This window comes from Streptomyces sp. NRRL WC-3626, assembly GCF_000718785.1.
Lineage (GTDB): Bacteria > Actinomycetota > Actinomycetes > Streptomycetales > Streptomycetaceae > Streptomyces > Streptomyces edwardsiae.
On the sequence record NZ_JOCA01000001.1, the window covers coordinates 1 to 57,671 of the forward strand.

Consider the following 57,671-nt stretch of genomic DNA (forward strand, 5'->3'; position numbering starts at 1 on the left):
TGCCGTCGCGCCCACCCGTGCCGCCCCAGCGGCACGACTGCCCGCGGAGGGCGGAGGGGGCGGGTGGGGGTGAGGGGGGTCGGGGGGCGCAACTAGGGTCGGGGTATGGAGATTCTGGGTGCCACACTGCGTGTCTGCGTTGGCGACATCGAGGCCGCCATCCCCTTCTATGAGCGGCTGGCGGGCGGTACGGCCCTCCGGTTCGAGCGGGGTGGTGTCCACGTCGCCGCGGTGGGCTGCTTCCTGCTGATGAGCGGCCCCGCGGCCGAGCTGGACGTGCTGCGCAAGGTCGCCGCGACCATCGCGGTGAACGACGTCGAGGAGACCGGGCGGGTGCTCGCCGAGATGGGCGCCGACATTCTCGCGGGTCCGCTGCCGACGCCGGTGGGCCGCAACCTCATCGCCCGGCACCCCGACGGGGCGGTCTACGAGTACGCGGACCGCCACGCCTGACCGCCGGGTTCACGGCGTGGGCCGCATCCGGAAGTCGTAGTGCTCCGGCAGCGGTTCGCCGGTGACGCCCGCCCACTGCAGGCCGATCACCTCGTCCCCCTCCCGCAGGTCGGCGACCTCGAAGCCCGCGTCGAACACGGCACGGGCCCGCTCGACCCGCCCCTCGGCGAGCAGCAGCCCGGCCTCGACCAGCCGGAACCTGCCGCGGGCCCGGGTCGCGGGGTCCAGCCGCTGCCACACGGAGCGCGCGTCCGCGATGCGGCCGACGGCGAGCAGTGCCTCGATCGCCTCCCGTCCGAGCGCGGCGGTGACGGCGGTCCACGGGATGTCGCCGCCGCGCACCCGGCAGAGGTCGTCGAAGGCGTCCGTGTAACGCTCGGCGGCCCGCTCGAGGTGGCGGTCCTCCTGGTCGGCGACCGCGAGGCAGCGCAGCGCCGGCCAGGCCGCGGGGGCGTGCCGCAGCCCGCGCTCCCAGCTGCGTACGGCCTGCGCCCGGTCGCCGGCGTGCCACTGGGCGACGCCGAGGTGGTACTCGGTGAGGGGCGTGGCGGGCGCGGTCTCCAGCATGTCGCGCCAGTGCCGGGCGACAAGCGTCCCGCCGGGCGGGAGGCCGCCGGGCGGCTCGGGGAAGGAGCCGGCGCGCAGCAGGTGCAGCCACGGCCGCTGCTCCTCGTCGACGGTGTTCTCGTCGAAGGGTGTGCCGGGCAGTTTCCAGCCGGCCCGCAGCACCTCCAGGGCGCCCCAGCCGGAACCGGTGGCGAGCCGTTCACCGGGTTCGGTGTCGGCGTACGGCTGCCAGGCCGCGTACGCCGCGTCGACCTCGGCGCGCGGCAGGACCGCCTCGAGCCGGTTCTCCGCCTCGGTCAGTACGCCGTTCCACTCCCCCTCGGGCCGCGACTCGAACGGCCCGTACGCCTCCAGCCAGGACACCTCGCTTTCCGCGTCCAGCCGGACGTGTTCCAGCTGGGTGCGGGCGAGGCCCGCCTGGATCTCGCAGTAGCCGCCGGTGCCGGGCTCGGTGAGCCACTGCTGCCAGCTGCGGCCGCCGGGCCCGCCGCCCCATACGAACAGCTTCCGGCCGCGCAGCACGTCGGTGGAGGTCTGCACGAGGCCGTGGCCGTCGGCGTCCAGTGCGGCGATCCAGCGTCTGCGGTGTCCGGGGACGTCGTAGAAGTAGTCGGCGGCGTACGTGCTGTTCGGCGGGTAGGTGCGGTCGACGCCGTCGTACTCCGGGACGGGCACCCTGCGCAGCCGCCGCTCGTAGCCGAAGTGGTAGGCGTCCTCGGCGGGGGCGAGGACCCGGCACTCCTCGGGGACGGCGATGTTGGACCACCAGTAGGTCGGCACCGGCTTCTCGTGCGGGTTGCGGACGCGGACGCCGACGTACAGGAAGTCGGAGCCGTCCGGCAGCCACAGGTCGACCTGGAAGGGCAGGTCGCGCAGCCGCTCCCACTCCCACAGGCGCAGCATCTCCCCGCCGTCGGGGGCGGGCACGCGGGCGGCGTGGACGGGTGAGCAGGACAGGGTGGTGTGGCCGGTGGCGCCGATGTTCCATTCGACGCCGCCGGAGAACCAGGCGCCGTTGAGGGCGAAGTTGGCGGGCTGGAACACCGGGTTGCGGTAGAGGAGTTCACGGCCGGTGGGTGTGTGGACGAGGGAGGAGATCCGGCCGCCGAGGGCGGGCAGCACGGTGGCGCGCAGCCGGTCGTTCTCGATGACGAGGGCGTCGAGGGCGCGGGGTTCGCGGCGGCGGTCGTAGCCGTCGCGCACGCGGACGGGCAGGAGACCGTGCAGGGGCTCGTAGCCGATCTGCCGGGCCATGTCGCGCGGCAGATCCCGCTTGTCGCGGTCCTCGATGCGGTGTGTCTCGTCGAGTGGCCGCAGGGGCGGCAGCGGGTTGTCGGGGCCCAGGAGTGCGGCGGGCAGCGTCAGTACCTCACGTCGGATCGTCGTCACGATCTCCATGGAAGCCTCCGCGTGCCCGCCTGAACAGGGGCGCCGCGCGTCAGGTTTCCGCGAAGGCGGAGACCACCGTGTCGGCGAGGAGCGCGCCCGCCGTCCCGTCCGGGTCGAGGTCGGGGTCGTAGATGGTGACGGTGAGGCCGACACAGTACGGGGAGGTGAGCAACGGGCGTAGCAGGGCGAGGAGTTCGGCGGGCTGCAATCCGTCGGGGTCGGGGCTGTCGACGGCGGGCATGACGGCCGGGTCGAGGACATCGGCGTCCAGATGCACCCAGAAGCCGTCGAGTCCGGGCGCGGCGTAGGACCGGGCGGCGGCGCGGGCGAGTTCGCCGGCGTCCCCCGCGCGCAGGTCTCCCACGGTGACGACGGGGATCTTCAGCGCGGCGAGCTCGGCGCGGTCCTCCTCGAAGTAGTCGCGGATGCCGAAGAACCGCACGTCCTCGTCGCGCAGATAGGGCCCCAGCCCCTCCAGGTCGGTGAGGTCCTTCTGCCCGCGCCCGGTGGCCAGCGCGACCTCCTCGCCGCCTGCCGCGCCGACCCCGTCGGCGCTGCCGGGGTGCCGGAAGTCCGGGGAGGCGTCCAGGGCGACCAGCCCATACCGTCCGACGCGGCGCAGCGCGAGCGTGGCACCGAGCTGGACGGAACAGTCACCGCCGAGGACGACGGTCAGATCACCGGCGCGCACGTGGTGCTCCACGCGGTCGGCGAGTTCGACGGTGTAGGAGGCGAGAGCGGCCGCGTTGAAGACGCCGTCGCCCTCCTGCCAGTCGCCCCGGTCGTAGCGCGGCGGCACGACCACCCCGCCCTCCTCGGCGTGCAGTCGTTGGACGATCCGCTGCTCACGCAGCGCGCCGGCCAGTTTGTAGCAGCCGGGCACGGTGCCGGGGGCGGGCGGGCGCAGGCCCAGGTTGGAGGGGGCGTCCACCACGACGATGTTGCGCATGCGGATCATCCTCGCTCAAGGGGGTCCGGTCCTCAACGGCCCGTGTCCCTGTCACTGGTCCTCGCCCAGCGCTGGTGGTCGCGCCAGGCGCCGTCGATGAAGAGCATCTTCGGGGAGAAGCCCTCCAGACGGAATCCGCAGGCGCGGGCGAGGGCGATGGAGGCGGCGTTGCCGGGCTGCACGTTGATCTCCAGCCGGTGCAGCCGCATCGGTCCGAAGGCGTACCGCACCACGAGGTCCAGGCCCTCGCGCATCAGCCCGCGCCCGGCGGCGTGGGCGAAGGCGCCGTAGCCGAGCGCCCCGCACAGGAAGCCGCCCTCGACGATGTTGTTGATGTTGATGAATCCGGCGAGGGCCCCGTCCGCGTCCTTCTCGCAGACCAGGAACCCGGCCTTCGTACGGTCCTCGATCAGCCGCCCGGCGTACGCGGAGTACGCGGCCTGGCTGTCCGGCGGGAACAGCCAGGGGTGGTGCAGGTCCTTGCTCTCCCGGGCGCGGGCGGTGAACTCGGCGCCGTCCGCGTGGGTGAAGTGACGCAGGCCCACGCGGGGGCCTTCGGCCAGGTAGCGGGAAGCGGTGTGCGGCACCCTGCCACCCTACGACGGACGGTCAGCGCAGCGCCGGTTCGTCCAGCGTCAGCGTGCCCGCTCCGGCGTCGAGTTCGGCCGGGACGCCGAACGGAACGGTCAGCGCGTCGTCGCAGTGGCCGAACCCGAACTGCTCGGCCACCGGCACTCCGAGACCGCCGAGCCGGTCGGCGAGCAGCGCCCGCACCCCGTCGTACGGCCCGCACTCCGCCCACGAACCGAGCAGCAGCCCGGACACCCCCTCCAGCCACCCGGCCCGCAGCAGCTGGGTGAGGTAGCGGTCGAGCCGGTACGTCTCCTCCCCCACGTCCTCCAGGCAGAGCAGTCCGCCGCGCGCGGCGGGCCTGGCGTACGGGGTGCCAAGGTCGCCGGCGAGCAGGGCGAGGCAGCCGCCGAGGGTGACCCCGCGTGCCCGGCCGGGGACGAGCGCGGTGCCGTCGGAGTGGAGGGTGCGGACCGTCTCGGGGGCGAAGAGGGTCGCCTTGAGATGCCGCTGCGCCCGTTCGCTCTTGATGAAGTCGACGCCCGCGGCCATCGGTCCGTGCAGGGTGACCAGGCCGAGCCGGACGGCGAACGCCTCGTGCAGCGCGGTGATGTCGCTGAACCCGACGAGGACCTTGGGTCCGGCGGCCCGCATGGCGTCCCAGTCGAGCAGGTCGGCCATGCGCTGGACGCCGTAGCCGCCGCGGGCGCAGATCACCGCGTCGACGGCGGGATCGCACCAGGCGGACTGGAGGTCGGCGGCCCGGTCGGCGTCGGTGCCCGCGAGGTAGCCGAACTCACTGTGCCGGTCCAGGACATGCGGGGCGACGAACGGGTCGAGGTCCCAGCCGCGCAGCACGTCGAGCCCGGCCTGGAGCCGCTCCTCGGGCACCGGACCGCTGGGGGCGACCACGGCCACCCGGGCGCCGGGGGCGAGCCGGGCCGGCCGGCGCAGTGCTTCCACCGGGGTCATGCTTCGAGCTCCAGGGTCGGTACGCCGGGCGGTTTCATGCCGAACACCTGGGCGTACAGGGACAGTTCCGCCTCCAGGGCGCGCACCATGGTCTCCGCCCGCCGGAAGCCGTGTCCCTCGCCCTCGAAGGTGAGGTAGGCGTGCGGGATGCCCCGGCCGGCCAGCCGGGCGAGGAACCGCTCGCACTGGGCGGGCGGGCAGATCACGTCGTCCAGTCCCTGGAGCATCAGGAAGGGGACGGAGAGCCGGTCGGCGTGCTCGACGGGCGAGCGCCGCGTGTACCGCTCGGGAACCTCGGCGCGCGGCCCGATCAGGCTTTCCAGGTAGTGGGACTCGAAGTCGTGGGTGTCCCCCGTGCCCCAGCCGGCCAGGTCGAGCACCGGATAGCTGATGGTGCCGCAGGCGTAGACGTCGGTGCCGGTGAGCGAGGCGGCGGTGGTCCAGCCGCCGGCGCTGCCGCCGCGGACGGCGAGCCGGTCACGGTCGGCGGTGCCCTCGTCGGCGAGGGCGAGCGCGACGGCGGCGCAGTCCTCGACGTCGACCACGCCCCACTGCCCGCGCAGCCGGTTGCGGTACTCCCGCCCGTATCCGGTGGAGCCGCCGTAGTTGACCTCGGCGACGCCGATGCCTCGCGAGGTGAAGTAGGCGATCTCCAGGTCGAGCACCAGCGGCACCCGGCCGGTGGGGCCGCCGTGCGCCCAGATGACGTACGGGGGCAGCTCGCCCGCGGGGCCGGTGTGTCCGGGGTGGTGCGGCGGGTAGAGCTGGGCGTGGATCTCCCGGCCGTCCGGTCCCGTGAAGGTGCGGATCTGCGGCTCGGGGTAGTACGCGGGGTCCACGGCGTCCTGGTGGCGGGCGCCGATCACCCGGGCGCGGCCGGTGCGGGTGTCCAGCTCCACCACCTCGTGACCGCTGCGCGGCCCGGCCCCGACGGAGACGACCCGTTCCCCGAGGGCCGCCACGGAGGGGGCGAACTCGGTCCAGGGGCCGACGGCGTCGACGACCTCGCCGGTCTCGGGGTCGAGGATGCCGAGCACGGGGGCGCCCCGGCCGTGCAGGACCGCCACCAGCCCGCCGTCGAGCGGGGCGAACCAGTTGTGGCCCAGCTTCCACAGCGGTCCGCCGAACTCCTCCTCGCGCGGGCAGAGCGGCTCCCCGTCCCGGTAGAGGTTCCACCAGCCGGTGCGGTCGCTCGTGTACAGCAGCCGGCCGTCGTGGGTCCAGTCGGCCTGGGCGATCGACTCCTCGGGCCCGCCCGCCACCGTGCGGGCGTCGCGCAGGGTGCCGTCGGCGGCGACGTCGGCGACGAGCAGCTCGGTGCCGTCCCACGGCATGCGCGGATGGTCCCAGCCGATCCAGCAGGCGCGCCGCCCGTCCGGTGACAGGCGCGGCCCGGTGACGAACCGGTGCCGCCCGTCGCTCAGTTCCCGTACGGCGTCCCGGTCCCCCGCCGCGGAGCCGTCCAGCGGTACGGCGGCCAGGACCCGGCGCACATCGCTGGGGCCGTCGCCGGTGAACTCCTCGAGGACGCACCACACCTCGCCGCGCTCCGGCAGCAGGACCGGATCGGCCCAGCGCAGCCCCTCCCCGACCGGGGACACGGGCGTGAGCGGACGGGGCTCGCCGCCGGGCCCGTACCGGTAGAGGCGCTGGTCGGCGAAGTTCGCGAACACCACCAACGGGGCGCCGTCCCGCACGGTGCCCGCCCAGGGACGGCCGCCGTACTCGATGACGCGGGTCCGCACGTTCCACGGCGCCGGCAGGACCGGCTCCTCGGTGCCGTCGGCGTGTCGCCGTACGAGGGTGCGCCGGCCGGCCTCGGTGGGCCGGGGTTCGGTCCACCACACCTCGTCCCCGACGAAGCCCGTGTACTCGGGGCTGCCGTCATGGGCCGCGGCCGTCGCCGCGTCGATGGGCGAGGGCCACTCGCCGTACGCCAGGGTCGTCACTGTCTCCCTCATCCGCTCAGGCCGTCCGCATGAACCGGTCGAGGACGCGGACACCGAACCGGAGCGCCTCCACCGGCACCCGTTCGTCGACCCCGTGGAACAGGGCCTGGTAGTCGAAGCCCTCCGGCAGCTTCAGCGGCGCGAACCCGTAGCCGGTGATGCCGAGCCGGGAGAACTGCTTGGCGTCCGTGCCGCCGGACATGCAGTACGGCACCACATGTCCCTCGGGCGCGAACTCCTCGATGGCGGCCCGCATCCGGGCGAACGTGGGCGTGTCCACCGGCGCCTGGAGCGCCACCTCGTGGTGCGCGAACTCCCAGTCGACGTCCGGCCCGGTGAGCCGGTCCATGGTCGCCCGGAACTCGTCCTCGGCCCCCGACAGATAGCGGCCGTCGACATGCGCCACGGCCTCCCCAGGGATCACGTTGACCTTGTAGCCGGCGTCGAGCATCGTCGGGTTGGCGCTGTTGCGGACGGTGGCCTCGACGAGCTTGCCGGCCGTGCCGAGCTTCTCCAGCAGCGCGTCCACGTCGGACAGGTCCGTCCGGATGCCGTACACGGCGGCGAGTTCGGTGAGCGCGGCCCGCACGGTCGGGGTGAGCCGCAGCGGCCACTCGTGCTCGCCGATGCGGGTGATGGCGGCGGCGAGCCGCGTCACCGCGTTCTCCCGGTTGACCTTGGAGCCGTGTCCGGCCCGGCCGCGCGCGGTGAGCTTCATCCAGGCCGTGCCGCGCTCGCCGGCCGCGACGGGGTAGATCTGCCGGCCGCCGCCGTCGTGGAAGGTGAACGCGCCGGACTCGCTGATGCCCTCGGTGCAGCCCTCGAAGAGGTGCGCGTGCCGGTCGGCGAGGAATCCGGAGCCGTCCTCGGCGCTGGCCTCCTCGTCCGCGGTGAACGCGATCACCACGTCGCGCCGGGGCCGTATGCCCTCGCGCGCCCAGGACCGCACCACGGCGAGGATCATCGCGTCCATGTTCTTCATGTCGACGGCGCCACGCCCCCAGACCACGCCGTCGCGGACCTCCCCGGAGAACGGGTGCACGCTCCAGTCGGCGGCCTCGGCCGGGACGACGTCCAGATGCCCGTGGACGAGCAGCGCGTCGGCGGACGGGTCACTGCCCTCCAGCCGGGCGACGACGTTGGTGCGGCCCGGGGTGCGCTCCAGCAGCACCGGCTCGAGACCGGCCTCGGCGAGCCGCGCGGCCGCGTACTCGGCGGCGGGACGCTCCTGGCAGTCGCCGCCGCCCTTGTTGGTCGTGTCGATCCGGATCAGGTCGGACGTGAACGTCACGACCTCGTCCAGGGCCCGCTCGTCAGCCATACTGCTCCTCCACCGCGGCCGAGGCGATCGTGGTGACCGCCTTGAAGGTGCGGATCCCGTCGTACATGGTCCCGCTGGTGTACGCCACCTTCCGCTCGCCGGTGCGGGTGACGCCCGGCACGACGGTGGCGGCCATCGCCAGATGCTCGGCGTCGAACTCCACCGCGACGGTGAAGGGCCCGCCGTCGACCGGCTCCCCGCGCACCGCGAGCGCGGCGGCGTCCTTGGCCGCGGCGCGGATGTCGGCGGCCGTCCGGGCGGGGGTGCGGCACACCGCCGCGTACCGGGACACATGGTCCTTGACGGCGACCTTCAGCGCCTCGGGCGCATAGCCGAGCGCGTCCTCGCAGGCCACGTCGTCGCCGGTGACGAGGACGACCGGCACCCCGTACTCGGCGACCACATGCGCGTTGAGCAGGCCCTCGCTGGCCCGTACGTCGTTGATCCAGACGCCGGTGATGGAGTTGGCGAGGAAGGTGTGGGCGAGGACACCCTCCATGCCGGCGCCCGCGTGGTAGCCGATGAAGGCGATGCCGTCCACGTCGCCGTGCTGCACGCCCTCGACCATGGACAGCGACTTGTGCCGCCCGGTGAGCATCTGGGCCCGCTCGTCCAGCTGCTCGAGGAGCAGGTTGCGCATCGTCCAGTGGGCTTCGTTGATCAGCACCTCGTCGGCGCCGCCGTCGAAGAAGCCCTGGACGGCGGCGTTGACGTCGGAGGTGAACATGGACCGGCACCGCTCCCACTGGGGAGTCCCCGGCAGCACGTCGGCCGGCCAGGTGACACCGGTGGCGCCCTCCATGTCGGCGCTGATGAGGATCTTCATACGGGACACGCTACGTGGTTCCGGCGAATCCCGGCCAGCCTGTGGATAACTCCCACAGGTCCAGACCAGTGAAGGTGACATGCCTTCTCATCAGGGGTTACCTCATGCGGCGCGACCCGTCACGTACCAGGTCGACGGGAGTTCGATGCGGATGCCGTCGGGGCCGTGCTCGGTCGTGGTCAGTGGCAGGGCGCCGGTCGCCAGCACGGTCAGTCCGGCCGCGGTGAGGTACCCGGGCACCGCCGCGTCGGCGACCTCGCCGGGGGCTATGCCGTGCCGCAGAACGGGCGCGAGTTTGGGCGGCGGACCGCCGGGGCCCGTCGCGAGATCGCGCAGAACGGACCCCGCCGCCTCGGACGGCTCGACGAGGAAGGCCCGGCCGCGCTCGCCGACCACCGCGGCGATGCCGTCCACCAGCGCCTGCCGGTCACCGGCCTCGCACTGGTGCAGCACACCGCGCATGTACAGGTTGGCGTCGCCGAGTTCGGCGTGCAGCGCCTGCGCATGGGTCCTCTCCACGGCGTCCAGCCGCCGGTACACCGCCTGCCCGGCCGGGTCGGCGGCGCGGGCGCGGTCCAGCGCGGCGGCGGACAGGTCGGCGCCGATCACCCGCGGGAACCGGTCGGCGAGGAAACGGGTCTGGGTGCCGTTGCCGCAGCCGAGGTCCACCAGGGGCAGCCCGGGGTCGGTCAACCGCGGCTCGAACAGGGCGAGATGGCGGGCGGCGGTCAGCGCGGGCTCGGCGTCCCAGAACACCGCCCCCGGTTCGTCCGGCGCCTCGCGCCAGAACCCCTCCCATGCCTCCAGGTACCGACTGGTCACGCTCATGCCCGACTCCCCAGGGTGCGACGCCGGCCCGCCCCGTGCGACGGGCGAGTACGGTGTATCGCGCTCCGGGCGCGCGGACAAGCGCGCGGCGCGTTCTTTCACGGCGCGTTCGCTCCCGGAACGCGCCCCTGTACCACCGGTGTTCAGCGTCGGCGTGGCAGAGTCAGCTCGAACCAGACGCTCTTGCCGGCCGCCGTCCGGCTGGTGCCCCACTCCCTGGCGAGGGTGCTGACCACGCGCAGTCCGCGCCCGAACTCGTCCGTCGGCCGGGCGTTCAGCAGCGTCGGCAGTTCGTGGTCGTCGTCCTCCACCTCGCACAGCAGGGTGTCGCCGCGCACCAGCCGCAGGGCGACGGGGCGGCCGTGGGAGTGCAGTACGGCGTTGGTGACGAGTTCGCTGACCATCAGCTCGGCGCTGTCGACGAGCTTCGGCAGGCCCCACTCGTACAGCTGCTCGCGGACCACCGCGCGGGCCCGGCCGGCCTCTGACGGCTCGGGAGCGATCCGCCATTCGGCGACGTCGTCGGGCTCGATGCCGCCGAGGCGGGCCATCAGCAGCGCCACGTCGTCCTTGCGGCCGCCGCGTGTGTTGAGCGCGCGGATGATGGTGTCGCAGGCGTCGTCCATGGAGGCGGCCGGATGGGCGGCGGACTCGCAGAGCGTGGCGAGCCCGACACCGATGTCCTCGCCGCGCACCTCGACCAGTCCGTCGGTGCACATCACCAGCCGGTCGCCGGCTTCCACGGGCAACCGCACCGCCTCGAAGGGCACCCCGCCCACGCCGATGGGCGCCCCGGTGGGCAGGTCGAGGAGTTCGCTGCGGCCGTCGGCGGCGCGCACCAGTACCGGCGGGATGTGTCCGGCGTTGGCGAGGCACAGTTCGCTCGCGATGGGGTCGTAGACGCCGTACAGACAGGTCGCGAGATGGGTGTCGCCCAGCCGCTGCGCCAGGTCGTCGAGGTTGCGCAGCAGTTGCGCGGGCGGCAGGTCGAGCGCGGCCATGGTCTGCACGGCGGTGCGCAGCTGCCCCATCATGGCCGCCGAGTTGAGTCCGTGCCCCATGACGTCGCCGACGACGAACGCGGTGCGGGCGCCGGGCAGTTTGACCGCGTCGAACCAGTCGCCGCCGATGCGCCCGAGGAGGGTGCCCGGCAGATAGCGGGTGGCGATGTCGCAGCCCGCCATGCGCGGCGGGATGTGCGGCAGCATGCTGTCCTGGAGTGTCTCGGCGACGTTCTCCTGGTACGTGTACATGCGCGCGTTGTCGAGGACGAGGCCCGCGCGGGCGGCGAGTTCGGCGCCGGTGACCCGGTCCATGTCGTTGAAGACCTGCCGCTCCGGATGGCGCAGCAGGATCATGAAGCCGAGGACGACCTGGCGTGCCTTCAGCGGGACGACCAGCATGGAGCGACCGGTGATCAGCGGCCGGATGTCCCGCTTCTCGAACTGCGAGGCGACGGCGTGGCCCATCTCCTCGCTGATGCGCGGGACGAGGACGGGTTCGCCGGTGGTCATGCACTGGAAGAAGGGGGTGTGCGCCGGAAAGGGCATGGCCTCGCCGACGGGGACGACGTCGTCCCAGCGGCCGGGTTCGTCGGTGTGTTCCAGGGCGACCCGGTGCCACATGGTGGTGGTGTCCGGCACGCCCTCGTCGAATCCCTCGCCGGCGACGACCTGTTCGCGCAGATAGGTGCCGGCGACGTCGGTGAAGCGGGGCACGACGGCCTTGCTGACCTCGACGATGGTGCGGGCCAGGTCGAGGGAGGTGCCGATGCGGGAGCTGACCTCGTTGAGGAACTCCAGGCGTTCGCGGACGGCCGCGTACTCCAGGTCCTCGCTCTCGTCGAGCAGTTCCGCGGGGACCGGTTCACCGGCCGCCAGCGCACGGGCGGCCCGTTCGCGCCGCTCACGGCGTTCGGCGCGCCGGGGCACACCCCAGTCGGGGGTCACCGGCACCCGGTCGTTCTGACTGAACTCCAGTATGGGATAGCCCAGTTCGAGAACCTGTGCGGCGATGCGGGCGCCGTCGCCGACGCTCATGCTGGGGAGGATCTCGGGGAGCCGCCGGGCCAGGTCCTCGGCGCCGGGGAGGTCGGTGTGCCGGGCGAAACCGGGCGCGATGCGTTCGAACGTCCCGGCCCCGTCCGTGTGCGGCCCGTCCGCGTCGGCGGCCAGCACCAGCAGCCGCTCGCTTCCCGGGCCGACCAGCGGGTAGGCCCACCACAGCACGTCGACCCGTCCGGCCCCGTCCGCGGCCAGCCGGGCCCGGCCCGCCGCCGGGTAGGACAGGCCTCCGCCGAGTGAGGCGCCGAGGCCGGGTCCCGGACCGTCGCAGGTCCCGTACGGCTCCTCGTCCCCCGTCTCCCCCGGCTCCTCGGGCAGGGCGCCGGTCACGGGCAGCAGGTCGACCGCCGGGATGCCGAGCGCCTCCTCCCTGGGGAGCGCGAACAGACGGCGCGCACCCCTGCTCCAATGGGAGACGAGTCCGTCGCGGTCGACCACGACCACGGCCAGCGGGATACGGCCGGTGCTCGCCGTGCCGTCGGGCGCGCGGTCGTCCGGAGGTGTGTCCCGCTCGGTGCCACGGTCCATGGCCCAGGCCCTCTCTCCCCCGGCTGCGCAAGATCTGTACCGCCGTCACCAACCGTACGGGCACGGTCGGCCACGATGTGTGCCAACGCGGGAATTGCCCGCCCGTGCTCGCACCGGCGCGCGTTCCCGCGCGTGAGCGACCGTTTCAGTCCTCGTGCCCCAACTGGAGGTCGCGTTCGGTGCGGCCGCCGCCGGCCACCTGGAGCACGGTCGCGACCGGCGGATAACCGGCGGCGATGACGGTGTACTCGCCGGAGGACAGGTCGACGAACCGGAAGGTGCCGTCGGGTCCGGTGGTGAGGGTGTCGACGACGTTGCCCGCCGCGTCCAGCAGGGTCACCCGCGCCTCCTCGACGGGCCGTCCGCCGCCCGCCCGCACCGTGCCGCGCAGCACGGCCCCGCCGGCCAGCTCGACGTCCTGACGTGTCTCACGCGCGGCCTGGACGGTGACGGGGAGGGCGGCGGGACGGAACGCGGGCGCGCTCGCGGCGAGCGTGTACTCCCCCGCCACCAGCTCGGTGATGACGTAGCCGCCCTCGCGGCCGCTGCGGGTGCTCGCGACGACCTCCCCGTGGACGTTGGTGAGGGTGACGGCCGCGTCCCGCACCGGTGTGCCGTCGGCGGTGACGACCGTACCGGCGAGGCGGCCCGCGCCGCCGAGGACGACATCGAGTTCGACGGGCCGCTCGCCCACGGTCACGGAGACCGCCTGCGGCTGGTGGCCGCCCGCGGCGGCGATCAGGACGTACGCTCCCGGTCCCGGCGTGGCCAGCGCGTACCGGCCGTCCGCGCCGCTGGCGCCCCGTCCGGTCTGCTGTCCGGTGACGTCGATGAGGGTGAGCGCGGCGCGCGGTACGACGGTGCCGTCGGGATGCTGCACGGTCCCGCAGACGGGGATGCCACCGGTGTGCGGGGAACGGGCGTGCGGCACGTGTGCCGTGAGGTCGGCCGGGTCGGCGGTGGGGGTGTGGTGGGACACCAGCGGTTTCTCCTTGAGGAAGAAGGCGATGAGCAGGCCGAGGACGAGCACCGGCACGAGGTACAGGAAGATGCGCGGCATGGCGTCGGCGTAGGCCTGGACGTAGGCGTCGCGCAGCTCGGGCGGCAGCGCGCGTACGAGCTCGGGGGTGATCGACTCGGCGTCGGGGGCGGCGCCCGCGTGGGCGGGGAGGCGCTCCTCGAGCGCGTCGGTGAGCCGGCCGGCGAAGAGGGTGCCGAAGACGGCGGCGCCGACGCTGCCGCCGATCTGCCGGAAGTAGTTGTTCGCGCTCGTGGCGGTGCCCAGGTCGGCGGGGCGCACGGAGTTCTGCACGGCGAGGATCAGTACCGGCATCACCATGCCGATACCGGCGCCGAGGACGGCCATCCAGACGCTGTAGTGCAGCCGGGGCGTGCCGGTCTCCAGGCGGGACAGCAGCCACATGCCGACGACGGCGAGGGCGGTACCGGTGACGGGGTGCCACCGGTAGCGGCCGGTGCGGCTGATGAGCTGCCCGGAGATGACCGAGGCGCCGACGATGCCGCCCATCATGGGCAGCATCAGCAGTCCCGACTCGGTGGCGGAGGCCCCGTCGACCATCTGCAGATACGTCGGGAGGTAGCTGGCGGCGCCGAACAGGGCGACGCCGATCACCAGCCCCACCAGGGCGCTGACGTTGAAGACGGAGTCACGGAACAGCCGCAGCGGGATGAGGGGTTCGGCGGCGAACCGCTCGACGACGAGGAAGAGCACGGCGCTCACGGCGGCGCCCGCGCCGAGTGCGAGCACCGTGCGGGAGCCCCAGGCGTACTCGGTGCCGCCCCAGCTGGTCAGCAGCACCAGGCAGGTGGAGGAGGCTGCCAGCAGCAGGGTGCCGAGGACGTCGAAGCGGGCCCGCGCGGCCGGCTTGGGGAGCTTGAGCACGACGGCGACGACGGCCATGGTCACGAGGCCGAACGGCACGTTGACGTAGAAGCACCAGCGCCAGGAGAGATGGTCGGTGAAGTAGCCGCCGAGCAACGGTCCGGCGACGGAGGCGAGGCCGAAGGCGGCGCCGATCAGGCCCATGAAGCGGCCGCGCTGCCGCGCGGGCACGATATCGGCCATGATCGCCTGGACGCCGATCATCAGACCGCCCGCGCCGACGCCCTGCACCGCGCGGTAGGCGATCAGCTGGTCCATGGTGGACGCGCGGCCGGCCAGCGCGGAGCCGACGACGAAGACGAGGATCGCGAACTGGAAGACGCCCTTGCGGCCGAGCAGATCGCCGAGCTTGCCGTAGACGGGCAGTCCGACGGTGGCGGTGAGCAGATAGGCGGTGATCGCCCAGGACATCCTGTCCAGGCCGTGCAGCTCGCCGACGATCCTCGGAAGCGCGGTGGCGACGATCATCTGCTCCAGGGCGGCGAGGAGCAGCGCCAGCATCAGCGCGAGGAAGACGAACCGGACCCGGCGCGGGCTCAGGCCCTGTCCGGCCACCGGGGCCGGGGGCGGCGGGCCCCCGGCCGGTGCTGCCGTGGCCGGCTCGTCCTGCGTCAGAGTGATCCCGCCCACGTGCCGCTCCCCTCGTCGCGCCGCCGGACGATTCCCGCGTAAAAGCGACAACTACGAGCAAGCGCGGAGAGTTACGGGACAGAGAAGGACCGTATCGAGATCACTCGAACCGGTGAGGAGTCAACTCCCCACTCCCTACGAGGCGTTGTGGCCGCTCACTTCTCGACCCGGGCGGCCAGCCTGGCCAGCAGGGCGTCGTGGATGCGGGCGAGGCCCTTGGGCGCGAAGGTCTTCTCGAAGAAGCCTCCGATGCCTCCGGCACCGTTCCAGACGGTGGCCACGACGACCCGGGAGCGGCCCTCGCCGGCCGGAGTGACCCGCCAGGTGGTGACCATGGAGGAGTTGCGGTCCTTCTCGACCAGCTCGCCGTCGGTCGGCTCGGTGACCTCGACGAGGCAGTCACGGACGCGCTTGCTGGTGGCCTGGAGCTTCCAGTGCACGAGGGTGCCCTCGCCGTCGCCGCCCTCGCGGACCTCGTACTCGCTGTACTGCTCGGGCATCAGTTCGGCGCGGGTGCCGCTGTAGTCGGCGAGCGTGTCGAACACCGTCTCCGCGTCCGCCGCGACGATCCGCTCCGTAGTGGCCTCGACCTGCGCCATCGCAATCCTCCAGGGCATGGGTTATCGGGGTCGGGGCAAGCCAACCACCCCCGGGCCCGGCCGCCCAAATCGGGGTTCCGTATGTGACCGAAGATGTCGCTCGCACGATCAAGGGAACACTTGTTCTATTGTGTGCCTCAGCGATACCGAGGAGGCGTCATGCGCTGGGAGAACCTCTCACCGGAGTCCGAACACAGCAGGGCCGACTCCGCGCTGTTCGGCGCGGACGCGGTCACGACCCGCACCTTCGACACACCCGAATTCGCCGGCATCACGTTCCACGAGATCCGGGCCCGCTCGATCGTCAACCGGGTGCCGGGGGCGTCCCGTATGCCGTTCGAGTGGACGGTGAACCCGTACCGCGGCTGCTCCCACGCGTGCGTCTACTGCTTCGCGCGCAAGACGCACAGCTATCTGGACCTGGACACGGGGCTGGGTTTCGACAGCCAGATCGTGGTGAAGGTGAACGCGCCCGAGCTGCTGCGCCATCGGCTGGCGTCGCGCGGCTGGCAGGGCGAGCACATAGCGATGGGCACCAACGTCGACTGCTACCAGCGCGCGGAGGGCCGCTACCGGCTGATGCCGGGCATCCTCGCCGCCCTGCGCGACCACGCCAACCCGTTCTCGATCCTCACCAAGGGCACGCTGATCCTGCGGGACCTCCCGCTGCTGCGACAGGCGGCCGAGGTGACCGACGTGGGCGTCTCGGTCTCGGTCGGCTTCGTGGACGAGGCGCTGTGGCGCACCGTCGAGCCGGGCACCCCGGCGCCGGAGCGGCGCCTGGACGTGGTGAGGACGTTCACCGAGCACGGCATCGGCTGCGGGGTCCTGATGGCACCGGTGATCCCGTTCCTCGGCGACCGCCCGGAGCAACTGCGGGCGGCCGTGCGGGCCGTCGCGGCGTCGGGCGCCACCTCCGTCACCCCGCTGGTGCTGCATCTGCGGCCGGGCGCCCGCGAGTGGTTCATGTCCTGGCTCGGCCGGCACCACCCGTATCTGGTGGCCCGTTACGAGCGGCTGTACGCGGACGGCGCCTACGCTCCGAAGTGGTACCAGCGCCGCATCACCCGCCAGGTGCACGAGCTGGCCCAGGAGTACGGCATCGGCCCCACGCACACGGAGATGCCCCACCGCCTCCGCGCGGCCGAAGCCGCCGGCCCCCCGACGGCGGAGCCGACGGAGATGCCCCACCGCCTCCGTGCGGCCGAAGCCGCCGGCCCCCCGACGGCGGAGCCGACGGAGCCGACCCAACTCACCCTTCTTTAGGCGCGTTCGAGCGCATCCGGCGACCCGATCGGGTCAAGAATCCACAGAAGACGTTCACAAAGGGCTCCATATCGGGACGATGCCGCGTGAACCGTGTATCCCGCGGTCCGCAGCACCCGCGTCCTGGGAGGACCCCGTCATGAGAAAACGCGCAGCCGTGCTGTGCGGAGCCGCCGTCGTCCTGGCCGGAAGCCTCACGGCCGCCCCCGCCGAGGCCGGCACCCCGCGCGCGCCGGAGACCTTCCACGCCGCGAAGCCCGCGTGGAAGAAGTGCGGCACCGACGACTTCCCGACGCTGCAGTGCGCGTCCGTCCGGGTACCGCTCGACCACACCGACCCCGCCGGGCGGAAGATCACCCTCGCCCTGTCCCGCGTCCCGCACACCGCGAAGAAGTACCAGGGCCCCCTGCTGGTGAACCCCGGCGGCCCCGGCGGCAGCGGTCTGGCGCTCGCCGGGTTCGTCGCGTCGGCGCTGCCGAAGCGGGTGGCCGCCGAGTACGACGTCATCGGCTTCGACCCACGCGGGGTGGGCGCGAGCGAGCCGGCGCTGGACTGCGCGCCCGGCCACTTCGACCCGGTGCGGCCCGACCCGGTGCCGACCTCGCCCGAGGTCGAGCGCGCCAACCTCGCGCGTGTGCAGTCGTTCGCCGCGGCCTGCGGCCGCAAGTACGCGAACCTGCTGCCGTACATCGACACCAACAGCACCGTGCGCGACATCGACGTGATCCGGCGGGCGCTGGGCGCGAAGAAGATCAACTACTTCGGCTACTCGTACGGCACCTATCTCGGCGCCGTCTACGCCAAGCTGTTCCCGGAGCGGGTACGGCGGCTGGTGCTGGACTCGGTGGTCGACCCCACCGGGATCTGGTACGACTCCAACCTCGAGCAGGACTACGCCTTCAACGACCGCCACCGCGCCTTCATGGCCTGGGTCGCCGAGCACGACGCGGCGTACGGACTGGGCACCGACCCGGAGAAGGTCGAGGCGGCCTGGTACACGATGCGCGCGGCCCTGAAGAAGGACCCGGCCGGCGGGAAGGTGGGCGCCGCCGAGCTGGAGGACACCTTCATCCCGGGCGGCTACTACAACGGCTACTGGCCCTATCTCGCGCAGGCGTTCTCGGCGTACGCGAAGAACCGGGACACCGGGCCGCTGGTCAGGGCGTACGAGAACTTCGCCGCGAGCGACGCCGCCGCGGACAACGGCTTCAGCGTCTACTCGGCCGTGGAGTGCCGGGACGCCGTCTGGCCGCGTGACTGGCGGCAGTGGCGCAAGGACAACTGGGAGGTGTACGAGCGGGCGCCCTTCATGGCCTGGAACAACGCCTGGTACAACGCGGCGTGCGCGTTCTGGCCGGTGGAGCCGCTGCGTCCGGAGCGCGTCCGCAACGACAAGCTGCCGCCGGCGCTGCTGTTCCAGGCGACGGACGACGCGGCGACCCCCTACCAGGGCGGTGTCACCGTCCACCGGCTGCTGGCGAACTCCAGCCTGGTCGTCGAGTCCGGCGGCGCCAACCACGGCATCACGCTGAGCGGGAACGCCTGTCTGGACCGGCATCTGGCGGCCTATCTGACCGACGGGACCGTGCCGCGCGGAGGCAGTGGCGTGGCCGACGCGGTGTGCGCGGCGCTGCCCGACCCGAAGCCGCTGACCTCGAAGGCGGCGCCGTCGTCGGCCCGCGGCTCGACCCTGCACGGCCTGCTCGGCTTCCGCGGCTGACGCACCGCCGGGGGCGGGACTGCCGCACCCATGGGTCATGATGACTCCATGAACGACCCGTCCAGGATTCCCGCCCCCGACGGCGTGGCCCCCGCGGCCCGGTACACCCCTGTGGTGACGGGCACGGGCCGGCTCGTCGCCGTCTCCGGCCGGCGGCCCCTGGACGAGGACGGCGCGCCGGTCGGCGGGGGCGACGCCGCCGCGACCTTCGACGACGCGGTGGAACCGGCCTTCCCCGTCTTCGACATGGCGCACACGCCGGCCGTTCGCGGGGCCCGCGCCGCGCGGGTACCGGACGGCCGGCTGATCGAGGCCCTGGCGGTGGTGCCCGCGTGAGCGGGTACGTGCTGCGCCCGATGACGCCGGCCGACTGCGACGGCGTGGCCGAGATACGGATAGGGGGCTGGCGGCACGCCTACCGGGGACTGATGCCGCAGCCGTATCTCGACGGCCTGGACATCGTCGCGGACGCCGAGCGGCACCGCACCCGGCTGCTGCACGGCGACGGCGGCGTGGTGAACCTGGTCGCCGAGACGGACGGCGGCGCGCTCGCCGGCTGGGCCGCGTTCGGCCCGTACCGGGACGGCGGAACGCGCACCGCCGACGCCGAGCTGTACGCCCTGTACCTCCCGCCCGAGCGCATCGGCCAGGGCGTGGGACGGGCCCTCCTCACCGAGGCGGTCCGCCGCGGCACCGCCGCCGGACACGCCCGCATGTACCTGTGGGTCCTCAAGCACAACACCCGCGCCCGCCGCTTCTACGAGCGCGCGGGCTTCGGCGCGGACGGCGCGGAGGAACCCTTCGAGGTGGACGGCGTCGAGGTCCCCGAGGTGCGGTACGCGCGCAGGCTCACCGGCTGACGTCCCTACCTCGGCCGGGGAATCCGGGCCAGGGCGCGCACCGCCGCCTCCGCCAGTGCCGGATGGGCGAGGGCGTCGTTGAGCACGGGCTCGGCGCGCGGGTCACCGAGCTCGCCCAGCCCCTCCACACAGGCCAGCGCCACCCGGCGGTACGGATCGTGCGGTCGCAGCCGCCGCCGCAGGGTGGTGATCAGGGCGGGAACCGCCTCGGGCGCACGCAGTTCGGTGAGCAGCCGCACCGGATGCAGTGCGTAGGCGACCCGCAGTTCATTGGTGGCGAGCGCGGCGGCCGCACGGGCGGTACGCGGGTCCCCCAGCCGGGCGAGCGCATGCGCGGCGGCGGCACAACGCGGCGGATCCCGGTGATTGAGCAGCAGCACGAGCGCCTCGAACGCCCGCCGGTCCCCCGCCACCCCCAGCCGGAACGCCACCAACTCCCGCGCCCACAACGGCTGCCCACCCTCGGTGAGCACACCGGCCAGGGCATCGAGGTCGCCCGTATCCAGAAGACGGTCGTACGCGGCCGATCCGCCCGACTCCTGCCTCAGCCGCTCCAGGGTGGACCGGTCCGTATCGCCGCGCGTCATCAGCCGCGGCCGAGGGACTCGAGTTCGCGTGAGAGCACGGTTTGCCCGATCAAGCCGAAATGATCGAGCTCGGTGATATTGAAATGGACCTGATCCGTTGTACAGCCGTGCCGCCTTGCGGCCGCCCGCATCTCGGGCAAGTGTTCCTCATAGTCGGCCGACAGTACAATGTTGACCTTGCCCGCCATTTTCGCAACAGCGGAAACACGGGCACCAAACTGGTCGTACCCGGCGGCATCCCAGTAGCTCATCATATCGTCGGCGAGTTGATGAACTTGACCGAAATCTTTCGACGCGATTCTGCTCGCATAGCTGCACAACGTTCGAAAACCGTCGAGATCCGGTGCGAGATCGACCAGTTTCTTGAGCGCGGGGAGCGGATCCCGGTGATCGGCGGCGGCGAACAACCGCGAGATGGTCATCGTCGACCGGTTCACATTGGGATCCAGTAACAGCGCACCGGCGAGGTCGGGCTGCCTGTGAGCGAGGGCCCCCGTCCAGTGCTCCGCCAACTGGAGCACCAGGTCGGCACCGAGAGAGAACCCCACCAGGAGGATCCGCTTGTCGGGATTCTGACGACCGATCCGCTCCACGAGCTCGGCGACCATCTCCACGTGCCGGTTCACGGGCACCGGCGGCAGATGACCTCCGGCCCTGGGCGCGTAGCCGGCGAGATTCACGGCGACGGCATGGGTGTCGTGCAGCTCCAGATACTCCTGGTAATCCGTGGCGTCCAGTCCCAGCCCGTGAAAGAACACGCTCAGCGTACGGGAATCGGCCACGCGTTCCAAATAGGTCAACTGCCTGAAATGCCGGTTGGCCAAACGGTCGGAGGACAGAAGGGTTTTCACAGGATCGGCCACTCTCTGACAAGACGGAAGCGATGCACATCTCTGATACGTCAGAATAGTCCAGTACCCGGTCCCGAGGTGAAGGAATCCGCTTCTCCGCCCGCTTCCGCCGGACGTGCTTCAGAGCCGTCCAACGCGGGTAGTAAGGCTCTCACCCGAAAGATTCCTGCACGGTCCCGCGCGCGCCGATCACGCGCCGCGAGCGAACAGTAATGGAACACCGCAATCCATTTACGTCAGGACGATCCAACGGGCCGGGGGGAGAAGCCGCATTGAAAGCTGCACTGAGTGAGGCCGAAGCAGCGGGACTGATCTTCAGAAACTCACTGTGCCGGGACCGGGTGGGGCGGACCGGGGTGGAGCTCGAATGGTTCGTCGTCCCGGACGCGCATCCCACCCGCCGGGCCACCGGCGAGGAACTGGCATCGCTCGCACGCCGCTTCGACACGCCGCTCCCCTCGTCGGGCAGCGTCTCGTGGGAACCCGGCGGTCAGCTGGAGCTGAGCAGCGCCCCGCACGAGTCGCTGCAGTCCTGTGTGGACGCCGTCGCCGCGGACCTCGCCGTCGTACGGGAGCGGGCCCGTACGGTGGGAATGAGTCTCGTCGGCGGCGGACTGGACCCCCGTCCGCCGGGTTTCACGGTCTCCCTGCCCCGCTCGCTTCCGTGCAGATCAACCTGGATGCCGGGGACGGGTCCCACGGCTGGCGCGGACGGTCCCGCAGGTGGCTGGTCGCCAATGCGCTGGGGCCCGCCCTGATGGCGATGTTCGCCAACTCGCCCGTAGGGCACGACGAGGAGGAGACCGCGTCGTCGGGGCGGCAGGTCTTCGATCTGCGCAGAGTGGACCATTTCGAGTTCTGCCAGGACTCCTTCCTCAAGCACGAGGTCGGCACCCTGGTGCGGGGGCGCTGACCCGCCAGGAGGCCCACGTCACATCATCCGGGGGCTGGCGCGCTCGTTACCGGCGAGTTAAGCTCAGACGAGCGAGTTATCCACTCGTGGTTCTTCTCAGGGCGGTCTGGTGACGCGGTCGTTCTGAGTGACAGTCGGTTCGGTACTCCGTGTACCGCAGTACGGCTCGGCCCCGGGACAGGGCCGGTCGGACCCGCCGTTGTCGCCGGGCGTGTGCGCTGCAGCAGCCCGGTTCACACCCGCATCCCGCACGCACCCGGTGCGCTTCTCGGCGCACCCGGGCGTGTTTCCCGTCGTCACCCTCATTCCTGGAGTCCCGCGATGGCCACTCCCCTGTCCCACACCCCTCTTCGGACCGTCGCCGTGGTCGGCCTCGGCACGATGGGCACCGGTATCGCCGAGGTCCTGGCCGGCGCCGGCCGCGTTGTGATCGGCATCGACGTCAGCGAGGCGCAGGCCGCCCGCTGCGTCGCCGCCCTGGAGGCCTCGACCGCCCGTGCCGTGGAGCGCGGCCGGCTGACCGTCGAGCAGCGCACGGAGCTGCTGGCCCGCGTCACCACGTCCACCCGCCTCTCGGCGGCGGCCGACGCCGACCTGGTCGTGGAGGTGGCGCCGGAGTCGTACGAGATCAAGCAGCAGATCTTCCGTGAACTGGACGGGATCGTGCGGCCGGAGACCGTGCTGGCGACCGGCACCAACGCGCTGTCCGTCACCCGGCTCGCGGCCGACTCGGCCCACCCCGAGCGGGTGCTGGGCATGCACTTCTTCAACCCGGCCCCGGCGATGAAGCTGGTCGAGATCGTGTCCAGTGTGCTGACCGCCCCGGCGGCCGTCACCGCCGTCACCGATCTCGCGATGGACCTCGGCAAGGAGCCCGTGGCGGTCGGCGACCGGCCCGGATTCGTCGCCGACGGGCTGCTGTTCGGCTATCTCAACCAGGCCGCCGCGATGTACGAGGCGAACTACGCCTCCCGCGAGGACATCGACGCCGCGATGAAACTGGGCTGCGGGCTGCCCATGGGCCCGCTGGCACTGCTGGACCTGATCGGCGTGGACACCGCGCGTACGGTCCTGGAGGCCATGTACGCCGAGTCCCGCGACCGGCTGCACGCCCCCGCCCCGGTGCTCAAGCAGCTCAGCGAGGCGGGTCTCACGGGCCGCAAGGCGGGGCGCGGTTTCTACACGTACGAGGCCGCGGGCAGCGGCACGGTGGTGCGGGACGCGCTGACCCCGCTGTCGGGCGGTTCGTTCACCGTCGGCCGCCCGGTGCGCGCGGTGGGGGTGGCGGGGTCCGGCACGATGGCGTCCGGTATCGCCGAGGTGTTCGCGAAGGCGGGCTACGAGGTGGTCCTGGCCGCCCGCAGCGAGGAGAAGGCACTCGGTGCCAAGGCGCGGATCGGAAAGTCCCTGGCGCGCTCCGTGGACAAGGGCCGGATGACCGGCGAGGCGGCCGCCCGGACCCTGGAGCGGGTCCGGGCGACGGGCAGCTACGACGATTTCGCCGACGTCGATCTCGCGGTCGAGGCGGTCGCCGAGGACCTGGACGTCAAGCGCCAGCTGTTCGCGACGCTGGACAAGGTCTGCAAGCCGGGCGCGGTGCTCGCCACCACCACCTCCTCCCTCCCGGTCGTCGCCTGCGCCCGCGCCACCTCGCGCCCGCAGGACGTGATCGGCATGCACTTCTTCAACCCCGCCCCGGCGATGAAGCTGGTCGAGGTCGTGCGCACGGTGCTGACCGCCGACGACGTCCACGCGACCGTGCGCGAGGTCTGCGCCACCGTCCGTAAACACGCCGTGGACTGTGGCGACCGGGCCGGGTTCATCGTGAACGCGCTGCTGTTCCCGTACCTCAACAACGCGATCAAGATGGTGCAGGAGCACTACGCCTCCCTCGACGACATCGACGCCGCGATGAAGCTGGGCGGCGGCTACCCGATGGGGCCGTTCGAACTGCTCGACGTGGTCGGCCTCGATGTCTCGCTCGCCATCGAGAAGGTGCTGCACCGGGAGTTCCGCGACCCGGGTCTCGCGCCGGCGCCGCTGCTGGAGCATCTGGTGGCCGCCGGCTGCCTCGGCCGCAAGACCGGCCGTGGCTTCCGCGAATATGCCAAGCGCTGAGACGCGTCCCGGCGACCGGTTCGGCGATGGCGCGGAGTGGGGCGGGCTGCTCGATCCCGAGCGGTTCCCGCCCCCGGCTCCCGGCGCCCCTCCCCCGCCCGGCGAGGGCGGGGCAGGCCCCGGTCATGAGCGTCGAGCTGCGCACATGCAGTACGTTCAGGGCATGTCCCAGCCCGCCAAGTCCGCACGTACCCCCGCCACGGCCGAGCCGCCGGAAAGCGCCGCGGGCTCCCGCGCCGCCGCCCAGCGGCTCAAAATGCGCCGGGAACTGGCGGCCGCCGCGATGGAGCTGTTCGCGACGAAGGGGTACGAGGCCACCACCGTCGACGAGATCGCGGCCGCCGCCGGGGTCGCCCGCCGCACCTTCTTCCGCCACTTCCGTTCCAAGGAAGAGGCGATCTTCCCGGACCACGACGACACCCTGGTCCGCGCCGAGGCGGTGCTCAACGCCGCCCCCGCGCACGAGCATCCGCTCGACACGGTGTGCCGTGGCATCAAGGAGGTCATGAAGATGTACGCGGCGCGGCCGGAGATCTCGGTCGCCCGCTACAAGCTGACGCGCGAGGTGCCCACCCTGCGCGAGGCGGAGATCGCGTCGGTGGCCCGCTACGAGCGTCTGTTCACCCGCTATCTTCTCGGCCACTTCGACGAGCACGCGCACGACGACGCCGGCGACGACCCGCTGCTGGCGGAGGTCGCCGCGTCCGCCGTGGTCACCGCGCACAACCATGTGCTGCGGCGCTGGCTACGGGCGGACGGCAAGGGCGATGTGGAGGCCGGGCTGGACCACGCGTTCGCCATCGTCCGCAAGACCTTCGGCACCGGCATCATGGCGGGCCGGCGTACGGTGCCGGCGCGGCCGCCCGCCGCCTCGGTCGCCCCGCACGGCGAGGTGCTGGTGACGGTCGCCCGCACCGACGCCCCGCTGGACGAGGTGATGCGGACCATCGAGCAGGCGCTCAAGGAGCGCTGAACCGCCCGCTCACCGCTGTGACGACGGCCACCCCACGGGGTGGCCGTTTTGCCATGTCAGGGCCCCTTTTCACACCGATTCCAGGGGCCGTTCGATCGATCATCGCTCATCTGATGCGTAAAGAATTCACCTGAGCCCAGGTTCTGACACTCAGTGCCTTGCGGCCTGACACGGCGTGCCATACGTTGAAGGAGTCCGGGCGAACCGTCCCGGCGGGCCCACCGCCCGCACGCCCGGACGCCTGCGTCACAGGCACCCTCCCGCGCACACCAAGCGCTGCCGAAGCACCACCGCCGAACCGACGGCACTCCCAACCCTCAGCAGCACACCGACGTAACCCTCAGCGCCCCTCCCTCAGGGCGCTCATCGCCGGAGGCAACACCGTGACCATGAAGAACATCCTGGCCGCGATCCAGTCACCCGACTCCACGTCGGAGGACTTCGCCGCCCTGCCGCTCCCCGAGTCGTACCGCGCGATCACCGTGCACAAGGACGAGACGGAGATGTTCGCGGGCCTCGAGACCCGCGACAAGGACCCCCGCAAGTCGCTCCACCTCGACGAGGTGCCGCTGCCCGAACTGGGCCCGGGCGAGGCCCTGGTGGCCGTGATGGCCTCCTCGGTCAACTACAACTCGGTGTGGACCTCGATCTTCGAGCCGCTGTCGACGTTCGGCTTCCTGGAGCGTTACGGCAGGGTCAGCGAGCTGACCAGGCGGCACGACCTGCCCTACCACGTCATCGGCTCCGACCTCGCGGGCGTGGTGCTGCGCACCGGCCCCGGCGTCAACGCCTGGCGGCCCGGCGACGAGGTCGTCGCGCACTGTCTGTCCGTCGAGCTGGAGTCGTCGGACGGGCACAACGACACGATGCTCGACCCGGAGCAGCGCATCTGGGGCTTCGAGACCAACTTCGGCGGCCTCGCCGAGATCGCGCTGGTGAAGTCCAACCAGCTGATGCCGAAGCCGGACCATCTGTCGTGGGAGGAGGCGGCGGCACCGGGCCTCGTCAACTCCACCGCCTACCGCCAGCTGGTCTCCCGCAACGGCGCCGGCATGAAGCAGGGCGACAACGTGCTCATCTGGGGCGCGAGCGGCGGACTCGGCTCGTACGCCACCCAGTTCGCGCTGGCCGGCGGCGCCAACCCGATCTGTGTCGTCTCCAGCGACCAGAAGGCGGAGCTCTGCCGGGCGATGGGCGCCGAGGCGATCATCGACCGCAACGCCGAGGGCTACCGGTTCTGGAAGGACGAGAACTCCCAGGACCCGCGCGAGTGGAAGCGGTTCGGCAAGCGCATCCGTGAACTCACCGACGGCGAGGACGTGGACATCGTCTTCGAGCACCCCGGCCGTGAGACCTTCGGCGCCTCGGTGTACGTCACCCGCAAGGGCGGCACCATCGTCACCTGCGCCTCGACGTCCGGCTACAACCACGAGTACGACAACCGCTACCTGTGGATGTCGCTGAAGCGCATCATCGGCTCGCACTTCGCCAACTACCGCGAGGCCTGGGAGGCCAACCGGCTGGTCGCGAAGGGGAGAATCCACCCGACGCTGTCGAAGGTGTACTCCCTGGAGGACACGGGCCAGGCCGCCCACGACGTGCACCGCAACGCGCACCAAGGCAAGGTCGGTGTGCTGTGCCTGGCGCCCGAGGAGGGCCTGGGCGTGCGCGACCACGCCAAGCGTGCGCGGCACGCCGACGCCATCAACCGCTTCCGGAACATCTGAGGGCGGACAGATGACAGAGCGTCAGAAGGACCGGCCGTGGCTGATGCGGACGTACGCCGGTCACTCCACCGCCGAGGCGTCCAACGAGCTGTACCGGCGCAACCTCGCCAAGGGCCAGACCGGGCTGTCGGTCGCCTTCGATCTGCCGACGCAGACCGGTTACGACTCCGACCACATCCTCGCCCGCGGCGAGGTCGGCCGGGTCGGTGTGCCGGTCGCGCACCTCGGTGACATGCGCCGGCTGTTCCAGGACATCCCCCTGGAGCAGATGAACACCTCGATGACGATCAACGCCACCGCCATGTGGCTGCTGGCGCTCTACCAGGTCGTCGCCGAGGAACAGGGCGCGGACATCACCCAGTTGCAGGGCACGACCCAGAACGACATCGTCAAGGAATACCTGTCCCGGGGGACGCATGTCTTCCCGCCGGGCCCCTCGCTCCGCCTGACGACGGACATGATCGCGTACACGGTCTCCCACCTCCCCAGGTGGAACCCGATCAACATCTGCAGCTACCACCTGCAGGAGGCGGGCGCCACGCCGGTGCAGGAGATCGCGTACGCGATGTCCACCGCGATCGCCGTGCTCGACGCCGTACGCGACAGCGGCCAGGTGCCGCGGGAGCGCATGGGTGATGTCGTCGGCCGTATCTCCTTCTTCGTGAACGCGGGCGTCCGCTTCGTCGAGGAGATGTGCAAGATGCGCGCGTTCGGCCGCATCTGGGACCAGGTCACACGCGAGCGGTACGGCATCGAGAACCCCAAGCACCGCCGCTTCCGCTACGGCGTCCAGGTCAACTCCCTCGGCCTGACCGAGGCGCAGCCGGAGAACAACGTCCAGCGGATCGTCCTCGAGATGCTGGCCGTCACCCTCTCCAAGGACGCCCGCGCCCGCGCCGTACAGCTGCCGGCCTGGAACGAGGCCCTCGGCCTGCCCCGCCCCTGGGACCAGCAGTGGTCGCTGCGCATCCAGCAGGTCCTGGCGTACGAGAGCGACCTGCTGGAGTACGACGACATCTTCGAGGGGTCGAAGGTGATCGAGGCGAAGGTGGAGCAACTGGTCGCGGACTCGTTCGCGGAGATGGGGCGGATCGAGGAGATGGGCGGCGCGATGGCGGCCGTCGAGTCCGGCTATCTCAAGTCCCAGCTGGTCGCCTCGCACGCCGAACGCCGCGCGCGGATCGAGTCGGGCTCGGAGAAGATCATCGGTGTGAACGCCTTCGAGGGCACCGAGCCCAATCCGCTGACCGCCGATCTGGACACCGCGATCCAGACGGTCGACCCCGCGGTGGAGGCCCGTGTCGTCGACGCCCTGCGGAACTGGCGCGACAGCCGCTATCAGCCGCCCTTCAACCACCCGCGTCCCTGCAAGGCGCTGGAGAAGCTGAAGGAGGCCGCGCGCGGCACCGCCAACCTGATGGAGGCGACCCTGGAGTGCGCCAGGGCCGGCGCGACGACAGGCGAGTGGGCCGGGGCGCTGCGCGAGGTGTTCGGCGAGTTCCGGGCGCCGACGGGCGTGTCCTCGGCGCCGGTCGCGATCGCCGCCGAGGAGGGCTCGGCGCTGTCCGAGGTGCGCCGCAGGGTGGAACTGACGGCGAAGGACCTCGGCGTGGGCAAGCTGCGCTTCCTGGTCGGCAAGCCGGGCCTGGACGGGCACTCCAACGGCGCCGAGCAGATCGCCGTACGGGCCCGTGACGCCGGGTTCGAGGTGGTCTACCAGGGCATCCGGCTCACCCCGGAGCAGATCGTGGACGCCGCCCTCGCGGAGGACGTCCACGCGGTGGGCCTGTCCATCCTGTCCGGCTCGCACGCCCAACTGGTGCCGGACGTACTCGAACGGCTCCGTGTGGCCGGCGCCACGGACATACCGGTGATCGCCGGTGGCATCATCCCGAACGGTGACGCCGAACAACTGCGGGCCGCGGGAGTCGCCGCGGTCTTCACCCCGAAGGACTTCGACATCACCGGGATCATCGGCCGCATCGTCGACGAGATCCGCACCGCGAACAAGCTCGACCCCCTGGAGGTCCCCGTATGACAACCGTGAACCGCCTTCGCCCCCGGCGCTCCTGCCTGGCGGTACCGGGTTCGAACCCGCGCTTCCTGGAGAAGGCCCAGGGTCTCCCCGCGGACCAGGTCTTCCTCGACCTGGAGGACGCCTGCGCGCCGCTCGCCAAGCCCGAGGCGCGGCACACCATCGTGAAGTTCCTCAACGAGGGCGACTGGACCGGCAAGACCCGTGTGGTGCGCGTCAACGACTGGACCACGGAGTGGACGTACCGGGACGTCGTGACGGTCGTCGAGGGCGCCGGCCAGAACCTCGACTGCATCATGCTGCCGAAGGTGCAGACGGCCGAGCAGATCGTCGCCCTGGACCTGCTGCTGACGCAGATCGAGAAGACGATGGGCTTCGAGGTCGGCCGGATCGGCATCGAGGCGCAGATCGAGAACGCGCAGGGCCTGAACAACGTCAACGAGATCGCGACCGCGTCCCAGCGTGTCGAGACCATCATCTTCGGCCCGGCCGACTTCATGGCGTCCATCAACATGAAGTCCCTCGTGGTGGGCGAGCAGCCGCCCGGCTACCCGGCGGACGCCTACCACTACATCCTGATGAAGATCCTGATGGCCGCCCGCGCCAACGATCTCCAGGCGATCGACGGCCCCTACCTGCAGATCCGCAACGTGGACGGCTACCGCGAGGTCGCCCGGCGCGCCGCCGCCCTCGGCTTCGACGGCAAGTGGGTGCTGCACCCCGGCCAGGTGGAGGCGTCCAACGAGATCTTCTCGCCCTCCCAGGAGGACTACGACCACGCCGAACTGATCCTGGACGCGTACGACTACTGCACGTCCGAGGCCGGCGGCAGGAAGGGCTCGGCCATGCTCGGCGACGAGATGATCGACGAGGCCAGCCGCAAGATGGCCCTGGTCATCTCGGGCAAGGGACGCGCGGCCGGTCTGCGGCGGACGTCGAAGTTCGAGATCCCGGAGGGCTGAGGGCGATGCAGTTCGGACGCACCTACGAGGAGTTCGAGGTCGGGGCCGTGTACAAGCACTGGCCCGGGAAGACGGTCACCGAGTACGACGACCACCTCTTCTGTCTGCTCACCATGAACCACCACCCGCTCCACATGGACGCCAACTACGCCGAGAAGACGACGGACTTCGGCAAGAACGTGGTGGTCGGCAACTACATCTACTCGCTGCTGCTCGGCATGTCCGTCCCGGACGTCTCCGGCAAGGCGATCGCCAACCTGGAGATCGAGTCGCTCAGGCACGTGGCGCCGACCTTCCACGGCGACACGCTCTACGGCGAGACGACCGTGCTCGACAAGTGGCCGTCGAAGTCGAAGAACGACCGGGGCATCGTCCACGTCGAGACCAAGGGCTACAAGCAGGACGGCACCCTCGTCTGCGTGTTCCGCCGCAAGGTGATGGTGCCGACCGAGACGTACATCAAGGAGCGCGGCGGCGAGCAGCCGGGCCGCCCCGAGCTGAAGGAACAGGGGAAGTAGATGAGCCGTCTCGCCCGGACCGCCGGTCTGACCGACGTTCAGCAGGAGATCCTCTCCACCGTCCGCGACTTCGTGGACAAGGAGATCATCCCGGTCGCGACCGAGCTGGAGCACCGCGACGAGTACCCGCAGCAGATCGTCGACGGCCTGAAGGAACTCGGCCTGTTCGGCCTGATGATTCCCGAGGAGTACGGGGGTCTGGGCGAGTCGCTGCTCACCTACGCGCTGTGCGTCGAGGAGATCGCCCGCGGCTGGATGTCGGTGTCCGGCATCATCAACACCCACTTCATCGTGGCGTACATGCTCAAGCAGCACGGCACGCGGGAACAGAAGGACCACTTCCTTCCCCGGATGGCGGCCGGCGACATCCGGGGCGCGTTCTCGATGTCGGAGCCGGGCCTGGGCTCCGATGTGTCGGCGATCACCTCGAAGGCGGTGAAGGACGGTGACTCGTACGTCCTGAACGGCCAGAAGATGTGGCTGACCAACGGCGGTACGTCGTCCCTCGTGGCCGTTCTGGTCAGAAGTGACGAAGGACACCCCGAGGGGACGGCCCCTCACAAGTCGATGACGACCTTCCTGGTGGAGAAGGAGCCCGGCTTCGGTGAGGTGCGCCCGGGCCTCACCATCCCCGGCAAGATCGACAAGATGGGCTACAAGGGCGTCGACACGACCGAGCTCATCATGGATGGTCTGCGGGTTTCCGCCGACCGGGTGCTCGGCGGGGTCACCGGCCGAGGTTTTTACCAAATGATGGACGGGGTCGAGGTGGGCCGTGTCAACGTGGCGGCGCGTGGCTGCGGCGTCGCTCAGCGTGCCTTCGAACTCGGCGTGCGGTACGCCCAGCAGCGGCACACTTTCGGCAAGCCGATCGCCCAGCACCAGGCCATCCAGTTCAAGCTGGCGGAGATGGCTACCAAGGTGGAGGCCGCGCATGCGATGATGGTGAACGCGGCACGCAAAAAGGACTCCGGGGAACGAAACGACCTTGAAGCGGGGATGGCGAAGTACCTCGCCTCCGAATACTGCAAGGAGGTCGTGGAGGACGCCTTCCGGATCCACGGCGGCTACGGCTTCTCCAAGGAGTACGAGATCGAGCGCCTCTACCGCGAGGCGCCGATGCTGCTGATCGGCGAGGGCACCGCCGAGATCCAGAAAATGATCATTGGCCGCCGACTGCTCGAAGAGTATCGATTCCAGGGTTAGATGTCCGGATACGGGGTGTTTTCTTGGAGAAGAGGATCACACCCCGTACGCGCTCTTCGGCCGTCGACTCGACTGACTGGCTTACCCAGTTGCGGCCGGGAGCCGCTACGATCGCCGGAAAGCCGCCGTCCCCCGCAAGTGCGCGGCATCATCCGCTACGAAGGTCATCCATGCCCCACAGCCAAACCTCTGCACCTCGCGACAGCCGCACCGGCGTACGCCTCGCGCGCGGAGCCTCGCCGTGGCTCCTGCCGACCGTCGCCACCGCAGCCGTCAGCCTGCTGCGCGCCCGCCGCTCGGGTGCCGCCAAGGCCGTCGCCGTCCCCGCCACCGCCCTGGCGGCGGGGATGCTGTGGTTCTTCCGCGACCCCGAGCGTGAGATCGCCCAGGGCAGGGTCATCTCGCCCGCCGACGGTGTGGTGCAGAGCATCATGCCGTGGAAGGACGGGCGTACCCGCGTCGCGATCTTCATGAGCCCGCTCAACGTCCACGTGAACCGGGCCCCGCTGGCCGGCACCGTGACGTCGGTCGAGCACGTGCCCGGTGGCTTCGTTCCCGCCTTCAACAAGGAGAGCGAGAACAACGAGCGCGTCGTGTGGCACTTCGACACCGAGCTCGGCGACATCGAGATGATCCAGATCGCCGGCGCGGTCGCCCGCCGTATCGTCCCCTACGTGCCGCAGGGCACCAAGGTCGAGCAGGGCGAGCGCATCGGTCTGATCCGCTTCGGCTCGCGCGTCGACATCTACCTGCCGGAAGGCGTGGAGGTGGCCGTCGAAGTCGGTCAGAAGACGGTGGCTGGGGTGACTCGAATTGACCGTGGTTGATCCCGAGACACAGACCGGCTGGGTGCCGGAGGCCGACGAGGCGGACGACGAGGAGGAGATGCCTCTCTCGCTCCGCCTCTCGATAGCGGACACGCTCACGCTCGGCAACGCGACGTGCGGCTTCATGGCGGTGTACTTCACCACCACCGGCATCCTGATCCCGCACCTGCAGGGCAGCCAGGAGACGGGCATGGCCCGCCACAGCGCGGCCACGGCCGTCATCCTGATGCTGTGCGCGGCGGTCTTCGACCTCTTCGACGGCCTGGTGGCGCGCAAGCTGCGCTCGTCGCCGATGGGCGCGGAGCTGGACAACCTGTCGGACCTGATCAGCTTCGGCCTGGCGCCGGCGTACTTCGTCCTGGTCTACGGCATGGTCGCGGACGACGCGCACCAGAGAGTGGCCGCGGTCGGGGCGATCGTGGTGCTGCTGGCGGTGGTGCTGAGGCTGGCGCGGTTCTCCTGCGTCACGGTGAAGGACGGCACCTTCCAGGGCATGCCGTCGCCGTTCGGCGCGCTGACGGTCGTGTCGATCGTGCTGCTCGAGCTGCCGTTCGTGGCGACGCTGCTGGCGATCATCGGGACGGCGTGGCTGATGGTGAGCCGGGTCGAGTACCCGAAGCCGCGGGGGCGCCTGGCGGTGGCCATGCTGTCGTGGATCGTGCTGTCGATGGGGCTGCTGGCGGCGTGGGCGTTCGACGCGCCGAGCGGGCAGCTGCTGTTGCAGACGGGGTGCGCGCTGCAGCTGGTGATGGGTGCGGTGATTCCGCTGTTCGCCACGGCTCGCCGTGTGAACAACTTCCGCGACAACCGTCGCGAGGCGCGGGCGGCACAGCTGCCGTAACGCAGCCGCTCTTCGAGGGCCCCGGACCCGGGCAGGGTCCGGGGCCCTCGTCCGTCCGGCACCCGGCCGCGGCGCCCGCGGGCGTCTCACAGGCTCTGCTCGTCCCTCTCGGGGCTCTTGCGGTTCCGGTCGGCCATCACCTCCCAGAAGGCGTGCAGCTCCTTCACGGGGATGCTCACCCACGGCGCGGTGCGGCGGGTGAGGACCGGTACGTGCCAGCGGGAGCTGCTGTGCAGGAGGGCCTGCTGCTGCCGGCAGAACGGCTCCTCGATCTCCGTCTGCGCCTTTCCGGCCTTGGGGGGGTAGGGGCACAGACGGAACTTGCAGGTCGGCAGGCAGGTGGAACCCGGCCCGCCCCGGTCGGCCCGGCCCACACTGCGCTCGGGGTGGAGCGGGCCGCGGTCGTGGGTGAGGCAGGGCGGAAGGGCGTCCCTGTTCGCGCGGTCCAGACGTCCCTCGATGTCGTCCGGGCTCCCGTCGCGTTCGGTGAGGTTGAGCATGATCAGGACGTCGGCGAGAAGGCGCTGCGCCCGTGGGTGCAGGCTGCTCCAGCCGGACGACGGGGCGATCCACAGGTTGTGCTTGCGGTAGCGCTCCGGGTCGGCCGGGGTGGACCCCACGTTGTCGATGGCACTGTGCTCGTCGGTCCAGAGGAACTGTTCCGGGTGTCCCGTCTCCAGGGCCAGGGTCACCAGATCACCCGCTTCGGCGACGAACGGGTGGAGGACCTCGCCGACGTGACGGTCGTGTGCCCTGCCGGCCGCCGCGGTGCCGTGTGCGCTCCCCGCTATCGCGAGCCAGCGGGTGACCGTCCGCACGGGCTCGACGGAAGCGCCGGACGCCGTGGAGACGTCCGTCGCGGAGCCGGTCGCCGGCGTCGTGGCGCGGTGCCGGTCCTCCGCCGCGCCGGGCCGGGCCGCGCGCCCGACGGTGTCGGGGAGCTCCCACAGGCACAGTGCGTGGAGCAGGCTCAGCTGCGCGTACCAGGAACGGCTGGAGACGAGCATCCGCTCCGCCTGCCTCACCAGGTGGGCCCGGGTCTCCTCGTGGACGTCCGGGTGCCGTCTCCTGCGGTTCGCCGCGTTCTTGAAGCCCTGGGCCATGGCGTTCTCCAGGGAGAGCGGCAGATCCGGCTCGCCGGGCCCGGCGGACGGCAGGAGGGCGTCCGTCCGCCCGGCCGGGGTGGCCAGGTGCCCCAGCCAGAGGTTCAGCCGCTCCTTCGCCTCGTCGCGGTACTTGTCGGAGACGGACCCGAGGAACATGGGAACGAGCCAGGCCCGCAGGGCGAAGTGGCGCCACTGCGTGGTACGGCGCTGCTCGTACTCCCGCACGAACCGGTCGTGCTTCTGCTGCCTCCACGCCGCCGCCCTCGGGTCGGCGGCGTCGCCGGCGTTCGCTTCCTCGAGCCAGGCGGTGTAGTCGTCGTTCAGCTTCCGCTTGGCCTCGCGGGTCCTCGCCAGGTACTGCTCCACGGGATCGGTTCCGAGGGGGAACCACGGCCGCAGGCTCTGGAAGGCCGCGTCACCGCCGGCGGCCATCTGATGCGCGATCGCGGTCCGGACCGGATGGGAGGTCTCGTTCGTGCCGATCCGGAAGAGGCGCTCGTAAGGGAGGTGCGGTCGCGCGGGCGCCTTCCCCGGGAGCGGACCGCTTTCCCCGCGGCGGCGCTCCCGTTCACGCAGAGCCGCTCCGAAGCGCCGCACCAGCCCGAGTTTCGCGTCCTCCACGGTCCGCTGATCGCCCTTGGTGTCCAGGTCCGCCCATTGTTCGTCGAGGTCCCGGGCCAGCTCCTCCTGTATCGGCGCCGGGTCGACACTGTCGATCTCCAGGGCCGCGGCGTACAGGTCGAAGTACTTCGCGTCGTGCCGGTTCGCCGCGGCCTCCCGAAGCAGCCCGGCCAGGCTCGGTGGCGTTCTCCGGCCGTGGAGAAGACGCCGGGACCGGCCCTGGTCCGGCCGGACGGCCGGCCGGGGGGAGGAGGGCGCCGCACGGTGACGGGAGAGCAGCACCAGGGCGATGAGCAGTTCCCGGGACGGGCCCGGGCTGTGCAGAGCCGGTTCGACGACGGCGGCGACCCCGTCGGCCTCCACCTCGCTCAGCAGCCGGTAACCCAGGTACGCCTGGATGATGCTGTGGGGGAAGCGGACCTTGTTCTCGTAGCCCCGCACCAGCCCGAGGAGCTGTGCGTTCGCGGCGTACCGCGCCAGCTCGGTGTAGCACTCGTTGGGGTATTCCAGGGGATCGGTCCAGGACGACGACTCGCCGACCTTCCGGCCCAGCACACTCCATATCGCCTGTCGTTGCGCGGGCGAGACGACCGGACGGAGCACGTCCCGCCCGGCGCCGGCCGCCGGCTCCCCGGGGTGCTCCCGGGATCCCGCGGGGTCGCGCAGGTCGTTCAGGTAGGCGCCGACGAAGTCGTCGAACGACACCTCGATGCTGTCCTGCACCAGTCCGAGACAGGCCAGCGCCGACACCACCCACAGGGTCTCGCGGCGTTCCTTCCGGTCCATCACCAGTTGGTCGCACACGAGTCCGTTCTCCATGGCCTGGCGGTAGGTGTCGATGAGCCAGAGCCTGATGGTGGAGCAGTCGTTGCTGCGTGTGTTCAGCCGGCCGTTCTGCTCGCGGAGCGTCAGGTGCTCCAGCAGGCCGCGCTGTTGCAGCAGCTGGGCGATCCGCAGGTAGATCGGCGAATCCGTGACCTCGGCGGTCTCCACCACCCAGTCCAGCCGGCGTTCGTCCGCCTGGCCGGGTTCGCGGACCAGGTACTCCAGGGCCGCCTCCCCGCTCAGCGGCTCCAGGGCGGTGATCGCGGCCCTGGTGCCCTCCAGCGGCGCGTGCGGGCGCGAGGCGATGACCACGGGGAGGTTCTGACGGTCCGCCCGGTCTATGGCCCGCCGGATGATGTTGTCGCGGTCCTCCCGGTACCGCTCGTCGAGGAGGGCCTCCTCCAGGCCGTCGGCGATGACCACGGCCTTGTCGTCGAGCCGCAGTTGCCGCCACGCCTTGTCGATGTTGCCGCTGGCGAACACTCCCTGGTCCGCCTCCTCCGCGAAGCGGCGCCGTGCCATCTTCTCGAAGTCGAGTTCGCCGTCGCCGTCCATGTCGCGCAGGCGCAAGGGGACGGGGACGGCGGACTGTTGCGCCAGCATCCGGGTGAGTTCCACCAGAACGGCCGTCTTGCCGACACCCACCCCGCCGACCAGCAGATAGGGCCTGCGTGTCCTCCGGTCACGGAGCGTCTGGGCTATCACCTGGGTCAGTTCGCGACGTCCGACGATCCGGTCGACAAGCGTTCCGGCCGTGGGGACCAGGTCGTGCGGCTTGGTGCGCGCCTTCTTGACGAGCTGTTTCTTGGCCTTGTGGTACCAGTAGAGCAGGAAGATCGCCAGGAGGAAGGCGCCCGTCAGAATGGGGCTCGTCAAGGAGTAGAGGGTGTTGACCGCATCGTTCTTGCTCACGGTCCTGAACCAGGAGGGGTGGAAGGCCTTCAGCATCACCCAGGTGATCAGCAGCGCCGTCCCGAGGAAGGCGAAGACGCGCAGAAGGCGGCCGAGGGAGAGCCGCCAGGGGTGCCAGCTGCGGTTCGGGACGATGCTCTTGCGGGCCTCCCTCTCGGTCCTGAACGTGCGCCACCGTCTGCCCACCACCCCGGCGGTCCGGGTCAGCCACCGCCTCGGATACAGCGTGTACCAGGGGGCGTCGCGCGGTCGTTCCTTTCCCTCAGGACTTCGGATGACCTTGGTGGGCATGGAGTCCGTTCCCTCCGTGCTGCGCCTTTCGGCGAGACGTAATGGAACAACAGCGGTCGCCGTGACCGGATGGCGCCGCCCCGCCCCGCGTCGGCGAGGACGTCTTGGACGTCTGCCCGCGCGTGTGCCTCCCTTTCCATGGAACCACTGATGAGACGGACCGCAACACGGTCCGGCCGTGCCCCTCGGACCCGCGCGGCGCGAGGGGTGAGACGGCGTCAGGTCCGGTGGCGGGCCACCGGTCGTCAGCTCAGGAAGTCGCGCGCGATCCGTTCCGCCGTGCGTTCCAGGATCGGGCCCGCCTCCGCGATGCACTTCGCCACGTCCGGCTCGAGATCCGTCAGCGCGTACGCCCGCCGGATCCCGGCCCGGCCCAGCACCTCCGGCGGCAGCGCCAGCCGCCCGCACACCGCGACGACCTCCTTGTCCGCCGCACGCGCCGCCGCGGCGACTCCCGCGGGGGCCTTCCCGTGCAGCGTCTGCTCGTCCAGGGAGCCTTCTCCCGTGATCACCAGATCCGCCCGCTCCAGCGCCGGCGCGAACCCGAGCACGTCCAGCATGACCTCGATGCCCGGCCGGAAGGCGGCGCCCAGCAGCAGCGCGCCGTAGCCGATGCCGCCGGCCGCTCCCGCGCCGGGGGAGGCGGCGTACTCCGCGGCCTTCGGCCCCACCGCCACCTCCAGCACCTTCGTGAAGTGCGCGAGCGCCGCGTCCAGCCGCTCCACGTCCTTCGGTGAGGCCCCCTTCTGCGGTCCGTACACCGCGGGCGCGCCCTTCGGCCCGGTCAGCGGATTGTCGACGTCACTGGCCAGCACGAACTCCACGGAGCCCAGCCGCGGGTCCAGCCCGGACAGATCGGCGGACGCCAGCTCGGCGAGCCCCCCGCCGCCGGGGGCCACCGGCTCACCGGACGCCGTCACGAACCGCGCCCCCAGCGCCGACAGCATCCCCGCGCCGCCGTCCGTGGTGGCACTGCCGCCCACCCCGAACACGATGCTCCGCGCCCCCGCGTCCAGCGCGGCCCGCACCAGCTCACCGGATCCGTACGTGGACGCCGTGAGCGGTGCGAGGACGCCGGACGGCAGCCGCTGCAGCCCGCTCGCCTCCGCCATCTCCACGACGGCGGTGCCGTCACGCAGCGCGTACGCCGCGGTCACCGGGTCCCCGAGGGGGCCGGTGACCCGTACCTCGCGCCGTTGGAATCCGGCAGCGACCGCGGCGGCCACGGTGCCGTCGCCGCCGTCCGCCACCGGAAGTGCCTCGACCGTCAGGTCCGGTACGATCCGGCGCAGCCCGGCCGTCACCCGCTCGGCGACCTCCACGGCCGTCAGCGACCCCTTGAACTTGTCCGCGGCGACGAGCACCCGCTGTGCCGACTGCGCCGTACGAGTGCCGCTTGCTGCAGCGTCCGCCACTTGCCTACCCCTTGTTCTCCGGGCCTCGCACGCTCGGCAAGGCCAGTCGCGCCGCTGTGACCCTAACCGGCGGCCACGGTCGCCGCCACGCCTCGCCCAGCCCGTGAAACGGCCCGGAACCGGGTAGACCGGTCCCATGACCGCGATGAGTACGGGGGACACGGGACCGACACTCGCCGACCGGATCCTCGGGGGCTGGCTGGGCCGGATCGCGGGCAACATGCTCGGCAAACCGGTGGAGCAGGGCGAGGTGTGGACGCGCGAGCGCATCGACGGCTACCTCCGCGGGGCGGACGCCCTCCCGCTCACCGACTACCTCCCCGCGCCGCCGACCGAGCGCGACGGCCGCGACCTGCGGCCCGAGTGGCGGGACTGCGTCCGTGGCCGCGTCCACGGCAGCTGCCGGGACGACGACGTCGACTACGCGATCCTCGGCCTCGACCTGCTGGAGACCCACGGCTTCGCCTTCACCACCGAGCAGGTCGGCGACCTGTGGCTGCTGCGACTGCCGTATCTCCAGACCTTCACCGCCGAACGGGCCGCCTACCGCAATCTCGCGAACGGCCTCAGGCCCCCGCTCACGGCCACCTACGACAACCCGTACCAGGAGTGGATCGGCGCCCTCATCCGCGCCGACGTCCACGGCTGGACCTCCCCGGGCGCCCCGCACCGCGCCGCCTCGCTGGCCCGCAGGGACGCGGTGCTGTCCCACACCGGCAACGGCGTGTACGGGGCGATGTGGGCGGCGGCGCTGATCTCGGCGGCGTTCACGGCGCCCACGGTGCGGCAGGCGGTGGACGAGGCGCTGACGGTGATCCCGGCGGGCTGCCGCCTCGCCCGCACCGTGCGCCGGGTGGTCTCCCTGCACGAGGCCGGGCTGCCCTGGGCGGACACGCTCGGCACGCTGGAGCGGGAGACGGGCGGGCCTGGGCTGGATCCACACGGTCCCGAACGCGGCCGTCCTCACCTCCGGCCTGCTGTACGGCGACGGCGACTTCACCACCACCATCGCCCTGACCGTGCGCGGCGGCCTGGACACCGACTCCAACGGCGCGACGGCCGGCTCGGTGGCCGGCGTCCACTGCGGCGCCCCGGCCATCCCCGGCCAGTGGAAGGACCCCCTCCAGGACACGGTCCGCAGCGCCGTCTTCGGCTTCGACGGCGCCCGCGTCGGCGACCTGGCGGAACGCACACTGCGGCTGGCGCGCGCGGAGACCTGAGATCCGGGCCCCGGCGTGTGCGCCGTCCGGTGCCGGTCGTGGGACGGCGTGTGCTGTCGTGCGCCCGGCTCCGTGCCCGGTGCCGCGGTTACCCTTCCCGGCATGACCACCACCCCGCCCGTCCAGGACTACGCCGCCTACATCGCCTCCCTCCCCCATGTCCTCGCCGGCGCCGCCGTCCTCTTCCGCGACGGGGAGGGGCGGGTGCTGCTCGTCGAGCCGGGTTACCGGGAGGGGTGGGGGCTGCCCGGCGGGACGATCGAGTCGGACGACGGTGAGGGCCCGCGCGCCGGGGCCCGCCGGGAGACCCTGGAGGAGATCGGGCTGGACCGGGAACCGGGCCGGCTGCTGGTGGTGGACTGGGTGAAGGGGCCCGGCCGGCCGCCGGTGGTGCTGTATCTGTACGACGGCGGCGTGCTCGGTGAGGACGACCTCGGCGCGATCCGGCTGCAGGAGTCGGAGCTGCTGTCCTGGCGGCTCGTACCGCGCGAGGAGCTGACCGGGTACCTCCGCGGCTCCCTGGGCCGGCGCGCGCTGGCCGCCCTGGACGTCCTCGCCGACGGTTCGGGCACCGCGGAACTGGAGGACGGCCACCGGGTGCACTGAGCCCGCGGCCCTTATCCGCTCGCCGCGCCGTCGCCCCTCGGCCTACCCTCACCCGCATGAGCAAGCCCCTCGTCGCCCTTCTCACCGGTGCCGGTGTCAGCACGGACTCCGGTATCCCGGACTACCGCGGTCCGGACGGTCTGTGGCGCCGTGATCCCGAGGCCGAGAAGCTGGTGACGTACGCGTACTACATGGGCGACCCGGAGATCCGCCGCCGTTCCTGGCGGATGCGGCGCGAGAACTTCTCCCACGCCGTCGAGCCGAACGCGGCGCACCGCGCGGTGGCCGAGCTGGAGCGCTCCGGGGTGCCGGTGCGGGTGATCACGCAGAACGTGGACGGTCTGCACCAGCTCGCCGGCATGCCGGACCGCAAGGTGCTCGAACTCCACGGCACGGTACGGACCGTGGTGTGCACCAGGTGCCACGCACGCGGTCCGATGACGGACGCCCTCGCCCGGGTCGCGGCCGGCGAGACCGACCCGCCGTGCCTGGACTGCGGTGGCGTCCTGAAACCGGCGACGGTGATGTTCGGCGAACACCTCGACCCGGTGGTGCTGGGCGAGGCGGCGGCGATCAGCAAGGCCTGCACCGTCTTCGTCGCCGCAGGCACCAGCCTCCAGGTCCACCCCGCCGCCGGCCTCGCCCGGGTCGCCGCCGACCACGGCGCCCGCCTGATCATCGTCAACGCGCAGCCGACCCCGTACGACGACCTGGCCGCCGAGGTCATCCGCGAACCGCTCGGCACCTCCCTGCCGGCACTGTTGCGCCGGATCGCCGCCTAGAACAGGGCGGCTTCGCGTTCGTGGTCCAGCAGGCGTCGTTTGCGGTCCAGGCCGCCGCCGTAGCCGGTGAGGCTGCCGGTGGTGCCGATGACGCGGTGGCAGGGGACGATGATGCCGATCGGGTTGCGGCCGTTGGCGAGGCCGACCGCGCGGGATGCCCTGGAGTTGCCGAGGGTGTCGGCGAGTTGGCCGTAGGTGCGGGTCTCGCCGTACGGGATGCGGGTCAGTTGGTCCCAGACGCGGCGCTGGAACGGGGTGCCGTGCAGGCGCAATGGGAGGGTGAACTCCTTCAGTTCCCCTGAGAAGTAGGCGGTCAGCTGCTCCCGCGCCTCCGCGAACGGGATGTCGTCGGGGGTGCCGAAGGTCTCCTCGGGCGGGCGGTGGCGCTGGCCGGTCATGTAGAGGCCGCACAGGACGCCGTCGTCGGCGACGAGTGTCAGGGGGCCGTAGGGGCTGTCGGTCACGGTGTGGTGTCTCATCGGTCTCGGGTCCTTGGTCTCGCTACACCGGCAGGAAGTTGATCGGGTGGCTGTCCGTCGCCCACAGGTACTGGACGGCGTACGCCCGCCAGGGCCGCCAGGCCGCGGCGCGGGCGGTGAGGGCGGCGGGGGTGGAGGGCAGGCCCAGGTCGCGGGCGGCGCGGCGGATGCCGAGGTCGGTGGGGAGGAAGGCGTCCGGGTCGCCCAGGGCGCGCATGGCGATGACGTCGGCGGTCCAGGGTCCGAAGCCGGGCAGGGCGAGGAGCAGGGCTCGGGTCTCGGCCCAGTCGCTCTCCACGCCCAGGTTGACCGAACCGTCGGCCAGGCGGGCCACCAGGGTGGTGAAGGTGGTGCGCCGGGTGCGCGGCATGGCGAGGGTCTCGGGGTCGAGGGCGGCCAGCGCCTCGGGGGACGGGAAGAGGTGGGTGAGGCCGCCCTCCGGGTCGTCGACCGGTGTGCCGTGCGCGGTGACCAGGCGGGCCGCGTGCGTACGGGCGGCGGCCGTGGAGACCTGCTGGCCGAGGACGGCCCGTACGGCGAACTCGTCCGCGTCGACCGTACGCGGCACCCGGCGCCCCGGCGCCTTGTCCACCAGGGGTGCGAGCACCGGGTCCGTCCGCAGCAGGCCGTCGACGGCGACCGGGTCGGCGTCCAGGTCGAGCAGGCGGCGGCAGCGGCTGATGGCGACGGTGAGGTCGCGGGGGTCGCCGAGGGTGAGGCGGCAGGCGATGTGGTCGGGGCGCGGGGTGAGGGCCACGATGCCGTGCCCGTACGGCAGGCGCAGGGTGCGCCGGTAGGCACCGTCCCGCCACTCCTCGACGCCGGGTACGGCGGTGGCGGCGAGGTGGCCGAAGAGGTTGTCGGGGTTGAGGGGGGCGCGGAACGGCAGCCGCAGGGAGAGCACGCCGGGGGTGCCGTGGGAGGCGTCCTTCGGCGCCCGGGTGCGCAGGTCGGTCGGGGCGAGCGCGTAGACCTCGCGGACGGTGTCGTTGAAGGTGCGGATGGAGGAGAAGCCCGCCGCGAAGGCGATCTCCGCCATCGGCAGCCCGGTCGTCTCGATGAGCAGCCGGGCGGTCTGGGCGCGCTGGGCGCGGGCGAGCGCGAGGGGGCCCGCGCCCAGCTCGGCGAGGAGCTGGCGTTCGATCTGCCGGGGGCTGTAGCCGAGCCGGGCGGCGAGTCCGGGGACGCCGTCGCGGTCCACGACGCCGTCGGCGATCAGACGCATGGCGCGGGCGACGAGGTCGGCACGCTCGTTCCACTCGGGCGAGCCGGGGCTGGTGTCGGGGCGGCAGCGCTTGCAGGCCCGGAATCCCGCCTGCTGGCAGGCGGCCGCGCTGGGGTGGAAGACCATGTTCTCGGGCTTGGGCGGGACCACCGGGCAGCTCGGACGGCAGTAGATGCCGGTGGTCAGGACGGCGGTGAAGAACCAGCCGTCGAAGCGCGCGTCCTTGGACCGGACGGCGCGCACGCAGCGCTCGGTGTCGGTGTGCATCCCCTTCTGCATGGTTCAAGGATCGGGCACGCCGGGCGTCCGGGTCTGGCGGGAATCCGACATGGACCTCATGTGGGCTGGGCCTGTCCGGATCGCCTGCGGCGCCGCCCCCGGCCGGCGCCGCTCGGGGATCCTCCCGCTCACTCCCCCGCTGTGGGCCTGCGGGACAGGGCGGTCGCCTCGTCCACGTCGGTGAGCGGGCGCAGCCGGTAGGTGTAGGTGTGGTCGCGGTCGGCGAGGAGTTTGAACTCGTCGTGGGTGTGGGCGCCCCAGCTGTTGTCGCCGCCGACGCCCATCTGCCGGTGGTTGACCCTCAGGACCACCGCGTCCCGGGGAGTGAGCTGGTAGTCGTGCCGGACTCCGGCCGACAGGTCCTCCGGGGTGAAGTGCGAGGCGTTGATCTCCAGGAGGGGTTCGCCCGACACCAGCAGGCCGCGCCCCCGTCCGTCGGTGAGGGCCGCCCAGCGGACGTCCGTCTTGTTGCCGTTCTCCTGCGGGCGGATGTAGGGAGTCCACTGGTCGGCGACGGTGGACGTGTAACGGCCCACGTCCGTCCCGGTGTTGCGGTCCCAGTGGTTCTCCTCGGGGCCGCGCCCGTAGTAGTGCAGGCGGTCCAGGGCGCGCGGCAGGAACAGCAGTGTGCCGACCTCCGGGATGTAGGGGAGGTTCGGGGCGCCGGGGTGGAGGGTGTGGTCGACCTTGATCTCGCCGTTGCCGAAGACCGTGCAGCGGGTGGTGTACGTCGATTCCGTCGAGGTGGGCAGTGTGCCGGCCACCGTGATCTCGACGGCCCGGTCGTCCAGGGTCCGTACGGTGACGCCCGTGACCTCGCGGCGGGCGCCGGCGTCGCGCCAGGTCTGGTTGCGGGTGTGGTGCCCGTTGCCGTGGTCGTTGTCGGTGGGGGCCCGCCAGTAGTTGGGCACGGGCCCGGAGGTGATCAGGCGGGTGCCCTTCGCCTCGTAGGAGGTGATGGTGCCGGTGCGCCTGTCGACGGTGACGGAGAAGCCCTTCCCGGTGACGCGGATGTCCTCGTCGCGGTCCTCGTGGCGCAGGGCGGGAACGCGCGACAGGGGCACAGGGGTTACGGCCGGTCCTGCGGCGTCGAGCGGGAGTTGCTGCCGTGCCACCTCGTGACCGGCCTTCGCCCACGGGGTGGACTCCTTGGTGGTGAAGGACAGTTGGAGGAAGTACTCGGTGCCCGCTGCCGGGTTCCCGGGGAGACGTACGGGCAGGGTGATGTCCTTCCCGGACAGCGGCGGCACGTTCAGCTGGTCGCGGGTGAGCCGTCCGCGCCGTACCACCTCGCCGTCGGCGACGAGTTCCCAACGGGCGTCGAACTCACGGAGATCGGTGAACAGATACTCGTTGGTGAGGGTGACGGCGCCGGGGTCGGACGCGCCCAAGGTGCGGGTGGCGTTGACCGCCTGGTAGACGCGTTTGATCTCGGCGGCCTTGCCGGTGTGCCCCCGGTCGGCGGTGACGATGCCGTCGGCGACGAACGCGCCGTCGTTGGGGTTGTCGCCCCAGTCACCGCCGTAGGCGAGGAACGTCCGTTCCGCGGGCCGCCGTCGGCCGGTCTTCACCGTGGCGGCGTCGAACCAGAACCGTACGCCGTCGTCGCCCGGTCCCCGGTCGTCCGAGGCCAGTTCGGCGGCGGTGAGGGAGCGGGCGTAGACGCGGGCGCGGCGGATCGTGCCGCTGAACTCGCGGGTCTGGTTGTCGGCGTCGGAGGCGAGCGCGAGCGGCGCGGTGTTGTTGTCGGGGCGCCGGTCGGTGGTGCGGGTGGCCTTCACGGCGCCGTCGGCGTACAGGGTGAGTGTGCCGGCGTCCGCGTCGAAGACGCCGGCGACATGGTGTTCGCGGCCGGTCCAGTCGTCGGGCACGGTCCAGTTCGCGGCGATCCACTGTCCGCCGCCGTGGATGAAGAACTCCAGGGTCCGGCCGCTCTGCTTGAGCGCGTACTGAGTGTCGCCCTTGGCGATGACGGGCTGGTGGCCGCCCGTCACCCCGGGCGTGATCCAGGCCTCCAGGGTCAGTGAGCCCGTGAGGTCGAGGCTGTCGTGGCGTTCGAAGACGGTGATGCCGGACAGGCCCTTGTCGCGGTCGAGTTCGCCGCGGGTGGCGAGGATCTCGCCGCGCAGTCCGGCCGGACCGTCCTCGGTGAGCAGGGTGCGGACGGGAACGGGTGTGTAGAGGGACTGGTCGACGAAGTCCCAGATCCAGCCGCCCTGGAGGACGTCGTGCCGGCGGACGATGTCCCAGTACTTCTTGAAGTTGCCGTTGGAGTTCCCCATCGCGTGGGAGTACTCGATCATGACGTACGGCCGGGTGTCGGCGGTGTCGGCGGCACGCTGCTCGATACGGGACGGGCTCTCGTACATCCGGGAGCGGATGTCGCTGATGCCCGGCCGGTCGTCGCCCTCGTACTGGATGACGCGGGTGGTGTCGTAGGAGCGGATCCAGTCGTGCATGGCGGTGAAGGTGGAACCGCCGCCGGCCTCGTTGCCGAGCGACCAGATGACGACCGCCGGGTGGTTCTTGTCCCGGTGGACCATGTTCTGGGCGCGGGCGACACAGGCCGCCGTCCACTGCGGGTGGTCGCCCGGGTACGCGTCGCGGATGCCGTGGGTCTCGAGGTTGGTCTCGTCGACGAGGTAGAGGCCGTACTCGTCGGCGAGTTCGTACCACAGCGGGTTGTTCGGGTAGTGCGAGGTGCGGACGGAGTTGATGTTCATCCGCTTGATGATCCCGATGTCCTCGACCAGGTCCTCGCGGGTGAGGGCGGTGCCGCGGGACGGGTGCATCTCGTGGCGGTTGGTGCCGCGGAAGGAGACGGGCCTGCCGTTGATCCGCATCAGCCCGTCCACGATGGCGAACTCGCGGAAGCCGACGCGGTGGGACAGCGTCTCGGTCACCTTGCCGGCCGGGTCGCGGAGCCGCAGAACGGCCGTGTAGAGGTTCGGGTGTTCGGCCGACCACAGCCGGGGCTCCCGTACGGCCTTCGCCGCGCGCACGGTGACGTCCTCGCCGGCGCCGGCCGTGCCAAGATCGGCGGTCTGCTCCAGCGGACGGGCCCAGACGGCGTGGCCCCGGTCGTCGTACAGCTGGGTCTCGACGGTGTAGCGGCCCGGCTCCCCGCCGCCGTACGCCCGTACGCTCGCCGTGACCGCCAGCTCGCCCTGTGTGTAGGCGTCGTTCAGCGGGGTCTCCAGCCTGAAGTCGCGCAGGTGCACGGCCGGGGTGGAGTACAGGTGGACCGAGCGGAAGATGCCGCTCAGCCGGATCATGTCCTGGTCCTCCAGCCAGTCGCCGTCGGAGTAGCGGTACACCTCGACGGCGATCTGGTTGGTGCCGGGCTTCAGGTGGTCGGTGATGTCGTACTCGGACGGCGTGTAGGAGTCCTCGTCGTAGCCGACGAGTTCGCCGTTGATCCACACGTAGTGGGCGGACTTGACGCCCTCGAAGTGGAGGAACGTGCGCCGGCCCTTCCAGGCGCGCGGGACGGTGAAGGTGCGGCGGTACTGGCCGACCGGGTTGTAGCGGGTGGGGGCGGCGGGCGGCCGGGGTTCCTCGCCGCGGCCGTTGGGGCCCCAGTACGGGTAGGTGATGTTCAGGTAGATCGGGAAGTCGTGGCCGTGCAGCTGCCACACGGACGGGACCGGGATGGTGTCCCAGTCGCCGTCGTCGGTGTCGGTGCGGTGGAAGTCGGGGTCGCGGTCCTCGGGGCGGTCGGCGTAGGCGAACTTCCAGGTGCCGTCGAGGCTCTGCCGGTAGGGCGACCGGGTGCGGTCGGCGGCGAGGGCCTGTCCGACGTCCCCGTACGGCATGAGTGTGGTGTGCGGGGGCTCGGTGCCGAGCCGGAAGACGCCGAAGTCGTTCCACTCCGGGGGCGCGTCGGCCGCCGTCCGCCGGCCGGCCGCGCACGCGGGGACGGCCGACGCGGACAGGGCGAGGGCGCCGAGCACGGCGGCGCCGGACTCCAGGAGCCGGCGGCGGCTGACGACCGGCCGGGCGAAGCGGGCGGACCGGTCGGCGGGAGACATGGGGGGATGCGGCATGGCCGTGGCCTTCCTCGGTACGACAGAGCACTGCGCGGACTGAGGGCACGTCGGACTGCCCCTCAACACGCCGGAGAACGGGGCGCGTTACGACAGGGAGGAATCGCGACTGGTGGTGACGGAGCAACTACTGAGCCAGCCACACCCTAGAACTCGAACACAACCGAAGCAACGATCCCGTCGGACTCTGTGCGGTCCTGATGGTTCGACCGGGCCCGGGGCTCCCGCCCGTCTGGAATGATCGGGTCATGCCACGAAGTCGTCGCCGGTTCCTCGCCGCCGTGCCGTTGGTCCTGCTGGCCGTGGTGGCGGCAGGGTGCGGGAACGCCGAGCGGCCGCGCGCCGAGCCGCAGGCCTACTGTCCCCTCCCCGAGGAGCAGGGGCCGACTCCTTCCCCCTGCATCCCCTTCGACTGGAACCAGCGGGTGGCGGAGAACCACGCCTACCGCGACCGGATATCGATCACCGCCGAGCAGCAGGAGGCGGCCGCACCACGGGCGAAGGCGCTGACCGCCGTCCTCGGCGGGCCGGCGGACGACGGGCTCGGCGCGGCGGTCGCCGAGGCCCTCGGAGTACGGCCGGAGCAGATCGAGCTGCGCAGGCAGGGCTACGGGGTCCCCGCTCACGGTGTCCTGGTCGGCGGCGGCGAGGGCCGGGTGTGCGTCAACGGCGAGGTCGACGGCGCGGGCCACGTCGAGGTGGAGATCGTCGGCCGCACCCTCGAGGGCACCTGCCTGCCGGGCGAGGGCGGCCACTGACACCGGGGGGTGGTACGCGCGGACGCGGCACCGTACGGACGGGGACCGCTCCGTACGCGCGGACGCGGCGCCGTACGCGCGCGTCAGCGCACGTGCTCCGCGAACGCCGCGTACGCCCGGTCGTCGAAGAGGACGAATCTGACCTCCTCGACCGCCGTGCCGGCGGCTCGGACGGCCTCCACCGCGATGCGGGCCGCGTCGTTTATCGGCCAGCCGTAGACGCCCGTCGAGACGGCGGGGAACGCGACCGTGCGGGCGCCCAGTTCGTCGGCGACGCGCAGCGACTCGCGGTAGCAGGAGGCGAGCAGGGCGGAGCGGTCCTCGCCGGCGCTGTGGACCGGGCCGACGGTGTGGATCACCCAGCGGGCGTCGAGGCGGCCCGCTGTGGTGGCGACCGCCTGGCCGGTACGGAGCCCCTTGCCGTACCGCGAGGCGCGCAGGGCGCGGCACTCGGCCAGGATCTCCGGGCCGCCCCGGCGGTGGATCGCGCCGTCGACGCCCCCGCCGCCGAGCAGGGACGAATTGGCCGCGTTGACGATCGCGTCGGCGCTCTGCTCGGTGATGTCGCCCTGGACGAGGGTGAGGGTGGGGGTCATGACTGCCGCAGCCTCTTCCAGACGGCCTTCGCCGCGTTGTGACCCGACATGCCGTGCACACCGGGCCCGGGCGGGGTGGCCGACGAGCAGATGAACACGGCGGGGTGCGGGGTGGTGTACGGGGACAGGGAGAGCCTCGGACGCAGCATCAGCTGGAGTCCGGAGGCCGCACCGGAGGCGATGTCGCCGCCGACGTAGTTGGCGTTGCGGGCGGCGAGTTCGGGCGGGCCGGCGGTGGCGCGGGCGAGGACGCGGTCACGGAAACCGGGGGCGTAGCGCTCCAGTTGGCGTTCGATGGCGTCGGTGAGGTCGCCGGTCCAGCCGTTGGGCACATGGCCGTACACCCAGAAGACGTGCTTGCCCGCCGGGGCCCGGGTGGGGTCGGCGACGCCGGGCTGCACGGTGATGAGGAACGGCGCGTCGGGGGCGCGGCCTTCGCGGGACGCGGCGCGCAGGGCGGCGCCGATCTCGCCGCTGTCCGCGCCGATCTGTACGGTGCCGGCGGTGCGGGCCTGGGGGGCGGTCCAGGGGACGGGGCCGTCCAGCGCGTAGTCGATCTTGAAGACGCCGGGGCCGTAGCGGTAGTGCGCGTAGTGGCTGCCGAAGCCGGCGATGCGGGCCAGGGCGGTGGGCGAGGTGTCGAAGACGTAGGCGCGGGCCGGTGGCAGGTCGTCGAGGCGCTTGACCTCGTAGTCGGTGTGGACGCTGCCGCCGAGGTCCTTCAGATACGCGGCGAGGGCGTCGGAGAGGGACTGGGAGCCGCCGCGGGCGACGGGCCAGCCGCGGGAGTGCGCGGCGAGCGCGAAGACCAGGCCGACGGCGGAGGTGGCGAAGCCGCCGAGGGGCGCCATGACATGGGCGACGAGGCCGGCGAACAGGGTGCGGGCCCGCTCGTCGCGGAAGCGGCGGGTGAGCCAGGTCGACGGGGGCAGGCCGACCAGTCCGAAGCGGGCGAGGGTGAGCGGGTCGCGCGGCAGCGCGGTGAGCGGCAGGGACATGAAGTCCCTTGCCAGGGTGTCCCACTTGGGCAGGAACGGCTCGACGAGCCGGCGGTACGTGCCGGCGTCGCGCGGTCCGAAGGAGGCGGCGGTCTCCCCCACGGACCGGGAGAGCACGGCCGCGGTGCCGTCCGGGAACGGGTGCGCCATGGGGAGTTCGGGGTGCAGCCACTGAAGGCCGTAGCGCTCCAGCGGCAGGGCGCGGAACGCGGGCGAGCCGATCGCGAGGGGGTGCGCGGCGGAGCAGGGGTCGTGACGGAAGCCGGGCAGGGTGAGTTCCTCGGTGCGGGCCCCGCCGCCGACGGTGCCCTTCGCCTCGAACAGGGCCACGGAGAAGCCGCGCCGGGCCAGTTCCACGGCAGCCGTCAGCCCGTTCGGCCCCGCACCCACCACGACCGCATCGAGCATCGACGGCACCTTCGGACTCCTTCGTCAGCCGACGGCCACTGGGGGATCAGGATATGCCGGGGCGCTCGCGTTCTCCCGGGGCATCCCGCGACAGCAGTTCCACGACCCGGCGGGCGGTGGCCTCGTCGCGGGCCGCGGTGAAGGGCAGGGTGTTGCCGCCGCGGACGCTGAAGGGCAGGCCGGCGCGGGTGAGGTGGGTGCCGCCCGCCTCCTCGACCAGGAGCAGTCCGGCCGCGTGGTCCCAGGCGGCCTCCCAGCTGAACGCGGTCGCGTCGGACTCGCCGCGGGCGATCGCCAGGTATTCCAGCCCGGCGGAGCCGCAGGAGCGGGGGGCCACGCCCTCGGTCCACAGGCCGAGCAGGGCGCGCTTCTGTTCGTCGGTGGTGTAGTCGGGGTGGGAGGTGGCCACGCGCAGGTCGCGGCCGGGTTCCGGGGAGCCGGCGCGCAGCGGCTCGCCGTCGAGGAGGGCGCCCCTGCCCCGTACGGCCGTGGCGAACTGCTCGCGGACGGGGGCGTAGGTCCAGGAGGCGTGGACGACTCCGCGCACCGCGAGGGCCACCAGCGTGCAGAACCCGGTCTCGCCGCGTACGAACTGGCGGGTGCCGTCGACGGGGTCGACGATCCACACGGGGGTGTCGCCCTGTATCGCCTCGTACGACGCCGGGTTGGCGTGCACCGCCTCCTCGCCGACCACGACGGAGCCGGGCAGCAGGGTGGCGAGCTCTCCCGTGAGGTACAGCTCGGCGTCCCGGTCGGCGTCCGTCACCAGGTCGTGCGGGCCGGACTTGAGGTCCACGTCGTGCTCGCCGAGCCGCCGCCAGCGCGGCAGGATCTCCTTCGCCGCGGCCTTGCGGATCAGCTCCTCCACGTCGGAGGAGTGGCGGGCGAGAAACTCGTCGATGGTTTCGTGTGTCTCGATCATGTCTCCATGAGAGCACGCACCACTGACATTCCCCGCCCGTCCGGTGCACTCCAGGTGGAAACGGGATGAAAATGGGGTGTGCGCCCCTGCGGGCGTGGGTTCAGCGGCCCACGGCGTAGCCCTGCTGGCCGCGCGGATTGGCCGCCGCCGAGAGGACGCCGGTGGCCGGGTCGCGGGCCACCGCGCAGAGCCGGCCCTCGGACCAGTCGTCGCCGACGGTCACCTCGTGACCGCGGCGGCGGAGCGCCTCCACCACCGCCGGGTCGGTGCGGGACTCGACGGTGACGCTGCCGGGGCGCATGCCGCGCGGGAAGAAGGAGCCGGGGAAGCTGTCGTTGTGCCAGTTGGGGGCGTCCATGGCGCCCTGGAGGTCGAGTCCGCCGCGCACGGGCTCGCGCAGAGCGACGGCGAGGAGGAAGTGCAGCTGCCACTGGTCCTGCTGGTCACCGCCGGGCGTGCCGAACGCCATGACGGGCACCCCGTCGCGCAGGGCCATGGACGGGGTGAGGGTGGTGCGGGGGCGGCGGCCGGGGGTGAGGGTGTTGGGCAGGCCCTCCTCGAGCCAGGTCATCTGCAGCCGGGTGCCGAGCGGGAAGCCCAGTTCGGGCACGACGGGGTTGGACTGGAGCCAGCCGCCGCTGGGGGTGGCCGCGATCATGTTGCCCCAGCGGTCGACGACGTCGAGGTGGCAGGTGTCGCCGCGGGTGCCGCCGTCGGCGGAGACATCGGGTTCGCCGGGCACGGGGGACGTCGGGCTCTTGGCGAACGTCGGCTCACCGACGCCCATCGCTCCGGCACCGGGGTCCTCGGTGGCCACGAGGTGCGCGTGCGCGCTGAGCCGTGGGGTGCGTCCGCCGGGGCTGCCGGGCCGCAGGTCGTGGGAGGCGCGGGGGCCCACCCTGGTCCGCCGCTCGGCGTTGTACTCGGCCGACAGCAGGTCGTCGAGCGGCACCTCGGCCGCGTCGCCGTACCAGGCCTCGCGGTCGGCCATGGCGAGCTTGCAGCCCTCGATCAGCAGGTGCACATAGTCGGCGGAGCCGTAGCGGGGCAGTTCCGGCGGCAGCAGGGCGAGCTGCTGGAGCAGTACCGGCCCCTGGCTCCAGGGGCCCGCCTTGCACACGGTCCAGCCGTTCCAGTCGTACGTCACCGGCGTCTCGTACGTGGCGGACCAGCCTGCGAGGTCGGCGGCGGTCATGGTGCCCGTGTGGCGTTCGCCGCTGGTGTCCAGGGTGGGGCGGCCGGACTGCCGGACCAGGGCCTCGGCGATGAACCCGGTGCGCCACACGTCCCGCGCGGCGTCGATCTGCGCCTCCCGTCCGCCCGCCCCGGCGATTTCGGCGAGCAGCCGCTTCCAGGTGGCGGCGAGGGCGGGGTTGCGCAGCAGCTCACCGGGGCGCGGGGAGCGGCCGCCGGGCAGATACACGTCGGCGGAGGAGGTCCACTCCGTCTCGAACAGCTCGCGCACCGTCTCGACGGTCCGGCCGACCCGTTCCACGGGCGGGTGCCCGTCCTCGGCGTAGCCGATGGCGTACTTCAGGACGTCGGCGAGGGGCTTCGTGCCGTGGTCGCGCAGCAGGAGCATCCAGGCGTCGAAGGCGCCGGGCACGGCCGCGGCGAGCGGCCCGGTGCCGGGGACGAGGTCGAGGCCGAGCCCTTTGTAGTGGGCGACGGTGGCCCCGGCCGGGGCGACGCCCTGTCCGCACAGCACCCGCACCTCGCCGCCGGCGGGCGCGAGCAGCATCGGCACCTCACCGGCGGGTCCGTTGAGGTGCGGTTCGACGACGTGCAGGACGAAGGCCCCGGCCACGGCGGCGTCGTAGGCGTTGCCGCCGTCCTCCAGCACGGCCATCGCCGACTGCGAGGCCAGCCAGTGCGTGGAGGAGACCATGCCGAAGGTGCCCTGGAGGGTGGGACGGGTCGTGAACTGCATGCCTGACCTCGGTGTTCGTCTGCGTCGACGGCTGTCGGCTCCGGCCGCTGCCGCACGCAGACTAGATGCGCGCCACCGGCCGGCGCCACCCTCCTCACCAGGTCGAACGCGTACCCGCTCCCCAGCGGGGAGCGGGCCTGACGGACCGGCTCGTCAGTTCGCGGGGACCAGGTGGTCGCCGGCGATGCCGGACTTCTCGGGGCGGTAGTAGTCCCTGATGGCGTCGGCCCAGGCGGACGCCCGCACGCGGTCCTCCCGGTCCGGGCCGAAGGCCTGGAAGAGCGCCTCGATGTTGGGCCGTGCGAAGCCGATCGCGAGCATCAGCGCGATGAACTCGGGGCGGGCCACGAAGCCGACGCCGCCGGGATCGCCCATCGCGGCGAGGGCTTCGGCGAACTCGTCCACGACGGCGTCGAACCGCCGCGGGTCGAGGACGACGGCGAGGAACTCCTCGGGGCTGACACGGCCGTCACCGCCCGCGTCCAGCTCGGTCAGGAGCGTCTCACCGTAGCGGCGGAAGGCACCGTCGAGCCGGTCCTTGGCGGCCTCCGGCGCGGCCGGTACCGCGGCCGCCACGCGCCTGCTCATCAAGGCGAAGTCCGCCGGCTCGAGGTAGCCGTTCCCGTCGGCGTCGAAGAGGGAGAAGACCAGCTCGATGCGGTCGGTCGCCTCGGTGGTGGGCACCATGGTGCACCCTGCCTTTCCTTGGTGGGGCCATGCCGTCGGAACGCGCCGGGGACCTGCCCCCGGCGGCTGTACCGACTATCGGGCCGTCCAGGCCACTTCAGGGGAAACAACGGCACTTCACACACGAACAGGGGGAAACGGCGCGTTCCATGCATGAAACGGGGAACGTGCCGGCAGCGGAGTCATGTGGCCCCTGTCCGGTCCGCGAACACCCAGCGGTTGCCCGCCAGGGCGTCGTTCTCCTCGGGCAGCGGGCCGCGCCCGAGCCGGCGGGTGAAGTCGAAGGGCGTGTGGACCGACGCGGTCCAGCCCAGGTCCGTCAGACGTGCCGCGGAGTCGGGCCTCGGCTCCCGGCTGAACAGGCCGAGCAGGTCGATGCCGAGCTCTTGGCGCGTCGACGTGTACAGCGGGCTGTCGCGGTACTCTGTCAGGTCCTTCTCCAGCTTGACCTCGTACGCCAGGGCGCTGCCCGGCGCACTCAGCCGGTCGACCGTGTCGATGAGCGCGGTCTCGGCCGCGGGCGGCAGGTAGAACAGCAGACCCTCGACCAGCCACACGGTGGGGACCGTGGTGTCGAAGCCGGCGGCGGTCAGCGCGCCGGCCCAGTCGTCGCGCAGGTCGGCCCCGATCGGCACGCGCGCCGCCCCGGGCTCGGCCGACACGGAGTCGAGGACCCTGTGTTTGAACGCGAGGACCGCCTCCCTGTCGATCTCGAAGATCACGCAGTCGGAGGGCCAGTCGAGCCGGAACGCGCGCGCGTCCAGCCCCGCTCCGAGCAGCACCACCTGACGGGCACCGGCGGTCCGGACCGACCGGAGCAGGAAGTCGTCGAGAACCCGGGTACGCAGACCGAAGTAGCGTGCGAAGCGTCCCCAGAGCGGGCTCGCGTCCCCGCCCGGAGCCTGGTCCGGGCGGACCGGCCAGTGCGCGGACGCCTCGGCGCCCCGCACGAAGTGCTCCGCGTAGACGTCCCGGGCGAGGCTGTCGGGGCGGTGGGTCTCGATCGCCCGCGCCGCGGCGACCAGGAGGGCGGTCAGCCCCACTCCTCCCTCCACGCCGTCCGTGGCGGTGCTGGGCGATGCCGTGTCGGCCATGCGTTCTCCCTGGTGGGTTCGCGTGGAGGGCCGGCGTCCGTCGGGGCGTCGGCGGGCGGGCGGCGCGTTCAGTGAGACCGGCCGTCCGGGATCAGTACGGGTTTGACGACGCGGCCCGTTTCGCAGTCGTGCTCGGCCTCGTTGATGTCGGCGAGCGGATAGGTGCGGATCAGCTGGTCGAAGGGGAACCGGCCGGCCTGCCAGAGCGCGGTGAGCCGGGGGATCAGCAGTCCGGGGACGGCGTCGCCTTCGCAGATGTGGGAGATCGCGCGCCCGCGGTCCAGTGTTCCCGCCTCGAGCGGCAGCGTCTCGTGCAGCCGTGCCACGAGGCCGAGACGGCCGGTCGGACGCAGTGAGCGGAGCGCGTCGTTGATCAGCCCGGCGGACCCCGTGGTGTCCAGCGCGTAGGTCGCTCCCCCGCCGGTCAGCCGCCGCACGCGGTCGGGCAGGCCGGTCGGCGAGGCGCGGACCGGCAGGGCGTGGAGCCGCTCGGCGAGGGCCAGCCGTCCGGGATGCCGGTCGACGGCCACGGTCACCGCCCCGGCGGCATGGGCCGCCATCACCGCGGCCAGGCCCACCGCGCCCGCGCCGAAGACGGCGAGGGTGTCACCGGGGCCGACGCCGAAGGAGTTGAGGACGGCACCGGCGCCGGTGAGGAATCCGCAGCCGAGCGGCCCGAGCAGTTCCAGGGGCAGTGCGGGATCGACCCGTACGGCGTTGCGGGCCGGGACCAGCGCGTACTCGGCGAACGAGGACTGGCCGAACCAGCGGGGAGCCAGGGCGGTCCCGGTCGCGTCGGTGAGCCGTGCGGCGTTCTCCGCGCGCCCCCCGAACAGGTTCAGTGAGGCGAAGGAGTCGCAGTGGGCGGGGGCCGCGCCCAGGCAGTTGCGGCAGTGCCCGCAGGAGTCGAAGCTCAGCACCACATGGTCGCCGGCGCTCAGGCCGGTGCCCGTACCTCCCGTCTCCAGCACCACTCCGGCCCCCTCGTGGCCGAGGACCGCCGGCAGGGGGGAGCGGCCCGCCGACCGCCGTACCGCGAGGTCGGTCCGGCACATCCCGCAGCCGGCGATCCGGACCAGGATCTCCCCCTCGGCCGGCCCCTCCGCCAGCATCACCTCCTCGACGGTGAACGGGTCGTCGTACGCACGCAGTACCGCCGCGCCGAACCTCACCTCACGCCTCCCCCGGCCGGTGCACGACGAACGGCCGGAGGTTTCCGTAGAGCCCCCACGGTCCGCCCGCGACGCCGACACCGCTGTCCTTGGCGCCCGCGAAGGGCTGGGCGAGGGAGAGTTCGGCGTGGTGGTTGATCCACGCCGTCCCGCACTCCAGGCGGTCGGCGACGGCCGCGGCCCGGTCGAGGTCGGTCCCCCACACCGAGCCGCCCAGTCCGAAGCCGGTGCCGTTGGCCGCCCGGACGGCTTCGTCGAGACTGTCGTACGGCAGGACCGGCAGGACCGGGCCGAACTGCTCCTCGGTCACCACCGGGCTGTCGGCCGGCACGCCGGCCAGGATCGTCGGGGCGAAGAAGTACCCGGGCCGGTCCAGCCGGTGCCCGCCGGCGGCGGCCCGGGCGCCGTCCGCCAGGGCCCGTGCCGTGCGGTGCTCGACGCGGGCGAGCTGCGGGGCGTTGCTGACCGGCCCGAGCCGCGCGGCCGGGTCGAGTCCGGGGCCGACGGCGGTCGTCGCCGCCCGGTGTGCCAGGGCCTCCACCACCCGTGCGTGGAGCCGGGACGGGGCGTAGACGCGCTTGACCGCCATGCACACCTGACCGCAGTTGCGGAACGCCGCCCAGAACAGCCGGTCCGCGATCTCCTCCACGTCGACGTCGTCGAGCAGGACGGCCGCGTCATTGCCGCCCAGCTCCAGGGTGACCCGCGCGAGCGAGGCCGCCGCGCCCGCGGCGACGGCCCGTCCCGTGGCCGCCGACCCGGTGAAGGTCACATGGCGGATCCCCGGGTGCGACGCGAGACGGGCGCCGAGAGGCTCCCTCCCGGTGACGATCGTCAGTACGCCCTCGGGCAGGGCACCGGCGAGGACGGACCCCAGCATCCGGGTGGCGAGGGGCGTGAACGGCGAGGGCTTGAGCACCACCGTGTTGCCCGCGGCGAGCGCCGGCGCGAACTTCGCCGACGCCAGCTGCAGCGGGAAGTTCCACGGGACGATCGCGGCGACGGGCCCGAGCGGCCGCCACCGCAGCCGGCTGCGTACGGGACGGTCGTCCTCGATCGGCTGCGTCTCGACGTCCAGCCCGGCGAAGTAGCGCAGCCGGGCGGCCGTGCGGGCCACCTCCGCGTACGACTCGGTCAGCGGCTTGCCCTGTTCACGGGTGAGGAGGGGGCCGAGGGCGGCGGCGGCCCCGTCGACGGCGTCCGCCGCCGCGAGCAGCGCCGTCCTGCGGGCGGCCGGGTCCGCCCGCCAGCCGTGCCAGGCCGTCCGGGCCCGGTCGACGACCGCGTCCAGCTCCTCTGGCCGCAGGTCGGGAGCCTCGTCGAAGGCCTCGCCGGTGGACGGGTCGACGACGGTGAAGTACCGGGTGTGCGGGGGACGTCCGGTCGCCAGGGTCATGACCGGCTCTGGGCCGCGGCGGCCGCGTGTTCCCGGACGTGCCGGTCCATCTCCGCCCGGAAGGCGGCCACCAGGTGCGGCCGGATGCGGCCCGTGGTGCGGTCCCCTCCCTCGCAGACCGCTCCGCGCACCCCGACGATGTCCGTCCCGATACGGGCCAGTTCAGCCAGGTCGCCCGCCTTGACGCTGCCCGCCAGCGCGGCGAGGAGGCCGGCGTCGTGAGCACGCCGTACGAACTCGGCGCACACGTCGGGCGGTACATGGTCGAACAGCCGGGTCCCGTCCTTGACGGCGGTGTCGAGCATGGCGGCGTCGGAGCCCGATCGGCGCGCGATGTCCGGCAGCGCGAGCGGGCTGACACAGCCGATGCGGTGGGCGTCGGCGTAACCCGAGGCGACGACGAACGCGTCCGCCCGGTGGTCCTTCACCGCCCGGACGACCCCGCTCATGACCTCGACGGCCTGTTCGGGTGTCGCGCAGCCGTAGAGGCCGACCTTGATGTAGGTGGCGCCGGACACGGCGGCGCCGAGCGCCGCCTGGGCCACCGTGCCGGGCTTGTACGGTACGTCCCCGACGGTGGCGGAGACCGGCTTGTCCGCCGGTACGGCCGCGCGGATCTCCCTGATGACCCACGGGTAGTTGGCTCCGAGCGAGCCCTCGTCGGGCTTCTTGACGTCGACGATGTCCAGATGCTCGGCCGCCTTCGCGCAGTCGAGGGCCTCGTCGACACCGTCCGGAGAGATGAGAAGCAACAAGGTTGAATCCTTCCCCCGCACCCCACCTGCCCCGAGGGCAGATATGCGGATTCGCCTGGCTCACACGCGGTCCGCACATCATTTCCCCCGGGCGTCGCACCTCGGCAGGGCGCGCGGGGTGCCACACGGATCAGAGCCACGGGGTTCCCGCGCCCCGCGCAACGCGCCGTCCGCGCTGGCCCGTTGCGCGTGCTTCG

At 72.1% G+C, this 57,671-nt stretch carries 45 protein-coding genes and 2 pseudogenes; 20 read left to right on the plus strand and 27 right to left on the minus strand.

Translation table 11 applies throughout. The features are described from left to right. The first annotated feature begins 105 nt into the window (after nt 1-105). Nucleotides 106-453, plus strand: a complete 348-nt coding sequence (locus IF28_RS0100005) for a VOC family protein (protein ID WP_030211771.1) — start codon at nt 106-108, stop codon at nt 451-453. 9 nt (nt 454-462) lie between these two features. On the opposite strand, the gene IF28_RS0100010 is transcribed toward IF28_RS0100005, so the two are convergent. The 11 genes from IF28_RS0100010 to IF28_RS0100060 form a co-directional block, all read right to left on the minus strand. Then, nucleotides 463-2,418 carry a DUF5107 domain-containing protein gene (locus tag IF28_RS0100010; RefSeq protein WP_030211780.1) on the minus strand — a complete coding sequence of 652 codons (1,956 nt, stop codon included), beginning with the start codon at nt 2,416-2,418 and terminating at the stop codon, nt 463-465. 40 nt (nt 2,419-2,458) lie between these two features. After that, the gene (locus IF28_RS0100015; protein ID WP_051713584.1) at nt 2,459-3,358 is read right to left on the minus strand and encodes an arginase family protein; all 900 of its coding nucleotides are present in this window, start codon (nt 3,356-3,358) and stop codon (nt 2,459-2,461) included. A gap of 32 nt (nt 3,359-3,390) precedes the next feature. Further along, nucleotides 3,391-3,945: a GNAT family N-acetyltransferase gene (locus tag IF28_RS0100020; protein ID WP_030211786.1), complete on the minus strand. Its 555-nt coding sequence runs from the start codon at nt 3,943-3,945 to the stop codon at nt 3,391-3,393. Nucleotides 3,946-3,967: 22 nt separating this feature from the next. Next, entirely contained in the window at nt 3,968-4,900 is a 933-nt protein-coding gene (locus IF28_RS0100025) for a S66 peptidase family protein (protein ID WP_030211789.1), read from the minus strand. Next, nucleotides 4,897-6,861 carry a prolyl oligopeptidase family serine peptidase gene (locus tag IF28_RS0100030; RefSeq protein ID WP_030211790.1) on the minus strand — a complete coding sequence of 655 codons (1,965 nt, stop codon included), beginning with the start codon at nt 6,859-6,861 and terminating at the stop codon, nt 4,897-4,899. Before IF28_RS0100030 ends, IF28_RS0100025 begins: the two co-directional genes overlap by 4 nt. Nucleotides 6,862-6,865: 4 nt before the next feature. Then, nucleotides 6,866-8,170, minus strand: a complete 1,305-nt coding sequence (locus tag IF28_RS0100035) for a M20/M25/M40 family metallo-hydrolase (protein WP_030211793.1) — start codon at nt 8,168-8,170, stop codon at nt 6,866-6,868. Continuing rightward, nucleotides 8,163-8,996, minus strand: a complete 834-nt coding sequence (locus IF28_RS0100040) for a M55 family metallopeptidase (protein WP_030211795.1) — start codon at nt 8,994-8,996, stop codon at nt 8,163-8,165. Before IF28_RS0100040 ends, IF28_RS0100035 begins: the two co-directional genes overlap by 8 nt. 102 nt (nt 8,997-9,098) lie before the next feature. Next, complete coding sequence (locus IF28_RS0100045) at nt 9,099-9,824, minus strand: class I SAM-dependent methyltransferase (RefSeq protein ID WP_030211798.1); 726 nt, start codon at nt 9,822-9,824, stop codon at nt 9,099-9,101. A gap of 143 nt (nt 9,825-9,967) precedes the next feature. After that, nucleotides 9,968-12,415 carry a SpoIIE family protein phosphatase gene (locus IF28_RS0100050; protein ID WP_030211801.1) on the minus strand — a complete coding sequence of 816 codons (2,448 nt, stop codon included), beginning with the start codon at nt 12,413-12,415 and terminating at the stop codon, nt 9,968-9,970. Nucleotides 12,416-12,560: 145 nt separating this feature from the next. Then, entirely contained in the window at nt 12,561-14,948 is a 2,388-nt protein-coding gene (locus IF28_RS0100055) for an MFS transporter (RefSeq protein WP_030211804.1), read from the minus strand. Nucleotides 14,949-15,103: 155 nt separating this feature from the next. Further along, a complete protein-coding gene (locus IF28_RS0100060) occupies nt 15,104-15,547 on the minus strand; it encodes an SRPBCC family protein (RefSeq protein WP_030211807.1) in 444 nt (147 codons plus the stop codon). A 159-nt stretch (nt 15,548-15,706) separates the two neighbouring features. Here IF28_RS0100060 and IF28_RS0100065 point away from each other — a divergent pair, with 159 nt between their 5' ends. The 4 genes and pseudogenes from IF28_RS0100065 to IF28_RS0100080 all read left to right on the plus strand — a co-directional run bounded on the left by IF28_RS0100065 (nt 15,707) and on the right by IF28_RS0100080 (nt 19,393). Continuing rightward, nucleotides 15,707-16,813, plus strand: coding sequence for an Rv2578c family radical SAM protein (locus IF28_RS0100065; protein WP_078620783.1), 1,107 nt, complete (start codon nt 15,707-15,709; stop codon nt 16,811-16,813). Between the two features lie 139 nt (nt 16,814-16,952). Beyond that, entirely contained in the window at nt 16,953-18,533 is a 1,581-nt protein-coding gene (locus IF28_RS0100070; protein ID WP_030211816.1) for an alpha/beta hydrolase, read from the plus strand. A gap of 48 nt (nt 18,534-18,581) precedes the next feature. Next, nucleotides 18,582-18,857, plus strand: a pseudogene (locus IF28_RS0100075) (RidA family protein); the annotation flags it as partial. Nucleotides 18,858-18,889: 32 nt separating this feature from the next. Then, complete coding sequence (locus tag IF28_RS0100080; protein WP_106981966.1) at nt 18,890-19,393, plus strand: GNAT family N-acetyltransferase; 504 nt, start codon at nt 18,890-18,892, stop codon at nt 19,391-19,393. Between the two features lie 5 nt (nt 19,394-19,398). Here the strand turns inward: IF28_RS0100080 and IF28_RS0100085 are convergent, their stop codons facing one another. Both IF28_RS0100085 and IF28_RS0100090 read right to left on the minus strand, forming a co-directional pair. Continuing rightward, nucleotides 19,399-19,980 (minus strand): adenylosuccinate lyase, encoded by a 582-nt coding sequence (locus IF28_RS0100085; protein ID WP_030211825.1) that lies wholly within the window; start codon nt 19,978-19,980, stop codon nt 19,399-19,401. After that, complete coding sequence (locus IF28_RS0100090; protein WP_158713625.1) at nt 19,980-20,843, minus strand: alpha/beta fold hydrolase; 864 nt, start codon at nt 20,841-20,843, stop codon at nt 19,980-19,982. The genes IF28_RS0100085 and IF28_RS0100090 overlap by 1 nt, the downstream gene beginning before the upstream one ends. A 260-nt stretch (nt 20,844-21,103) precedes the next feature. Between IF28_RS0100090 and IF28_RS0100095 the strand changes: the two genes are divergently transcribed. The 11 genes from IF28_RS0100095 to pssA all read left to right on the plus strand — a co-directional run bounded on the left by IF28_RS0100095 (nt 21,104) and on the right by pssA (nt 32,951). After that, a complete protein-coding gene (locus IF28_RS0100095) occupies nt 21,104-21,589 on the plus strand; it encodes a glutamate-cysteine ligase family protein (RefSeq protein WP_158713626.1) in 486 nt (161 codons plus the stop codon). After that, on the plus strand, nt 21,589-21,744 hold the full coding sequence (locus tag IF28_RS39035) for a hypothetical protein (protein WP_158713627.1): 156 nt from the start codon (nt 21,589-21,591) through the stop codon (nt 21,742-21,744). The genes IF28_RS0100095 and IF28_RS39035 overlap by 1 nt, the downstream gene beginning before the upstream one ends. 321 nt (nt 21,745-22,065) lie before the next feature. After that, the gene (locus IF28_RS0100105; protein WP_030211829.1) at nt 22,066-23,862 is read left to right on the plus strand and encodes a 3-hydroxyacyl-CoA dehydrogenase family protein; all 1,797 of its coding nucleotides are present in this window, start codon (nt 22,066-22,068) and stop codon (nt 23,860-23,862) included. A gap of 163 nt (nt 23,863-24,025) precedes the next feature. After that, a complete protein-coding gene (locus IF28_RS0100110) occupies nt 24,026-24,835 on the plus strand; it encodes a TetR family transcriptional regulator (protein ID WP_030211830.1) in 810 nt (269 codons plus the stop codon). A gap of 389 nt (nt 24,836-25,224) precedes the next feature. After that, nucleotides 25,225-26,562 carry a crotonyl-CoA carboxylase/reductase gene (gene ccrA, locus IF28_RS0100115; protein WP_030211831.1) on the plus strand — a complete coding sequence of 446 codons (1,338 nt, stop codon included), beginning with the start codon at nt 25,225-25,227 and terminating at the stop codon, nt 26,560-26,562. Between the two features lie 10 nt (nt 26,563-26,572). Then, nucleotides 26,573-28,600, plus strand: coding sequence for a protein meaA (locus tag IF28_RS0100120; protein WP_030211837.1), 2,028 nt, complete (start codon nt 26,573-26,575; stop codon nt 28,598-28,600). Then, the gene (locus IF28_RS0100125) at nt 28,597-29,559 is read left to right on the plus strand and encodes an HpcH/HpaI aldolase/citrate lyase family protein (RefSeq protein ID WP_030211840.1); all 963 of its coding nucleotides are present in this window, start codon (nt 28,597-28,599) and stop codon (nt 29,557-29,559) included. Before IF28_RS0100120 ends, IF28_RS0100125 begins: the two co-directional genes overlap by 4 nt. A gap of 5 nt (nt 29,560-29,564) precedes the next feature. Further along, complete coding sequence (locus tag IF28_RS0100130; RefSeq protein WP_030211843.1) at nt 29,565-30,077, plus strand: MaoC family dehydratase; 513 nt, start codon at nt 29,565-29,567, stop codon at nt 30,075-30,077. Next, nucleotides 30,078-31,283 carry an acyl-CoA dehydrogenase family protein gene (locus IF28_RS0100135; protein ID WP_030211846.1) on the plus strand — a complete coding sequence of 402 codons (1,206 nt, stop codon included), beginning with the start codon at nt 30,078-30,080 and terminating at the stop codon, nt 31,281-31,283. Nucleotides 31,284-31,453: 170 nt separating this feature from the next. After that, nucleotides 31,454-32,110, plus strand: coding sequence for a phosphatidylserine decarboxylase (locus tag IF28_RS0100140; RefSeq protein WP_030211849.1), 657 nt, complete (start codon nt 31,454-31,456; stop codon nt 32,108-32,110). Nucleotides 32,111-32,132: 22 nt separating this feature from the next. After that, a complete protein-coding gene (gene pssA / locus IF28_RS0100145; RefSeq protein WP_030211852.1) occupies nt 32,133-32,951 on the plus strand; it encodes a CDP-diacylglycerol--serine O-phosphatidyltransferase in 819 nt (272 codons plus the stop codon). A gap of 86 nt (nt 32,952-33,037) precedes the next feature. On the opposite strand, the gene IF28_RS0100150 is transcribed toward pssA, so the two are convergent. Together IF28_RS0100150 and IF28_RS0100155 are read right to left on the minus strand one after the other, a co-directional pair. Continuing rightward, nucleotides 33,038-36,706 (minus strand): hypothetical protein, encoded by a 3,669-nt coding sequence (locus tag IF28_RS0100150; protein ID WP_030211857.1) that lies wholly within the window; start codon nt 36,704-36,706, stop codon nt 33,038-33,040. A 245-nt stretch (nt 36,707-36,951) separates the two neighbouring features. After that, on the minus strand, nt 36,952-38,121 hold the full coding sequence (locus tag IF28_RS0100155) for a glycerate kinase (protein WP_078620786.1): 1,170 nt from the start codon (nt 38,119-38,121) through the stop codon (nt 36,952-36,954). Nucleotides 38,122-38,266: 145 nt separating this feature from the next. Between IF28_RS0100155 and IF28_RS35955 the strand changes: the two are divergent. From IF28_RS35955 to IF28_RS0100170, 3 genes and pseudogenes are all read left to right on the plus strand, one after another. Then, nucleotides 38,267-39,341 (plus strand): annotated as a pseudogene (locus IF28_RS35955) (ADP-ribosylglycohydrolase family protein). Nucleotides 39,342-39,443: 102 nt separating this feature from the next. After that, nucleotides 39,444-39,947, plus strand: a complete 504-nt coding sequence (locus IF28_RS0100165) for an NUDIX domain-containing protein (protein WP_030211869.1) — start codon at nt 39,444-39,446, stop codon at nt 39,945-39,947. A 56-nt stretch (nt 39,948-40,003) separates the two neighbouring features. After that, nucleotides 40,004-40,729 carry an SIR2 family NAD-dependent protein deacylase gene (locus IF28_RS0100170; protein ID WP_030211872.1) on the plus strand — a complete coding sequence of 242 codons (726 nt, stop codon included), beginning with the start codon at nt 40,004-40,006 and terminating at the stop codon, nt 40,727-40,729. Here the strand turns inward: IF28_RS0100170 and IF28_RS0100175 are convergent. From IF28_RS0100175 to IF28_RS0100185, 3 genes are all read right to left on the minus strand, one after another. After that, entirely contained in the window at nt 40,726-41,208 is a 483-nt protein-coding gene (locus tag IF28_RS0100175) for a methylated-DNA--[protein]-cysteine S-methyltransferase (RefSeq protein ID WP_030211876.1), read from the minus strand. The two genes, IF28_RS0100170 and IF28_RS0100175, sit on opposite strands and share 4 nt — an antisense overlap. Before the next feature lie 22 nt (nt 41,209-41,230). Beyond that, nucleotides 41,231-42,712, minus strand: coding sequence for an AlkA N-terminal domain-containing protein (locus tag IF28_RS0100180; protein WP_030211881.1), 1,482 nt, complete (start codon nt 42,710-42,712; stop codon nt 41,231-41,233). A gap of 128 nt (nt 42,713-42,840) precedes the next feature. Continuing rightward, on the minus strand, nt 42,841-46,758 hold the full coding sequence (locus IF28_RS0100185) for a glycoside hydrolase family 2 TIM barrel-domain containing protein (protein ID WP_030211886.1): 3,918 nt from the start codon (nt 46,756-46,758) through the stop codon (nt 42,841-42,843). Nucleotides 46,759-47,006: 248 nt separating this feature from the next. Here IF28_RS0100185 and IF28_RS0100190 point away from each other — a divergent pair, with 248 nt between their 5' ends. Beyond that, nucleotides 47,007-47,516 carry a hypothetical protein gene (locus tag IF28_RS0100190; RefSeq protein WP_030211889.1) on the plus strand — a complete coding sequence of 170 codons (510 nt, stop codon included), beginning with the start codon at nt 47,007-47,009 and terminating at the stop codon, nt 47,514-47,516. 83 nt (nt 47,517-47,599) lie between these two features. Here IF28_RS0100190 and IF28_RS0100195 read toward each other — a convergent pair whose 3' ends face one another. From IF28_RS0100195 to IF28_RS0100235, 9 genes are all read right to left on the minus strand, one after another. Continuing rightward, entirely contained in the window at nt 47,600-48,112 is a 513-nt protein-coding gene (locus IF28_RS0100195) for an O-acetyl-ADP-ribose deacetylase (protein ID WP_030211893.1), read from the minus strand. Then, the gene (locus IF28_RS0100200) at nt 48,109-49,518 is read right to left on the minus strand and encodes a phytoene desaturase family protein (RefSeq protein WP_030211896.1); all 1,410 of its coding nucleotides are present in this window, start codon (nt 49,516-49,518) and stop codon (nt 48,109-48,111) included. The genes IF28_RS0100195 and IF28_RS0100200 overlap by 4 nt, the downstream gene beginning before the upstream one ends. Nucleotides 49,519-49,564: 46 nt before the next feature. Continuing rightward, nucleotides 49,565-50,440, minus strand: a complete 876-nt coding sequence (locus IF28_RS0100205) for an inositol monophosphatase family protein (protein WP_030211899.1) — start codon at nt 50,438-50,440, stop codon at nt 49,565-49,567. Nucleotides 50,441-50,540: 100 nt separating this feature from the next. Then, on the minus strand, nt 50,541-52,370 hold the full coding sequence (locus tag IF28_RS0100210; protein ID WP_030211902.1) for a gamma-glutamyltransferase family protein: 1,830 nt from the start codon (nt 52,368-52,370) through the stop codon (nt 50,541-50,543). A 153-nt stretch (nt 52,371-52,523) separates the two neighbouring features. Then, nucleotides 52,524-53,057, minus strand: coding sequence for an EF-hand domain-containing protein (locus tag IF28_RS0100215; protein ID WP_030211907.1), 534 nt, complete (start codon nt 53,055-53,057; stop codon nt 52,524-52,526). Nucleotides 53,058-53,239: 182 nt separating this feature from the next. Next, the gene (locus tag IF28_RS0100220; protein ID WP_030211910.1) at nt 53,240-54,151 is read right to left on the minus strand and encodes a class I SAM-dependent methyltransferase; all 912 of its coding nucleotides are present in this window, start codon (nt 54,149-54,151) and stop codon (nt 53,240-53,242) included. Between the two features lie 68 nt (nt 54,152-54,219). Then, complete coding sequence (locus tag IF28_RS0100225) at nt 54,220-55,323, minus strand: NAD(P)-dependent alcohol dehydrogenase (RefSeq protein WP_030211916.1); 1,104 nt, start codon at nt 55,321-55,323, stop codon at nt 54,220-54,222. A 1-nt stretch (nt 55,324) separates the two neighbouring features. Then, nucleotides 55,325-56,719 carry an aldehyde dehydrogenase family protein gene (locus IF28_RS0100230; protein WP_030211920.1) on the minus strand — a complete coding sequence of 465 codons (1,395 nt, stop codon included), beginning with the start codon at nt 56,717-56,719 and terminating at the stop codon, nt 55,325-55,327. Then, nucleotides 56,716-57,474, minus strand: coding sequence for a (5-formylfuran-3-yl)methyl phosphate synthase (locus IF28_RS0100235; protein ID WP_030211922.1), 759 nt, complete (start codon nt 57,472-57,474; stop codon nt 56,716-56,718). The genes IF28_RS0100230 and IF28_RS0100235 overlap by 4 nt, the downstream gene beginning before the upstream one ends. Nucleotides 57,475-57,671: the final 197 nt, after the last annotated feature.

Bases quoted from the DNA above. Each gene is read 5' to 3' on its own strand.
- IF28_RS0100005 (WP_030211771.1), top strand. From the start codon at position 106: ATGGAGATTCTGGGTGCCACACTGCGTGTCTGCGTTGGCGACATCGAG.
- IF28_RS0100010 (WP_030211780.1), bottom strand. From the start codon at position 2,418: ATGGAGATCGTGACGACGATCCGACGTGAGGTACTGACGCTGCCCGCC.
- IF28_RS0100015 (WP_051713584.1), bottom strand. From the start codon at position 3,358: ATGCGCAACATCGTCGTGGTGGACGCCCCCTCCAACCTGGGCCTGCGC.
- IF28_RS0100025 (WP_030211789.1), bottom strand. From the start codon at position 4,900: ATGACCCCGGTGGAAGCACTGCGCCGGCCGGCCCGGCTCGCCCCCGGC.
- IF28_RS0100030 (WP_030211790.1), bottom strand. From the start codon at position 6,861: ATGAGGGAGACAGTGACGACCCTGGCGTACGGCGAGTGGCCCTCGCCC.
- IF28_RS0100035 (WP_030211793.1), bottom strand. From the start codon at position 8,170: ATGGCTGACGAGCGGGCCCTGGACGAGGTCGTGACGTTCACGTCCGAC.
- IF28_RS0100040 (WP_030211795.1), bottom strand. From the start codon at position 8,996: ATGAAGATCCTCATCAGCGCCGACATGGAGGGCGCCACCGGTGTCACC.
- IF28_RS0100045 (WP_030211798.1), bottom strand. From the start codon at position 9,824: ATGAGCGTGACCAGTCGGTACCTGGAGGCATGGGAGGGGTTCTGGCGC.
- IF28_RS0100050 (WP_030211801.1), bottom strand. From the start codon at position 12,415: ATGGACCGTGGCACCGAGCGGGACACACCTCCGGACGACCGCGCGCCC.
- IF28_RS0100060 (WP_030211807.1), bottom strand. From the start codon at position 15,547: ATGGCGCAGGTCGAGGCCACTACGGAGCGGATCGTCGCGGCGGACGCG.
- IF28_RS0100065 (WP_078620783.1), top strand. From the start codon at position 15,707: ATGCGCTGGGAGAACCTCTCACCGGAGTCCGAACACAGCAGGGCCGAC.
- IF28_RS0100070 (WP_030211816.1), top strand. From the start codon at position 16,953: ATGAGAAAACGCGCAGCCGTGCTGTGCGGAGCCGCCGTCGTCCTGGCC.
- IF28_RS0100080 (WP_106981966.1), top strand. From the start codon at position 18,890: ATGACGCCGGCCGACTGCGACGGCGTGGCCGAGATACGGATAGGGGGC.
- IF28_RS0100085 (WP_030211825.1), bottom strand. From the start codon at position 19,980: ATGACGCGCGGCGATACGGACCGGTCCACCCTGGAGCGGCTGAGGCAG.
- IF28_RS39035 (WP_158713627.1), top strand. From the start codon at position 21,589: ATGGCGATGTTCGCCAACTCGCCCGTAGGGCACGACGAGGAGGAGACC.
- IF28_RS0100105 (WP_030211829.1), top strand. From the start codon at position 22,066: ATGGCCACTCCCCTGTCCCACACCCCTCTTCGGACCGTCGCCGTGGTC.
- IF28_RS0100110 (WP_030211830.1), top strand. From the start codon at position 24,026: ATGTCCCAGCCCGCCAAGTCCGCACGTACCCCCGCCACGGCCGAGCCG.
- ccrA (WP_030211831.1), top strand. From the start codon at position 25,225: ATGAAGAACATCCTGGCCGCGATCCAGTCACCCGACTCCACGTCGGAG.
- IF28_RS0100120 (WP_030211837.1), top strand. From the start codon at position 26,573: ATGACAGAGCGTCAGAAGGACCGGCCGTGGCTGATGCGGACGTACGCC.
- IF28_RS0100125 (WP_030211840.1), top strand. From the start codon at position 28,597: ATGACAACCGTGAACCGCCTTCGCCCCCGGCGCTCCTGCCTGGCGGTA.
- IF28_RS0100130 (WP_030211843.1), top strand. From the start codon at position 29,565: ATGCAGTTCGGACGCACCTACGAGGAGTTCGAGGTCGGGGCCGTGTAC.
- IF28_RS0100135 (WP_030211846.1), top strand. From the start codon at position 30,078: ATGAGCCGTCTCGCCCGGACCGCCGGTCTGACCGACGTTCAGCAGGAG.
- IF28_RS0100140 (WP_030211849.1), top strand. From the start codon at position 31,454: ATGCCCCACAGCCAAACCTCTGCACCTCGCGACAGCCGCACCGGCGTA.
- IF28_RS0100150 (WP_030211857.1), bottom strand. From the start codon at position 36,706: ATGCCCACCAAGGTCATCCGAAGTCCTGAGGGAAAGGAACGACCGCGC.
- IF28_RS0100165 (WP_030211869.1), top strand. From the start codon at position 39,444: ATGACCACCACCCCGCCCGTCCAGGACTACGCCGCCTACATCGCCTCC.
- IF28_RS0100170 (WP_030211872.1), top strand. From the start codon at position 40,004: ATGAGCAAGCCCCTCGTCGCCCTTCTCACCGGTGCCGGTGTCAGCACG.
- IF28_RS0100175 (WP_030211876.1), bottom strand. From the start codon at position 41,208: ATGAGACACCACACCGTGACCGACAGCCCCTACGGCCCCCTGACACTC.
- IF28_RS0100180 (WP_030211881.1), bottom strand. From the start codon at position 42,712: ATGCAGAAGGGGATGCACACCGACACCGAGCGCTGCGTGCGCGCCGTC.
- IF28_RS0100185 (WP_030211886.1), bottom strand. From the start codon at position 46,758: ATGCCGCATCCCCCCATGTCTCCCGCCGACCGGTCCGCCCGCTTCGCC.
- IF28_RS0100190 (WP_030211889.1), top strand. From the start codon at position 47,007: ATGCCACGAAGTCGTCGCCGGTTCCTCGCCGCCGTGCCGTTGGTCCTG.
- IF28_RS0100195 (WP_030211893.1), bottom strand. From the start codon at position 48,112: ATGACCCCCACCCTCACCCTCGTCCAGGGCGACATCACCGAGCAGAGC.
- IF28_RS0100200 (WP_030211896.1), bottom strand. From the start codon at position 49,518: ATGCTCGATGCGGTCGTGGTGGGTGCGGGGCCGAACGGGCTGACGGCT.
- IF28_RS0100205 (WP_030211899.1), bottom strand. From the start codon at position 50,440: ATGATCGAGACACACGAAACCATCGACGAGTTTCTCGCCCGCCACTCC.
- IF28_RS0100210 (WP_030211902.1), bottom strand. From the start codon at position 52,370: ATGCAGTTCACGACCCGTCCCACCCTCCAGGGCACCTTCGGCATGGTC.
- IF28_RS0100215 (WP_030211907.1), bottom strand. From the start codon at position 53,057: ATGGTGCCCACCACCGAGGCGACCGACCGCATCGAGCTGGTCTTCTCC.
- IF28_RS0100220 (WP_030211910.1), bottom strand. From the start codon at position 54,151: ATGGCCGACACGGCATCGCCCAGCACCGCCACGGACGGCGTGGAGGGA.
- IF28_RS0100230 (WP_030211920.1), bottom strand. From the start codon at position 56,719: ATGACCCTGGCGACCGGACGTCCCCCGCACACCCGGTACTTCACCGTC.